General features: G+C 64.2%; 54 protein-coding genes and 1 tRNA gene (1 of these 55 running past the window's edge). 23 read left to right on the top strand and 32 right to left on the bottom strand.

Annotation, left to right across the window (positions count from 1 at the left end; genetic code table 11):
* The first annotated feature begins 8 nt into the window (after positions 1-8).
* The 4 genes from JF290_RS03350 to JF290_RS03335 all read left to right on the top strand — a co-directional run bounded on the left by JF290_RS03350 (position 9) and on the right by JF290_RS03335 (position 4,294).
* Positions 9-1,295, top strand: a complete 1,287-nt coding sequence (locus JF290_RS03350) for a homoserine dehydrogenase (RefSeq protein WP_199023335.1) — start codon at positions 9-11, stop codon at positions 1,293-1,295.
* Between the two features lie 36 nt (positions 1,296-1,331).
* A complete protein-coding gene (glpX, locus tag JF290_RS03345) occupies positions 1,332-2,294 on the top strand; it encodes a class II fructose-bisphosphatase (RefSeq protein WP_199023334.1) in 963 nt (320 codons plus the stop codon).
* Between the two features lie 85 nt (positions 2,295-2,379).
* Positions 2,380-4,122 (top strand): single-stranded-DNA-specific exonuclease RecJ, encoded by a 1,743-nt coding sequence (gene recJ, locus JF290_RS03340; protein ID WP_199023593.1) that lies wholly within the window; start codon positions 2,380-2,382, stop codon positions 4,120-4,122.
* Positions 4,123-4,219: 97 nt separating this feature from the next.
* A tRNA-Glu gene (locus JF290_RS03335) sits at positions 4,220-4,294 on the top strand.
* A gap of 239 nt (positions 4,295-4,533) precedes the next feature.
* On the opposite strand, the gene hmuQ is transcribed toward JF290_RS03335, so the two are convergent.
* From hmuQ to JF290_RS03290, 9 genes are all read right to left on the bottom strand, one after another.
* Complete coding sequence (gene hmuQ, locus JF290_RS03330; RefSeq protein WP_199023333.1) at positions 4,534-4,848, bottom strand: heme-degrading protein HmuQ; 315 nt, start codon at positions 4,846-4,848, stop codon at positions 4,534-4,536.
* A 216-nt stretch (positions 4,849-5,064) separates the two neighbouring features.
* Positions 5,065-6,228, bottom strand: coding sequence for a pyridoxal phosphate-dependent aminotransferase (locus JF290_RS03325; protein ID WP_199023332.1), 1,164 nt, complete (start codon positions 6,226-6,228; stop codon positions 5,065-5,067).
* Positions 6,229-6,361: 133 nt separating this feature from the next.
* Positions 6,362-6,571, bottom strand: a complete 210-nt coding sequence (locus JF290_RS03320; RefSeq protein ID WP_199023331.1) for a hypothetical protein — start codon at positions 6,569-6,571, stop codon at positions 6,362-6,364.
* Positions 6,572-6,619: 48 nt separating this feature from the next.
* Entirely contained in the window at positions 6,620-7,402 is a 783-nt protein-coding gene (locus JF290_RS03315) for a maleate cis-trans isomerase family protein (RefSeq protein WP_199023330.1), read from the bottom strand.
* Positions 7,402-8,574 carry a Xaa-Pro peptidase family protein gene (locus JF290_RS03310; protein WP_328701192.1) on the bottom strand — a complete coding sequence of 391 codons (1,173 nt, stop codon included), beginning with the start codon at positions 8,572-8,574 and terminating at the stop codon, positions 7,402-7,404. Before JF290_RS03310 ends, JF290_RS03315 begins: the two co-directional genes overlap by 1 nt.
* Positions 8,571-9,617 (bottom strand): pyridoxal-phosphate dependent enzyme, encoded by a 1,047-nt coding sequence (locus JF290_RS03305; RefSeq protein ID WP_199023329.1) that lies wholly within the window; start codon positions 9,615-9,617, stop codon positions 8,571-8,573. The genes JF290_RS03310 and JF290_RS03305 overlap by 4 nt, the downstream gene beginning before the upstream one ends.
* A gap of 64 nt (positions 9,618-9,681) precedes the next feature.
* On the bottom strand, positions 9,682-10,743 hold the full coding sequence (locus tag JF290_RS03300) for a methyltetrahydrofolate cobalamin methyltransferase (RefSeq protein ID WP_199023328.1): 1,062 nt from the start codon (positions 10,741-10,743) through the stop codon (positions 9,682-9,684).
* 10 nt (positions 10,744-10,753) lie between these two features.
* Positions 10,754-11,683, bottom strand: a complete 930-nt coding sequence (locus tag JF290_RS03295; RefSeq protein ID WP_199023591.1) for a methylenetetrahydrofolate reductase — start codon at positions 11,681-11,683, stop codon at positions 10,754-10,756.
* Between the two features lie 26 nt (positions 11,684-11,709).
* Entirely contained in the window at positions 11,710-12,006 is a 297-nt protein-coding gene (locus JF290_RS03290; RefSeq protein ID WP_199023327.1) for a virulence factor, read from the bottom strand.
* 248 nt (positions 12,007-12,254) lie between these two features.
* On the opposite strand from JF290_RS03290, the gene JF290_RS03285 reads away from it, so the two are divergent.
* A complete protein-coding gene (locus JF290_RS03285) occupies positions 12,255-13,367 on the top strand; it encodes a Ppx/GppA phosphatase family protein (RefSeq protein ID WP_199023326.1) in 1,113 nt (370 codons plus the stop codon).
* Between the two features lie 85 nt (positions 13,368-13,452).
* Positions 13,453-14,169 (top strand): RlmE family RNA methyltransferase, encoded by a 717-nt coding sequence (locus JF290_RS03280; RefSeq protein WP_199023325.1) that lies wholly within the window; start codon positions 13,453-13,455, stop codon positions 14,167-14,169.
* Between the two features lie 6 nt (positions 14,170-14,175).
* Here JF290_RS03280 and JF290_RS03275 read toward each other — a convergent pair whose 3' ends face one another.
* Positions 14,176-15,036: a YihY/virulence factor BrkB family protein gene (locus tag JF290_RS03275; RefSeq protein WP_199023324.1), complete on the bottom strand. Its 861-nt coding sequence runs from the start codon at positions 15,034-15,036 to the stop codon at positions 14,176-14,178.
* A gap of 271 nt (positions 15,037-15,307) precedes the next feature.
* On the opposite strand from JF290_RS03275, the gene JF290_RS03270 reads away from it, so the two are divergent.
* The 4 genes from JF290_RS03270 (at position 15,308) to cls (ending at position 18,732) form a co-directional block, all read left to right on the top strand.
* Positions 15,308-15,583: a hypothetical protein gene (locus JF290_RS03270; protein ID WP_199023323.1), complete on the top strand. Its 276-nt coding sequence runs from the start codon at positions 15,308-15,310 to the stop codon at positions 15,581-15,583.
* Between the two features lie 16 nt (positions 15,584-15,599).
* A complete protein-coding gene (locus tag JF290_RS03265) occupies positions 15,600-16,061 on the top strand; it encodes a phage holin family protein (RefSeq protein WP_199023322.1) in 462 nt (153 codons plus the stop codon).
* A 14-nt stretch (positions 16,062-16,075) separates the two neighbouring features.
* On the top strand, positions 16,076-17,245 hold the full coding sequence (locus tag JF290_RS03260; protein ID WP_199023321.1) for an acetoin utilization protein AcuC: 1,170 nt from the start codon (positions 16,076-16,078) through the stop codon (positions 17,243-17,245).
* A 74-nt stretch (positions 17,246-17,319) separates the two neighbouring features.
* Positions 17,320-18,732 carry a cardiolipin synthase gene (gene cls / locus JF290_RS03255; protein ID WP_199023320.1) on the top strand — a complete coding sequence of 471 codons (1,413 nt, stop codon included), beginning with the start codon at positions 17,320-17,322 and terminating at the stop codon, positions 18,730-18,732.
* Here cls and JF290_RS03250 read toward each other — a convergent pair.
* Positions 18,690-19,163 (bottom strand): ion channel, encoded by a 474-nt coding sequence (locus JF290_RS03250; RefSeq protein ID WP_199023319.1) that lies wholly within the window; start codon positions 19,161-19,163, stop codon positions 18,690-18,692. The two genes, cls and JF290_RS03250, sit on opposite strands and share 43 nt — an antisense overlap.
* 177 nt (positions 19,164-19,340) lie before the next feature.
* Here JF290_RS03250 and JF290_RS03245 point away from each other — a divergent pair, with 177 nt between their 5' ends.
* From JF290_RS03245 to JF290_RS03235, 3 genes are read left to right on the top strand one after another with little or no spacing between them, the layout of a single operon-like run.
* Complete coding sequence (locus JF290_RS03245; RefSeq protein ID WP_199023318.1) at positions 19,341-19,997, top strand: ABC transporter ATP-binding protein; 657 nt, start codon at positions 19,341-19,343, stop codon at positions 19,995-19,997.
* Positions 19,994-22,402 (top strand): FtsX-like permease family protein, encoded by a 2,409-nt coding sequence (locus tag JF290_RS03240; RefSeq protein WP_199023317.1) that lies wholly within the window; start codon positions 19,994-19,996, stop codon positions 22,400-22,402. Before JF290_RS03245 ends, JF290_RS03240 begins: the two co-directional genes overlap by 4 nt.
* Positions 22,392-23,444 (top strand): lipocalin-like domain-containing protein, encoded by a 1,053-nt coding sequence (locus tag JF290_RS03235; RefSeq protein ID WP_199023316.1) that lies wholly within the window; start codon positions 22,392-22,394, stop codon positions 23,442-23,444. Before JF290_RS03240 ends, JF290_RS03235 begins: the two co-directional genes overlap by 11 nt.
* Positions 23,445-23,450: 6 nt before the next feature.
* On the opposite strand, the gene JF290_RS03230 is transcribed toward JF290_RS03235, so the two are convergent.
* From JF290_RS03230 to JF290_RS03210, 5 genes are all read right to left on the bottom strand, one after another.
* Positions 23,451-24,368: a dihydrodipicolinate synthase family protein gene (locus tag JF290_RS03230; RefSeq protein ID WP_199023315.1), complete on the bottom strand. Its 918-nt coding sequence runs from the start codon at positions 24,366-24,368 to the stop codon at positions 23,451-23,453.
* Positions 24,365-25,042: an aspartate/glutamate racemase family protein gene (locus JF290_RS03225; protein WP_199023314.1), complete on the bottom strand. Its 678-nt coding sequence runs from the start codon at positions 25,040-25,042 to the stop codon at positions 24,365-24,367. The genes JF290_RS03230 and JF290_RS03225 overlap by 4 nt, the downstream gene beginning before the upstream one ends.
* Positions 25,042-25,431, bottom strand: coding sequence for a VOC family protein (locus tag JF290_RS03220; protein ID WP_199023313.1), 390 nt, complete (start codon positions 25,429-25,431; stop codon positions 25,042-25,044). Before JF290_RS03220 ends, JF290_RS03225 begins: the two co-directional genes overlap by 1 nt.
* Positions 25,428-26,879, bottom strand: coding sequence for a dihydropyrimidinase (hydA, locus tag JF290_RS03215; protein WP_199023590.1), 1,452 nt, complete (start codon positions 26,877-26,879; stop codon positions 25,428-25,430). Before hydA ends, JF290_RS03220 begins: the two co-directional genes overlap by 4 nt.
* A 69-nt stretch (positions 26,880-26,948) precedes the next feature.
* Complete coding sequence (locus tag JF290_RS03210) at positions 26,949-28,070, bottom strand: pyridoxal phosphate-dependent aminotransferase (protein ID WP_199023312.1); 1,122 nt, start codon at positions 28,068-28,070, stop codon at positions 26,949-26,951.
* Between the two features lie 29 nt (positions 28,071-28,099).
* Here JF290_RS03210 and JF290_RS03205 point away from each other — a divergent pair, with 29 nt between their 5' ends.
* Positions 28,100-28,858 (top strand): MBL fold metallo-hydrolase, encoded by a 759-nt coding sequence (locus JF290_RS03205; protein ID WP_199023311.1) that lies wholly within the window; start codon positions 28,100-28,102, stop codon positions 28,856-28,858.
* Positions 28,859-28,868: 10 nt separating this feature from the next.
* On the opposite strand, the gene JF290_RS03200 is transcribed toward JF290_RS03205, so the two are convergent.
* Complete coding sequence (locus JF290_RS03200; protein ID WP_199023310.1) at positions 28,869-29,633, bottom strand: SDR family NAD(P)-dependent oxidoreductase; 765 nt, start codon at positions 29,631-29,633, stop codon at positions 28,869-28,871.
* Positions 29,634-30,000: 367 nt separating this feature from the next.
* On the opposite strand from JF290_RS03200, the gene JF290_RS03195 reads away from it, so the two are divergent.
* From JF290_RS03195 to JF290_RS03185, 3 genes are all read left to right on the top strand, one after another.
* On the top strand, positions 30,001-30,729 hold the full coding sequence (locus JF290_RS03195; protein ID WP_199023309.1) for a nitrogen regulation protein NR(II): 729 nt from the start codon (positions 30,001-30,003) through the stop codon (positions 30,727-30,729).
* 495 nt (positions 30,730-31,224) lie between these two features.
* Positions 31,225-32,043 (top strand): hypothetical protein, encoded by an 819-nt coding sequence (locus JF290_RS03190; protein ID WP_199023308.1) that lies wholly within the window; start codon positions 31,225-31,227, stop codon positions 32,041-32,043.
* 91 nt (positions 32,044-32,134) lie between these two features.
* Positions 32,135-32,815, top strand: a complete 681-nt coding sequence (locus JF290_RS03185; protein WP_199023307.1) for a TIGR02466 family protein — start codon at positions 32,135-32,137, stop codon at positions 32,813-32,815.
* 141 nt (positions 32,816-32,956) lie between these two features.
* Here the strand turns inward: JF290_RS03185 and JF290_RS03180 are convergent, their stop codons facing one another.
* From JF290_RS03180 to JF290_RS03135, 10 genes are all read right to left on the bottom strand, one after another.
* Positions 32,957-34,189 (bottom strand): hypothetical protein, encoded by a 1,233-nt coding sequence (locus JF290_RS03180; protein ID WP_199023306.1) that lies wholly within the window; start codon positions 34,187-34,189, stop codon positions 32,957-32,959.
* A 3-nt stretch (positions 34,190-34,192) separates the two neighbouring features.
* Positions 34,193-35,995, bottom strand: a complete 1,803-nt coding sequence (locus JF290_RS03175) for a cysteine peptidase family C39 domain-containing protein (protein WP_199023305.1) — start codon at positions 35,993-35,995, stop codon at positions 34,193-34,195.
* Entirely contained in the window at positions 35,982-37,586 is a 1,605-nt protein-coding gene (locus JF290_RS03170) for a hypothetical protein (protein WP_199023304.1), read from the bottom strand. The genes JF290_RS03175 and JF290_RS03170 overlap by 14 nt, the downstream gene beginning before the upstream one ends.
* Positions 37,583-38,101 (bottom strand): hypothetical protein, encoded by a 519-nt coding sequence (locus tag JF290_RS03165; RefSeq protein ID WP_199023303.1) that lies wholly within the window; start codon positions 38,099-38,101, stop codon positions 37,583-37,585. Before JF290_RS03165 ends, JF290_RS03170 begins: the two co-directional genes overlap by 4 nt.
* Positions 38,102-38,174: 73 nt before the next feature.
* Complete coding sequence (locus tag JF290_RS03160; RefSeq protein WP_199023302.1) at positions 38,175-38,369, bottom strand: hypothetical protein; 195 nt, start codon at positions 38,367-38,369, stop codon at positions 38,175-38,177.
* A gap of 27 nt (positions 38,370-38,396) precedes the next feature.
* Complete coding sequence (locus JF290_RS03155) at positions 38,397-40,751, bottom strand: hypothetical protein (RefSeq protein WP_199023301.1); 2,355 nt, start codon at positions 40,749-40,751, stop codon at positions 38,397-38,399.
* Positions 40,752-40,829: 78 nt separating this feature from the next.
* Positions 40,830-42,335 carry a radical SAM/SPASM domain-containing protein gene (locus tag JF290_RS03150; RefSeq protein WP_199023300.1) on the bottom strand — a complete coding sequence of 502 codons (1,506 nt, stop codon included), beginning with the start codon at positions 42,333-42,335 and terminating at the stop codon, positions 40,830-40,832.
* Positions 42,328-43,056, bottom strand: a complete 729-nt coding sequence (locus JF290_RS03145) for a hypothetical protein (protein WP_199023299.1) — start codon at positions 43,054-43,056, stop codon at positions 42,328-42,330. Before JF290_RS03145 ends, JF290_RS03150 begins: the two co-directional genes overlap by 8 nt.
* A gap of 391 nt (positions 43,057-43,447) precedes the next feature.
* A complete protein-coding gene (locus tag JF290_RS03140; protein WP_199023298.1) occupies positions 43,448-43,855 on the bottom strand; it encodes a (R)-mandelonitrile lyase in 408 nt (135 codons plus the stop codon).
* A gap of 26 nt (positions 43,856-43,881) precedes the next feature.
* On the bottom strand, positions 43,882-45,456 hold the full coding sequence (locus JF290_RS03135; RefSeq protein WP_233155119.1) for an acetolactate synthase large subunit: 1,575 nt from the start codon (positions 45,454-45,456) through the stop codon (positions 43,882-43,884).
* A 159-nt stretch (positions 45,457-45,615) separates the two neighbouring features.
* Here JF290_RS03135 and JF290_RS03130 point away from each other — a divergent pair, with 159 nt between their 5' ends.
* The 5 genes from JF290_RS03130 to JF290_RS03110 all read left to right on the top strand — a co-directional run bounded on the left by JF290_RS03130 (position 45,616) and on the right by JF290_RS03110 (position 50,449).
* Positions 45,616-46,482, top strand: coding sequence for an FAD binding domain-containing protein (locus tag JF290_RS03130; protein ID WP_199023297.1), 867 nt, complete (start codon positions 45,616-45,618; stop codon positions 46,480-46,482).
* Complete coding sequence (locus tag JF290_RS03125; RefSeq protein WP_199023296.1) at positions 46,479-46,958, top strand: (2Fe-2S)-binding protein; 480 nt, start codon at positions 46,479-46,481, stop codon at positions 46,956-46,958. The genes JF290_RS03130 and JF290_RS03125 overlap by 4 nt, the downstream gene beginning before the upstream one ends.
* On the top strand, positions 46,958-49,207 hold the full coding sequence (locus JF290_RS03120; protein ID WP_199023295.1) for a xanthine dehydrogenase family protein molybdopterin-binding subunit: 2,250 nt from the start codon (positions 46,958-46,960) through the stop codon (positions 49,205-49,207). The genes JF290_RS03125 and JF290_RS03120 overlap by 1 nt, the downstream gene beginning before the upstream one ends.
* Entirely contained in the window at positions 49,200-49,445 is a 246-nt protein-coding gene (locus tag JF290_RS03115) for a MoaD/ThiS family protein (protein ID WP_199023294.1), read from the top strand. The genes JF290_RS03120 and JF290_RS03115 overlap by 8 nt, the downstream gene beginning before the upstream one ends.
* Positions 49,446-49,528: 83 nt before the next feature.
* Positions 49,529-50,449 (top strand): DMT family transporter, encoded by a 921-nt coding sequence (locus JF290_RS03110; protein ID WP_199023293.1) that lies wholly within the window; start codon positions 49,529-49,531, stop codon positions 50,447-50,449.
* Here JF290_RS03110 and JF290_RS03105 read toward each other — a convergent pair.
* Complete coding sequence (locus JF290_RS03105) at positions 50,434-51,054, bottom strand: glutathione S-transferase family protein (RefSeq protein ID WP_199023292.1); 621 nt, start codon at positions 51,052-51,054, stop codon at positions 50,434-50,436. The two genes, JF290_RS03110 and JF290_RS03105, sit on opposite strands and share 16 nt — an antisense overlap.
* A 176-nt stretch (positions 51,055-51,230) precedes the next feature.
* Here JF290_RS03105 and JF290_RS03100 point away from each other — a divergent pair, with 176 nt between their 5' ends.
* A complete protein-coding gene (locus JF290_RS03100) occupies positions 51,231-51,440 on the top strand; it encodes an SHOCT domain-containing protein (RefSeq protein ID WP_199023291.1) in 210 nt (69 codons plus the stop codon).
* Between the two features lie 68 nt (positions 51,441-51,508).
* Here the strand turns inward: JF290_RS03100 and JF290_RS03095 are convergent, their stop codons facing one another.
* From JF290_RS03095 to JF290_RS03080, 4 genes are all read right to left on the bottom strand, one after another.
* Complete coding sequence (locus JF290_RS03095) at positions 51,509-52,843, bottom strand: peptidoglycan-binding domain-containing protein (protein WP_233155118.1); 1,335 nt, start codon at positions 52,841-52,843, stop codon at positions 51,509-51,511.
* A gap of 202 nt (positions 52,844-53,045) precedes the next feature.
* Positions 53,046-54,608, bottom strand: a complete 1,563-nt coding sequence (locus JF290_RS03090; protein ID WP_199023289.1) for a formylglycine-generating enzyme family protein — start codon at positions 54,606-54,608, stop codon at positions 53,046-53,048.
* A complete protein-coding gene (locus tag JF290_RS03085; RefSeq protein WP_199023288.1) occupies positions 54,605-55,801 on the bottom strand; it encodes an ABC transporter permease family protein in 1,197 nt (398 codons plus the stop codon). The genes JF290_RS03090 and JF290_RS03085 overlap by 4 nt, the downstream gene beginning before the upstream one ends.
* Positions 55,795-55,997, bottom strand: the end of a protein-coding gene (locus tag JF290_RS03080; RefSeq protein WP_199023287.1) for an ABC transporter ATP-binding protein. 523 nt of this gene lie beyond the right edge of the window; the window shows 203 of its 726 coding nt (coding positions 524-726); its start codon lies off the right edge, out of view; its stop codon occupies positions 55,795-55,797. The genes JF290_RS03085 and JF290_RS03080 overlap by 7 nt, the downstream gene beginning before the upstream one ends.

The raw sequence follows: 55,997 nt of genomic DNA, 5'->3' as shown, positions 1-55,997 counted from the left end.
ACAGCCACATGACAGCAACGTTGCGCCTGGGGATCGCCGGCCTGGGAACCGTCGGGGTCGGCGTCGTCAAGATCGTACGCAAGCAGGCCGCCCTGTTGGCCCAACGCACCGGTCGCGACATCACCATCAGCGCCGTGTCCGCGCGCAACGCCACAAAGGATCGCGGCATAAACCTGTCCGGATACGACTGGGAAGCCGACCCGGTCGCCCTGGCGCAGCGTGACGATGTCGACGTTTTCGTTGAACTGATGGGGGGAACCGACGGCCCCGCAAAGGACGCGACAGAGGCGGCGCTGGCCGCCGGCAAAGACGTCGTGACCGCCAACAAGGCCATGCTCGCCATCCACGGTCGCGACCTGGCCGAACAGGCTGAATCGGCCGGACGCGTGATCCGCTTCGAAGCGGCGGTCGCGGGTGGTATCCCGGTCATCAAGACAGTGACCGAAGGACTGGCCGCCAACGAGATCACCCGCGTGATGGGCGTCATGAACGGCACCTGCAACTACATCCTGACCCGTATGGAAAGCGCCGGATTGCCCTATGAAAAGGTCTTCGAGGAGGCCGACGACCTCGGTTACCTGGAAGCGGACCCGACTCTGGACGTGGGCGGGATTGATGCAGGTCACAAGCTGGCGCTGCTGTCGGCCATCGGCTTTGGAACGGTGCCGGATTTCGACGGGATCGAAATCGAAGGTATCGAGCGCATCACGATCGAGGACATCCGCCAGGCGGCCGACATGGGCTATCGGATCAAGCTTCTTGGCGTCGCTCAACTGACCGGCCGTGGCCTGGAACAACGCATGCAACCTTGCCTCGTACCGGCGTCCTCGCCGCTCGGGCAACTGGAGGGTGGCACCAACATGGTCGTGATCGAAGGCGACTCGGTTCAGCAGATCGTCCTGCGCGGACCGGGCGCGGGCGAAGGTCCGACCGCCAGCGCCGTCATGGCCGATGTGTGTGACCTCGCGCGCGGGATCCGGATTCCGACCTTCGGGCAGCCCGTTTCGACCCTGCGCACGGCGCCTTCTGCCAGTTCGGTGCTGCCGGCTCCTTATTACCTGCGCATGGCGCTCGTCGACAAACCCGGCGCGTTGGCCAAGATCGCTTCGATCCTGGGCGCATCGGGCATTTCGATCGACCGGATGCGGCAATATGGGCACTCGGAACCCGCCGCTCCGGTGCTGATCGTCACGCACCGGACGACTCGCGCACCGCTGGACGAGGCCATCGCCGCGATGCAAAGCACCGATGTCCTGGCGGCGACCCCGGTCGCCCTGCGGATCGAAAACCTGTAGACCGGAAACCGGCACCCATTGAACTGGAGCGATTTGATGAGCGATAGGATTGAGTTTCACGACCGCATGTTGTCTCTCGGACTGGCCCGTGTCGCCGAACAGGCGGCCCTCGCTTCGGCGTCGCTGGTCGGGCGTGGCGACGAGAAGGCCGCCGACCAGGCCGCGGTCAACGCGATGCGCGAACAACTGAACATGCTGGATATTTCGGGCGTCGTCGTGATCGGCGAAGGCGAGCGCGACGAAGCCCCCATGCTCTATATCGGCGAAGAGGTCGGGACCGGAAAAGGCCCCGGTGTCGACATCGCGCTCGACCCGTTGGAAGGCACGACGCTGACCGCCAAGGACATGCCCAACGCGCTGACCGTCATCGCCATGGGCCCGCGCGGATCGATGCTGCACGCGCCCGACGTCTATATGGAAAAACTGGCTATCGGTCCGGGCTATTCCGAGGGTCTTGTCACGCTCGACATGCCGCCCGCGACACGGGTATCGGCGTTGGCCACCGAAAAGGGTTGTGCCCCGTCCGACATCACGGTCTGCATCCTGGAGCGTCCACGCCACGAGGCGATGATCGCCGAGGTCCGCAGCACCGGCGCGGCGATCCGCCTGATCACCGATGGCGACGTGGCCGGCGTCATGCATTGCGCCGAAGCCGAGAAGACCGGGATCGACATGTACATGGGCTCCGGCGGCGCGCCCGAGGGCGTGCTGGCTGCCGCGGCACTGAAATGCATGGGGGGTCAAATCTTCGGCCGCCTCCTGTTCCGCAACGATGACGAGAAAGCACGCGCCGACAAGGCCGGGATCACCGATCTCGACAAGATCTATGCGCGCGACGACATGGTTCAGCAGGACGTTATCTTTGCCGCCACCGGCGTCACCGGCGGCACGCTTCTGAATGGAATCAAGCGCGAACCCGGCTGGCTGACGACGCAGACCCTTCTGATGCGCTCCAAGACCGGCTCGGTGCGCCGCATGGAATACCGCACCCCGGTCTGACACATCGCCAGAACGGGCTGTGCATCCGGGCGTGGCAAACGAACTGGTGCAGAACAGGCCGGCAATCGGCTCAGAGGGGCGTGTCATGGCATTTCTCGGGGTGGAGCGATCGCTGACCGGTCGAAAGTGGATCGGACCGTCGATCGAGACCGAACGGGCTGGCGACGCGATCGCGCAGTCGACCGACCTGCCCCGCGCGGTCTGCCAGGTGCTCGCGCGCCGCGGCGTGCCTTTGCCCGAGGCGCACGCCTTCCTGACTCCGCAACTCCGCGATTTGTTGCCCGACCCGCGCAAGTTGAAGGATATGGAAACCGCCGCCGCGCGCTTCCTCGCCGCCGTAAAGCGCCGCGAGCGGATCGCCGTTTTCGCCGATTATGATGTGGACGGCGGCAGCTCTGCTGCATTGCTGCTGGTCTGGCTGCGCGAGATGGGGATCGACGCGACGCTCTATGTTCCCGACAGGATCGACGAGGGATATGGTCCGAACGTGCCCGCGATGCGGCAACTGGCGGAACAACACAGCCTGATCATCTGCGTCGATTGCGGAACCCTGTCGCATGAGCCGATCGCGGCGGCGAAAGATGCTGATGTGATCGTGCTGGACCATCACCTCGGCGGAGAAACCCTGCCGGAGGCCCTGGCCGTGGTGAACCCGAACCGGCAGGACGAGGATAGCGAGTTGGGCTATCTCTGCGCAGCGGGCGTGGTGTTCCTGATGCTGGTCGAAACCCGGCGCCAGATGCGCGCAGCGGGTGGTGGCACCGGCCCCGACCTGATGGCGCTGCTCGATCTGGTCGCACTCGCGACGGTGGCGGACGTCGCGCCGCTCATCGGGGTAAACCGGGCGCTGGTGCGCCAGGGCCTGACCGTGATGGCCCGGCGCGACCGACCGGGGTTGGTGGCGCTCGCGGATGTCGCGCGCATGGAGTCGGCACCGAGCACCTATCACCTCGGCTTCCTGCTGGGTCCACGTGTCAACGCGGGCGGGCGGATCGGGGCGGCGGATCTCGGCGCGCGGTTGCTGTCGACCGCCTCGGCAAGCGAAGCACAGGCGCTTGCACAACGTCTCGACCAGCTCAACACCGAGCGCCGCGAGATCGAGGCCGCCGTCCGTGCAGCGGCCATGGAACAGGCCGAGACCCGCGGCACGGATGGACCGTTGGTCTGGGCCGCCGGAGAAGGGTGGCATCCCGGCGTCGTCGGGATCGTTGCAGCGCGGCTGAAGGAGTCGACGAACCGGCCCGCCATCGTGATCGGACTGGAAGGAAACGAGGGCAAGGGCTCGGGACGCTCGATCTCGGGCGTCGACCTGGGGGCCGCGATCCAACGTCTGGCGGGCGAAGGACTGCTGCTGAAGGGCGGCGGGCACAAGATGGCCGCCGGTCTGACAGTGGCCCGCGAGAATCTGGAACCGGCGATGGAACGCCTGTCCGAGCTACTGGAACGCCAGGGGGCGGCACAGGCGGGGCCGGCCGATCTGAAACTTGACGGGACCCTCATGCCACAGGGCGCCACGGTGGACCTTGTCGAAACCATCGAACAGGCGGGCCCTTTCGGCGCCGGGGCACCGGCACCCCGCTTTGCCTTCCCGGATCTGCAGATTGGCCATGCTCGGCGCGTCGGCGACAGCCACCTGAAACTGTCGTTGGGCGACGGCATGGGCGGCAAGCTCGACGCGATCTGTTTCGGAGCCTTCGACAGCCCCTTGGGCCCGCGCCTGTCCGAACACGGCGGCGCCCGGTTCCACGTCGCAGGACGGCTCGAGATCAACTTCTGGGGCGGACGGCAAAGCGTGCAGCTCCGTCTCGAGGACGCCTCTCCGGCCTGAACCCCGCTGACAGACAACCGGACGAATTCTTTGCCGAAGCCGCGCTTTTTCTCTTGCACCGGTTTCGCCGATTGCCTAATGAACGCCACACCAAAGTGGCCCGTTCGTCTATCGGTTAGGACGCCAGGTTTTCAACCTGGAAAGAGGGGTTCGATTCCCCTACGGGCTGCCACTTTCCCAGATCAATGTCGACCAAGTCAGGTCCCGTCCAGGCCGATGGCTTGGTATGGACCCGAACGATCCGGCGCCAAGAGCAACGATCTGGAAAACCTGAGACGAGCACAGCCAAGCCTGCTGTTTGATCGCTGTCGTTGCGCTTGAAGGCATCCTTCATGTCGCTAGGAAAGTTCGAAAGCCTGCTCCTACACAGAGTCACGCCTCAATCGATCTTCGGAGCGCAGCTTCTCGCGCTCAGGCGATGTGCTGGATTGCCGAGAAACCCTCGAACTGGGGAACACCTTCATGCAGGCTGCGCGTTCCGCCTGCATTGGCATGAGCCGCGCGGAACTGTTCCGAACGGGTCCAGGCGGTGAATGCTTCCTGGCTCTCCCACATCGTGTGGGAGGCATAGAGGATCGTCCCATCCTCGCGCTCGGGCCCTTTCAGCATGTGGAACTCGACGAACCCCTCCATCTCTTTCAGGTGGCTATCACGGCCCAGCCACAGAGCTTCGAAGGCCTCCGCGTTCTCGGGACGGACAGCAAAGCGGTTCATTGCGAGGTACATTGAGGTCTCCTTAGCAGTTGAGCGCGGGCCACGGGGCGTGCCATGTCAGAGTGCATATAGTCTTCGGCGTCGCCCGAGCGAGGCACGCACCCGAAACGCGGCGGAGCGTCGCGTCGTGCGCCTCCGTAGCCGGTGAGCCTGTCGGAAGGCATTGTCGCTCGCCCAGGCCGATGCCTCCTTGCCGCGCCGCAACCAGTCCGCGCTATCGGACTGATATCAGGACAGGAAGTCGTGCATTCGCTCGATCGCACGCCGGATATTGTCCTGCGAATTAGCATAGCTGAGACGAATGTAGCCTTCGCCCAACGTTCCAAAATCGGGACCGCCGATGGTCGCGACACCGGCCTGTTCGAGAAGCTCCGAGGCCAGAGCCTTGGCTTTCCAACCGGTCCCAGAGATGTTCGGGAAGGCATAAAACGCCCCCTTTGGCGTGATGCAACTGACCCCGGGCAATTCGTTCAACAGGTCGACCGTCAACTTGCGCCGCGCATCGAAGGCGCTCAGCATCTCGACCACCGCATCCTGCGGCCCGGTCAACGCGGCGAGTGCTGCATATTGCGCCGGGGCGTTGACACAGGACCACGCGTTGACCGCCAATTTGCGAACCTTGTCATAAAGTCCGTCGGGCCAGACCGAATAGCCCAGCCGCCAGCCGGTCATTGCATAAGTCTTGGACCAACCGTTCAACAGGATCAGCCGGTCGCGGATCTCTGGATAGGTCAGCAAGGAGACATGCGGCTCGCCGTCATACAGCATCTGGTCATAGATCTCGTCCGACAGGATCGCGACTTGGGGATGCGCGGCCAGTCCTGCGACCAGCTTGTCGACCTCTTCGCGCGGCGTGACGCCGCCGCAGGGGTTGGCGGGCGAGTTCAGGATGATCAGACGGGTCTGCTGCGTGATCAGCGAGAGCAGTTCCTCGGCCGAAAAACCGAAACCGTTCTCCTCTCGGATCGGCACGGGGATCGGACGGGCGCCGGTGAACTCGATCATCGAGCGATAGATTGGAAACCCCGGATCGGGATAGAGAATGTCGGCGCCCGGCTCGCCAAACATCAGGATCGCCGCGAACATCGTGACCTTGCCGCCGGGCACGATCATCACGCGCTCGGGATCGACCTCGACCGCGAAGCGGCGATGGAGGTCTGCGGCCACAGCTTCTCGAAGTACCGGCAGCCCGGTCGCGGGCGTATAGCCATGATGACCGTCGCGCAGGGCCTTGATTGCCGCTTCCACGATATGCTCCGGAGTACGAAAGTCGGGCTGCCCGATACCCAGATTGATCACGTCCTTGCCTTGCGCCGCAAGGGCCCCTGCCCGCGCGAGAACAGCAAAGGCGTTCTCTTCCCCGATACGGTCAAAGCCGGCAATCGTTTTCATCTTCTCATCCTGTCGTTGGGTTCAATCGGTCCGCCCGCCGGAATGGGACAAGACGGCCCCGGTCGCAAGCACCATACCGCGCCACCGCGGATCGGCCCCGCGCCCGATGGTCGTTGCAACGCATCTTTGTTGGTCAGTCTGCGCTCAACTCCTTGAGCAACCGGTCGCGTTCGTCCACCAGTCGGATGCGATAGCGCCGCATCGTCTTGCAGGCGAACTTGTTGTGTCGTGCTGCGTTGCTCTTGGGATCGCGGCGCGCATCCGCCTCCAGATCTGCGATGCAGGTGTCCACCTCTTCGATCTCGCGGATCACGTCGGCCAATTCACTTGCCCTGTCCGTCATGCCTTGTCATCCTTCTCCTCCTGCGGCCAGCCCCGGCCGGATACAAGTCTAAGCCTCGATATCCGAACCCGACAAGGTGAAAGTCCCGGATGGATTTCCCGCGCAAAACAAGATGCCGGGGGCTGCTGCGACCGGATCGAGGCTGGCGAGTTGACAGAAATGCCAGGCCAGAACCTGGTTGCTCGAGAGCACCGGGATGCCTAGTTCCGCCTCGAGCGGGGCGATTATGTCGAGCGTGTCGAGATTTGTGCAGGACATGAACAGCCCATCGACCCCGCGCTGCGCCGCAAGCTGTCGGGCGGCGGCGCGCAGGGACTCCTTTGAAATACGTGCCACGCGCGCCTCCTCGGCCACATCGAAACTGCCAAAGGCAGCGGTTTCGATCCCTTCCGCAGCAAGCGCCTTGCGCAACTGGCCCGAGACGCTGGCGATATAAGGCGAGACCAGCGCGAGGCGGCCAATTCCGAGCGTCTTGCAGGCTGCCAGCAGGGCCACAAGCGGATCCGTCACCGCATCAACCGCTGCAGCACCGTGCACAAGCTCCGCGACCCGTGCAGAACCGATCTGCGCAGCCCCGGACGTGCAGGCATAGCCGATGGCGCGAAAGCGGGCGGCGGGCGGCAGCAATCCGACCGCGCCGGGTATGTCAGCCTCCATTTGCTGTAATGTGTCGGGCGTCACATCCCGCCCGCTGGGAACGCGCGTCACGTGCAGGGTGACGCCCGAGGGCAGCATCCGGCGGAAGTCACTCTCGATCCGCTGATCGACCTGGAGCACCACCAATCCGAGCGCGGGCGCCACCTCGTCGATCAAGTCGCACGTCAGGTGCATCACGCACGCCCCTCCAGAACGGCAATCTCTGGGCCGAACGGGTCGGACAGGAAGCGCGGCGCACCGTCGGTTACGACGATGTCCTCCTCATGCACCATGATCCGTCCGTTCCCGAGCGTCACGCCGGGTTCGAGCGTCAGAACCATCCCTTCCACCAGAACGGTATCGTCCTGTGGGATCAGCGACAGGCCTTCTGTCAATTGCAGGCCCAGCCCATGCCCCAGCCGCCCGGCCTCCGAGCCGCCCGCCCCGCCGGTCACAATGCGGTCCATCGCGTGAAAGAGATCGGAGGCCAACACTCCGGGTCGTGCGATCTCGGCCCCGGCCTGCACCGCTTCAATCAATCGCGCATGTGCGGATCGGGTTTCGGCAGAGGGCGGACCAACCGAGAAATTGCGGTCGAAATCACAGAAATACCCGTCATGGGTCAGGCCGGTGTCGAGCATCAGCACATCGCCAGGCTCCAACGGGTGCGCCGATGCGGGCGAGATCACGTCGGCATAGCCGCCGGGACCGGCACCACCGGCAAGATAGCGCACCCAATCGGCCCCTTCTTCGAGACAGAGCATCTGGAAGCGGCGAAACACCAGGTCGAGCGGCACGCCCGCTGCGGCGATCTCGGGCACGCGGTCGAAAGCCCGTCCCGCGATGGCGCAGGCCGTTTCGATCTTCGCGATCTCGCCCGCGGACTTGACCATGCGGAGCCTGCGCAGGACTCCAGCGTCGGGCACAAAACGGATGTTCGGGAGGTGATCCTCAAGCCGCGCCCAATCCGCGAGAGGCATCCGCAAATGGCTCTCAAGCGCCATCGGAACGCCGACACGACCAGTGCGCCCGACGCTTTCGGCCAGCGTCTCGGCCAGCAGCGAGACGCCGTCATCCTCGTAGTCCGGCGCGCGCCAGGTTCGGATGTCGGTGAGCCAGGTGCGCGCCATCAGGTCCGCCCCGATGGAGGGGATCACCGCAATCGGCGCGCCCGATCCGGGCATGACAATGAACCAAGGCCGCGTCGGGCTTTCCCAGAACCGGGTCTGGAAGCCCGTCACATAGGCCACGTCGGCCTCTTCGGTCAGCAACAGCGCGTCGAGTTCCGCGGCAGCCATTTGTTCTTGCGCCGCGGCCACGCGCGCCCGGAACTCCTCGTCGGGAAAGCCACGCTTCGTCACAGTCACGATACTGCACCTTCGCTGACGATCAGCAGGACGCGGGATCGGTCGTCGAGTTTCAGCGCCGCGCGGTGTGGCTCGGACGCAAGCAGCGCAGCAGCTCCGGCAGCACCCGACGGTGTCGTCGGCACCCCGAATTCCGCTGCGATCTCGGCCCCCCGATGGCCTTCGGACTCGCTCAGGGTGACAAAAACATCCGCGTCCCGCGCCAACCCCTTGAGCGCGATCAGCGAAGGTTCCTTGCAGTCCAGCCGCCCCATGTCCGAGACCGGTCCGGTGGAGATGATCGGCGCCTCGGCCCGTATCGACTCGGTCAGGGCCGGCGCCACTTCGGGTTCGACCACGACGATGGTGGGGCCAACCTGCCATTCCGACCGTGCCAACGCCGCCGCAGAGGCTGCGAGCCCGCCGACTCCGGCTTGCAGGAAAACATGCGTGGGCGGCTGATCGATCTGTTCGAACACCTCGGCCATGAGGACGAGATATCCTTCCATCAGCCGATGCGGACGCTCGACATATCCAGCCCAGGAACTGTCGGAGAGCAACACCCAACCTTGTTCGCGCGACGCCTGCGCGGCGGCGGCCATGCTCAACTCATAGCTGCGGCCCTGGCGCACGACCTCCGCCCCCTGGGCCCGCAACCGATCGGCAAAGGCTTCGGGCACGGTTTCCGCGATGAAGACAACAGCGCGCGCGCCGAAGGCCCGCGCGCCGGCCGCGACCGACAGGCCGTGGTTGCCCGCGCTGGCGGTGACATAAGTGCGTCCCGACGCAGCGCCGGAGTCCGCGTCATGCGCGATGACATAGGCCGCACCCAACGCCTTGAAACTGCCCAGCCCCATCCGCGTGCGTTCGTCCTTCGCCCATACCTTCTCCACCCCAACGCGCCGTGCAAGGCCCGGCATGGAAACCAAGGGCGTGACGCCGGCCTCCGGGCAACGCGCCAGAAGTGCCCTCGGGCGCTCCACATCGGTGCTTGGAAAAGGCACGTCTGTCGGCAGCACGAACTCTGCCGACGCGTTCCTGAACGGGTTCCGGAGAATGTCCATGACCCGAGCGGACCGTGTCACGGTCAAAAGGTCAAGCGCAAAGGCAAATCCGGCGGCAGTGTCGTCAGGCGCGGCGGCGTCGTCCCCCGGTGCGACCGGCACGTCCGCGCCCTTCGTCTCCTGCCTTGACGGGCTGCTTGTTGGTGCGAATCCACTCGCCCCCATGAGGGTCGTTGTTGGTCAGGAAGTTGGCGGCCCGGATCGCTTCCATCTCCTTGCCCGCCCGCGGCTGGGTCGAGCCCATGCCAAACAGCGTCACGAAGGTTTCGTCGTCCATATCCTCGGGCAGCACGATCCCGGCAGCCGCGACTTCGGCGCGCTTCTCGGCGATCTTGGACGGCGGAACCGGCAGCGCGACGGGGTTCATGATGGCGCTGGTCATGCCTGCACCCATGGCCATAGGCAGGAACGCATTGTTGATCCCGTGCCTGTTCGGCAGACCGAAGCTGATGTTGGACGCGCCGCAGGTGGTGTTCACGCCCAGTTCTTCGCGCAGGCGACGCACAAGGGTGAAGACCTGCAAACCGGCCGTCCCCATTGCACCGATCGGCATGACCAGCGGATCGACCACGATGTCATGAGCCGGAATGCCGAAATCAGCGGCGCGCTGCACGATCTTCTTGGCCACAGCGAACCGCACATCGGGATCTTCGGAAATGCCAGTGTCGTCATTGCTGATCGCCACGACCGGAACGTTGTATTTCTTGACCAGCGGCAGGATCTGTTCCATCCGCTCTTCCTCGCCGGTAACCGAGTTCAGCAGCGGGCGGCCTTCGCAGACGCTCAGCCCCGCCTCAAGTGCGGCCGGAACGGAGCTGTCGATGCACAAGGGAACGTCCACAAGCTGCTGAACAAGCTCGATGATCTTGATCATCAGCGGCGGTTCGGTCTCGTTCGGGTTGGGGTTCGAGTTATAGACGACGCCCGCGTTGATATCGAGTACCGTCGCCCCCGCCGCGACCTGCGCCAGCGCGTCCTTCTCGACGGTCGAGAAATCGCCCGCCTCGAGCTCGGCGGCCAGTTTCTTGCGCCCTGTCGGGTTGATCCGCTCCCCGATGACGCAGAACGGCTGGTCAAAGCCGATGATGGCGGTCTTGGTCTTGCTCTCGACGATGGTGCGGGTCATGGGCGTCCTTTCAGGAGGGGGTTGCAGGGCGGGCCGAAGCGCCGCCATGGGCGATGGCCCAATTCGCATTGGTCTTGATCCCGCCGAGCGGGAAGAAATGCACATTGGTGATGTTGAAGTCGGGGTTTGCAGCCTTGTGTGCGGCAAGCTCCGAAATCACGTCGTTCGGCTCGTAGGGCAGCAACAGCTTGCTGACATCCATCGCGCGTTTCTGCAGCACCTTTAGCGACGGACCGACGCCGCACGCGATGGCGAACTTGATCAGCGTCTGCAACTTGGCCGGGCCGGCTATGCCGATGTGGATCGGCAGATCGATCCCTGCCGCCTTGAGCCCATCGGCCCACGCGATGATCGGCTTGGCCTCGAAAGCGAATTGCGTGGCGATGGCCATTTCGGCATCGGTGCGCTCGGAAAATTTCTGTTTCCACGAAAGTGCTTCCGACACGATTTTCATGCTGCCATCAAGATCGATATCGCGGTTGCCTTCCGGGTGACCGGCGACATGCAGGCGCTTGAACCCGGCCTTGTCGAACAGCCCGGTTTCCATCATCTGCATCGAACTGTCGAATTCGCCGACGGGCTTCGCGACACCGCCGGCCAGAAGCAGGCCTTGCTCGACACCGGCCTCGCCCTGATAACGGGCGATCCAATCCGCCAGCGTGGCCTGGTCCTTGATGATGCGCGCCGGGAAATGCGGCATCACCGGATAGCCATCTCGCGCCAGTCGTCGTGCGGTCGCGACCATGTCCTCGATCGGTGTGCCTTCGATATGGGCGATATAGACCCGGGTGCCCTCGGGCAGAAGGGCGCGGAAATCTTCGACCTTCTCGGCAGTGCGCGGCATCACCTCGATGGAGTAGCCCTGCAAAAAGGCCTCGACCTCGGGCGAAACCGGGGGAACGGGCGCGATGTCGCGTTTCTTGAAGTTCAACAATGCCATTGCGGCCTCCCAAAAGGAATTCAGGCTCATGCCCATCCGTCGTTGTCGATCAGGGCCTTGATCCGGTCCCTGTCGTATTCCTTGTCCAGCCGCGCCGCCTCGGACTCGGCGACCGCCTCGGGATCACCCTCGACCGCATAGGGGTCGGCCTTGCGCCATTCGGCAAGGTACGCGTCGGAATCCTTGGCGTTCACCTTCATCGCCGCACGGTCGATCGCCTGCTCGAAGCGCTCGGGCAATTGCCGCTTGGCGCCGCGCCGTCCCTTGCCGACGATCACCTGCGCCGGAATATCGCGCCAGTAGACCACGGTCACGTCCGGCATGGCTGATTCCTCCCTGTTCGTGCGCCTGTCTACTGCACCGTCAGCGCCTGCCGACGCCTGTTTTCGACAGAACGCCTCTGTCCTGCGACCTTTGATCCGATAGGTAAACCAGCCGCGACCACGAGGCCACAGGTGGAACCGCCCAAAATCCTCATGACGATAATGAAATCGCCCGGACGCGGCACATCTTGCGGTATCGGGTTTCGCCGCGTATCGTGAACGCAACTCGAAATCGGAGGGCGTGTCCTATGGCGCCCAGGCGTCCCACTGGTGCGGGCGCGTTCCCCAAAGCGGTCGAAAGCCCCGCGCCGAACCGGCCCGATCCAGCCGAGCTCTATGCCGCGCTGGATCTGGGCACCAACAGTTGTCGCATGCTGATCGCGCAGCCCAAGGGCAGCGGGTTTCACGTCGTGGACAGCTTTTCCAAGTCCGTTCAGCTCGGTTCAGGGCTCGAACACACCGGGCGCTTGTCGCGCTCGTCCATGGCGCGCACCGTGCAGGCGTTGCGGATCTGCCAGCAGAAGCTGAAACGCAACAAGGTCAAGCGGATGCGTCTGGTGACGACCGAGGCCTGTCGCCGCGCCAGCAACTCCAAGGCCTTCATCCGGCAGGTTCAGCGCGAAACCGGCCTGACGCTCGAGGTGATCCAGCCCGAGGAGGAAGCGCGGCTGGCCGTGATCTCCTGCGCTCCGTTGGTCAGCACCAAGACCGAACAGCTGCTGGTGGTTGATATCGGCGGCGGCTCGACCGAGCTGGTCTGGATCGACATCAGTTCGGTTCCGCGCCGCGACCGGCCGCAGGCGATCATGCGGCTGCATGCGGGTTTCCATCCGCCCGAAAGCCCGTTTCCCGCCGCCAAGGTGGTCGATTGGATCAGCGTGCCACTGGGAGTCGCCACGCTGCGCGACCAGTTCAACGATGTCGAGGACGACTCGGCGCGCTTCGCGCTGATGAGCTGGTTCTTCGAGGAAAACCTGGCCGAGTTCGCACCCTACAAGGACGAACAGGCACGCGAGGGCTTCCAGATCGTCGGAACGTCCGGCACCGTGACCACCGTGGCCGCCAGCCACCTTGGCTTGAAACGATACGATCGCACGAAGGTCGACGGTCTGCGCATGACGTCGGACCAGATCGACAGGGTGATCCGCGGCTACCTGGAACTGGGCCCGGACGGGCGACGGCGCGACCCTCGGATCGGCGAGGATCGACAGGCGTTGATCATGTCGGGCTCGGCGATCCTGCAGGCCCTCTTGCGCTGCTGGCCCACGGACCGGCTTTCGGTGGCCGATCGCGGTTTGCGAGAGGGGTTGCTCTATGCGCAGATGAGCGCGGACGGGGTTCTGGAAGACGGGCCGTTCTAGGGGGCGCTGCCCCCGTCCGCTGACGCGGACTCACCCGGAGTATTTAGACGAAGATGAAGCGCGAGTCAGCGAAGAGGTGACACAGATGGGCAAGACACCGGGCGGAAAGAACACCTCCGGGCGCGGTCAACGCGATCTCAAGGTCAAGGTCAAGTCGGCACGGGGGCGCAAGCTGAGTTCAACGCGCTGGTTGCAGCGGCAGTTGAACGATCCATATGTCAAGCGAGCGCAGGCGGAGGGCTATCGCGGGCGCGCCGCCTACAAGATCCTGGAGCTGGACGACAAGTTCCGGTTTCTCGTACCGGGCGCGCGGGTCGTGGACCTGGGATGCGCACCGGGCGGTTGGTTGCAGGTGGCGGTGAAACGGGTGAACGCGCTTGGAGAGAGACAGGGCAAGGCCGTGGGTCGGCTACTGGGCATCGACCTCCAGGAGGTGGAACCCATCGCCGGGGCCGAGATCCACCAGCTGGACTTCATGGCCGATGATGCCGACGCACAGGTCAAGGCCTGGTTGGGCGGCCGGGCCGACGTGGTGATGTCGGACATGGCCGCCGCCTCCTCCGGGCACAAGCAGACGGACCATTTGCGCATCATGTCACTGTGCGAGGCGGCAGCGCATTTCGCCTTCGACGTGCTCGACGAGGGTGGAACCTTCGTCGCCAAGGTTCTGGCGGGTGGGGCCGAGGGCGACTTGCAGAAACTGTTGAAACAGAAGTTCACCAAGGTCGCCAACGTCAAACCGCCGGCGTCCCGGGCCGACAGTTCGGAGAAGTTCGTGGTCGCCACCGGGTTTCGCGGCTGATGTTGATCACGAGGTGGGACGGCTCTGCCTGATTTCTTTCTGGTTGGACAGTGCCTCGTTGAACTGCGCGCCGAAAATCAGGATCGCCGACATCAGGTAAAGGAAGATGAGCGCTGCCATCACCCCGGCCAAACCGGCATAGGTCGCCGAATAGCTCGCGAACCGCGCGAGGTAGTAGGAGAAACCTGCACCCGCCACGCCCCAGAGGAAAAGAGTCAACAGCACGCCGGGGAGGACCTGCTGCAACGTGTGGTGCTTTCCGGGCAGCCACATGTGGCACGCGGCGACACCGAGCGCGAGCAGCACCAGCGGCACCATGGTGTTGATCAACTCGGAATCCAGCCAGTCGAGCAGCGGACCCGGCACCGCCTCGGCGAAGAAATGGACATAGATCGGAAGCGCGACCCCCACCGTGCCAGCCACCAGAACTCCCGCCCCGCCGATGATCACGAAGGTCAGCGACAGCAGCCGCGTGCGCCAGAACGGTCGTTCATCGGTCTCGCGATAGGCCGACACCATCGCCTTGCGCACCGCGTCGACCCCGTTGGAGGAAAAATAGATCGCCAGCACGCCACCCAGCGTCAACACCGTCGAATCCGTCGTGCTGACCACCTTGCGCACCTGATTTGTAATCGGCGCGGCGATCTCGTCCGGCCAGGAGCCGAAGACCAGCTCGATCAAGCTGTCGATGTCTATATTCTGTGACAGGGTTGCCGCCAGAGCGACGATGAAGAGAACGAACGGGAAAAGCGCGAGCATCACCGACATGGCGACATGACTGCTCATCACCCAGCCGCCACGATCGTTGAACCGTGTCCAGGAGGACAGCAGCGCGCGCCCGACACGGGCCAGGACGGAGTTGCTCATGCACAAGCCCTTGCGCCAGCGATGCCTGGCGGAGGCAAGGATCGGAACCGGAATAGGACAATGCGCGCCATCCCGCAAAAGTTGCACGAGCGGTACGGTCAATGCAACATCTCCCGCATGTCGTGGGCCAGCCCCCGGGGGCGAGTGATGCCCTTGACCGTCCGCCTAACGTCCTTATTGTCACGACGTGGCGGGCCTCGGCGCAACGGCGACGCGGATGTTGTCCGCGATCTGTCAGCGCGGGGCGGCAAACTTCTGAACGGAGGCAGTGATGGCGACCAAGGCTGAACTGGAGGCGGAACTTGCGGAGTTGCGCAAGCAGATCGCGGACCGCGACGCAAAGGATGCCGCGGCGAAACCGCAGACCGCGCCCCAGGCCACGCTAACCGACTACCTGGAGAGCTACGGGTTGGATCAGCAGGAAATCGAGGCGCTGTTGGAGCAGATCGGCACCGAACTGGGCAACTTGCCGAAGACCAAACCCCTTCTGACTCTTCTTGGGGCCTTCGGGGTGGGCGTGCTGCTCGGTCGCCTGTCGCATCGTTGAACACGGGAGCCCCGGCATGAGCCGCACCAGTCAGAACCTGTCGATCCTCGTACGGACGGAGCGTCTGATCGCGCGCCGTCGGCTGACCGTCCTGCGCACACAAACCGGGCTGATGGCCTTTGCCGGCGTGGTGGCAGGGCTTGGTTTGATCATGCTGAACGTCGCCGGGTTCCTCATGCTGCAGGACCGCATGTCCGGTCAGGCCGCGGCGGGTCTGGTGGCGCTGATCGATCTTGCGCTGGCGGTGGTGATGGTCTGGTATGCAGCGCGCATCGATGCCGATCGCGATCTCGAGCCGGTGGTCGAATTGCGTGACGCAGCCATCGCCGAACTGGAGCACGATCTGGAACTCGCGGTGGACGAAGCCCGTGACCTGACCAAGTCTGTCCGCCAGGTCGTCTCCGATCCGCTTGGGAGCCTGTTGCCGTCGCTGATCGGGCCGCTGATCGCTATCCTCTCCGGCGGCAAGAAGAAATAGGGCGTGCCGGTCGAATGACCGGGCCAAACGGTCCCGGCGCCACCTCGACCGAGATTGGCGTATCTCCCACCGCTCCCGTTTTCATCGGTTCGAATGTCTATCGCGGGTCCAGCTATGGCGGGTCTCATCCGCTCGCAATCCCGCGCGTCCCGACTGTGACCGACCTGTGCCGCGCCCTTGGGTGGTTGCCGCCTGATAGCTATCGCACCAGCCCACGCGCCAAGCCACAAGCGCTGACCACCTTTCATACAGCGGACTACATCGCCGCCCTGCAGCGCGCAGAAGAGCGCCAGCAGGTCGACGACACGACACGCAGACGACACGGCCTTGGCACGGTATCCAACCCGGTCTATCCGCAGATGTATCGCAGGCCCGCAACGTCGGCAGGTGGCGTCCTGATGGCGGCCGAAATGATTGCTCGCGGCGGTGTCGCCTATGTTCCAGGCGGCGGCACCCATCACGGCATGGCCGATCGCGCGAACGGATTCTGTTTCCTCAATGACCCGGTGCTGGGAATCCTCCATTTGCGCGCGCTGGGACTGCGCCGCATCATCTACGTGGATATCGACGCGCATCATTGCGACGGGGTGGAAGAAGCGCTGGCGGGGATGAAAGACCTAAGGATCGTGTCGATCCACGAGGAAGGCCGCTGGCCCTTTACCGGCGCGCTGACCGATACCGCCGGGGGCATCGCATTCAACCTGCCGGTGCCGCGCGAGCTGAATGATACGGAGTACGACCTGATCCTCGACCGGTTCCTGCTGCCGGCGGTGGACTCGTTCCGTCCGGATGCGATCGTTCTGCAGTGTGGCGCCGACGCGCTGCTCGAGGATCCGTTGTCACGTTTGGCATTGTCCAACACCTGCCACTGGCGCACCGTCGCGGCTCTCGCGGCGATGACAAATCGTTACCTCGTGCTGGGAGGTGGCGGATACAATCCCTGGTCGGTCGGGCGATGCTGGGCCGGGGTCTGGGCCACATTGGCGGGACACGACATTCCCGAAACGCTGCCGGACCGGGCCCAGCAGGTTCTGCGCGCCCTGACATGGACCCGCGGCAAGCAACGCACCCCACCGGCCGCATGGATGCGCAGCTTGCGCGATCCATCCCGTCCCGGTGCGATCCGACCCGAGATCCGGGACCGCGTCGAGCGGTTGCGGCAGAGATTTGCCAGACAGGTGTGATCAGGGCACAGGGCTGGCCCATCTGGGCAGGATGCGTATTACTGAACGGGCGCGACAATCTGAGGAGACGCGAAATGTGGAGCCCCCTGGGCGCGGTCGTGATCGCCGCCGCCTATATCGCAGGCGTCTACTGCGCCCTGCGCGCGGCCCAGACCGCACGCACGCCACAGGGTGCGGTCGGATGGGTGGTCTTTCTGCTGATCCTGCCGTTTCTGGCGGTTCCCGCCTATCTCGTGTTCGGGCAGCATCGCTATCACGGCTACTATATCGCCCGGCGCGAAAGCGCGCGCGTCACTGAAAGCATCAAGAATTTCAACGACAACACCGCGCCCGATCCCGACAGCCTCGAAATCGACCTCGCCCCGTTTGAATATTGCGCCGACCTGCCTGCCGCGCGGGGCAACACGGCCGAATTGCTGATTGACGGCCAAGCCGCGTTCGAGGCGATCTTTCGCGCCATCGATGCGGCGAAAAGCTATGTTCTGGTGCAATTCTACCTTGTCCAGGACGACACCCTGGGCCGGTCGCTGCAAAAGCACATGATAGATGCCGCCGGGCGCGGTGTGACCGTGCGGTTGATGGTCGATCCGATCGCCAGCTTCGCGCTGCCCGGGCGCTATATCAACGAACTGACTGCCGCCGGGGTCGTGGTGGCCGATCAGCAGACCAGGCGTCTGCCCTGGTCCCGGCTCAAGATCAATTTCCGAAATCACCGAAAGACGGTGATCGTGGATGGCACCCTGGCCTTCACGGGCGGTCTAAATGTCGGCGACCAGTACCTGGGCACATGCGCCGGGCTTGCCGGCTGGCGCGACACCCATGTACAGTTTTCGGGCCCGATGGTCACGCAGTTGCAACTGATCTTCGCCGAGGATTGGCACTGGCAAACCGGCGACCTGCTCATAGAGGCGCTGAACTGGTCCGCTCCACAACATGAGGAGGGGGTCACCGGTTTGATCGTCGCCACCGGCCCGGGCGACACGGCCGATACCGGCAGCATGATGTTCTTTTCCGCGATTGCGGCGGCACGAAAGCGGATATGGATCGCGTCGCCGTACTTCGTGCCGGATATCGATATCGTGTCGGCCCTGCGCCACGCGGCATTGCGCGGCGTCGATGTGCGCCTGCTGGTTCCGGATGAATCCGACCACCTGCTTGTCGGGCTTGCGGCGTTTGCCTTCTTCGACGATATCCGCGAAGCGGGCGTGCGGGTGTTCCGCTACACGAAATGTTTCACGCATCAGAAGGTCTTCGTCGTCGACGACACGCTTGCCGGCATCGGCACGACCAATCTCGACAACCGCTCCTTCCGGCTGAATTTCGAGACGATGGCCATGTTCTTTGACAGCGGCATGGCACAAGCTGTCGACGAGATGCTGCGTGACGATTTCGAAGAATCCTACGAACTCAAGCTGACCCTATCGGAACAACGCGCGCTCATTCGCTATGGTGCGCCGGTGTCGCGTCTGTTCTCGCCGCTGTTGTGATCCGGCACGACCCCGTTCATCAGATGGGAGGCCGCAGCAACCAGGAACGCCGTGCTGAGCCCAAAACTGAACAGCCCGGTCACGGCACCGAATGTCGCGAAGATCCGCAGGTCCGGCTCGAGGATGATGTCGCCGTAGCCGAGCGTCGTGAACGTCACCATCGAGAAGTAGAGCGCCGTGTTCCAGTCCTCGAGCGCCGAGAAACTGACATAGAAGAACGACCAGAGCAGAACCTGCGCGGTTATCGCGATCAACATCGCACCAACGGCAAGTACGATGACGAGTGTCGTGCGCATGAAACGGCGCTGGTGAGCAAGCCGGTCGCGAGAGCGCCACAGCAGATCTACGCCGATTGATATCCAGATGACATGCAGGATCAGGCAGGCGAGAAGGCAGACGCTTCCCCAGAGCAGTTGCTGAGCGATGGTCACGGCGGTTCTTCCTCTTGCGTGCCACGCCATCTTCCCCCGCACGACCGCACACCGCAAGTCGTCGCTTGCGATGCACTCGCGGCGCGCGGCATCTTGACCGCAGCGGCCGACTGCGGTGGACAAGGGCGGCAATCATGCCATCTACCCGGGCACCGATAGGAAAAGGACTCGCCTGCCGTGCTTCTCGACGTGCGCTCCGTAACCAAACGCTATCCCGGCACCGATGCTGCGGGACCGGTTCTGGATGGCGTGACGCTTTCGATGGACGCGGGCCAGACCCTGGCCCTGACGGGCGAAAGCGGCAGCGGCAAGAGCACGCTGCTGCATCTCGCCGGCGCGCTCGATCGGTTCGATTCGGGCGAAATCCATCTTGACGGCGTGGCCTTGTCGCCCCTCAACGACACGGAACGCGCCGCTCTGCGCCGGGAAAAGGTCGCGCTCGTCTTTCAACAGTTCAACCTGATTCCATCTCTGACCGTGCAGCAGAACATGGCCTTTCACGCCCGCATCGCAGGCCGGGACGATCCCGACAGGCTCGCCGAACTGATCGAACGGTTGGGCCTTGACGGATTCGAGACGCGCTATCCCGAGCAACTTTCGGGCGGGCAGCAGCAGCGGGTCGCAATCGGGCGCGCGCTCGCGCTCCGCCCCCGTCTGCTCCTTGCCGACGAACCCACCGGGAACCTCGACGAGACCACCAGCGCGACGGTCTTCGACCTGATGCTGGACCTTGTGCGCGACGCCGGGGCGGCGTTGTTCCTCGTCACCCATTCCCAGCGGCTTGCCGACCGGCTCGACCGGCAACTGCATCTGAGCAATGGCCGCATCGCATGATCCGCGCCACGTTTCTTGCCCTGCTGTCGCATTGGCGCAAGCAACCGGTGCAGTTCATCACGCTGGTTCTCGGATTGTCCCTTGCCACCGGTCTTTGGTCGGCCGTGCAGGCGATCAACGGACAGGCGCGCGCAAGCTATGCGGAAGCGGCTGAACAGCTGGGCCTGAACCGGCTGTCGACGCTGTCCATGCCGTCGGGGCCGGTGACGTTGGACACATACGTGGCTTTGCGCCGCGCCGGCTGGCAGGTCAGCCCGGTGCTGGAAGGGCGCTTGCGCCTTGCCGACCGCTTCGTCACGCTCATGGGCGTCGATTTCCTGAACTACCCGATCACCGTCACCCCCGATGCCGGGCAGACCGACCTGACACCTGCCGACATCTTCGGCAAGCCCGGACGGCTGATCGCAAGTCCGGAGACCTTGACCGAGACGCCCGGTGCGATCCTCCCTGCCCCGCTGATCGCCAGCGCCCAGGTCCCCTATGGCGTCGTTCTGACCGATATCGGCACTGCCGAGCGCCTGCTCGATCGACATGGCGAGATCAGCCGAATGCTGGTCTTGCCCGATCAGGCGATCGACCTGCCGCCCATTGCCGAGGTCGCGCCAAGTCTCGTGCTGCTGGCCCCTCACGGCGAAAACGACATCGCCCGCTTGACTGACAGTTTCCATCTCAACCTGACCGCCTTTGGCCTGCTGTCCTTTGCTGTCGGGCTGTTCATCGTGCACGGCACCGTGGGCCTCGCCTTCGAGCAACGGCGTCCGATGATCCGCACACTGCGCGCGCTCGGCGTTCCGCTTCGGACCCTGACCCTGCTCCTGCTGACCGAACTTCTGTTGCTGGCGTTCCTGGCCGGCAGCCTCGGCCTGTTGCTCGGTTATCTGGTCGCCGCCGCGTTGTTGCCCGACGTGGTGGCGACGCTGCGCGGACTTTACGGTGCGCCGGTCGGCGGCCAGTTGACGCTCGCCCCCTCCTGGATCGCCGCCGGGATCGGCATGGCGCTGCTGGGCGCACTGCTCGCGGGGGCACAGGCGCTGGCCAAGCTCCACCGGATGCCGCTTCTGGCGGCCCCGGGCCAGACCGGCTGGGCCCGCGCGTCCGTCCCCGCCACTCGACGGATGGTGCCAGCTGGGCTTGCGCTGATCGCGGCAGGGATCGCCTGCCACCTGCTCTTCGGCGGGCTGATCGCGGGCTTCGCGCTGCTCGCCGGCCTCATGCTGGGTGCCGCGCTGCTTCTGCCGCCCACACTCGCCCTGTGCCTGAACCTGCTCGCGCGGCGCGCACGGGGGCCGGTGCAGGAATGGCTTTGGGCCGATCTGCGCGCCCAGTTGCCCGGTCTTTCCCTAGCTCTCATGGCGCTGCTGCTTGCGCTCGCGACCAATATCGGCGTCGGCACGATGGTGTCGAGTTTCCGGCTGACCTTCGTGGGCTGGCTGGATCAACGGCTCGCCTCCGAACTCTATATCACCGCCCGCGATGATGCGCAGGGCGCGCAGCTTGCGGAATGGCTGGCGCCGCGCACCCGGGCGGTGCTGCCGATCCGCTATGGCGAAACCCGCATTTCAGGCCTGCCCGCGCGGGTTTACGGGATCGTCGATCATTCGACATATCGCGACCACTGGCCCCTGATCGCCTCCGGACCCGCAGTCTGGGACCGGGTGTCCGAGGGCGCCGGCGTGCTGATCAACGAACAACTCGCCCGCAGCGACGATATCTGGCCGGGTGACAGCGTCGCTCTGGCCCCAGGTTGGTCGATGCCGATAAGCGGCGTCTATTCGGACTACGGCAATCCCAATCCGCAGGTGATCCTCTCCATGGACCTGCTTCTGGCCCGCTTTGATGGAGTGGCAAACCGGCAGTTCGGCCTGCGCATCGCGCCCGAGGATCGCGCCGCATTGATCAGCGAAATCCGCGACAGCTTCGACCTGCCCGCCAGCGCCATCGTTGATCAGTCGACGGTCAAGGCACAGTCCCTGCGGATCTTTGAAAAGACATTCGTCGTGACGGGCGCCTTGAACCTGCTGACGCTCGGGGTCGCAAGCTTCGCCATACTGACCAGCCTGCTGACACTCTGGACGTTGCGCCTGCCGCAGCTTGCACCGGTCTGGGCGCTTGGCCTGACCCGACGGCGGCTGGCGCGTCTGGAACTGTTGCGCAGCATCGCGATGGCCGGGCTGACCGCGGTGCTGGCTTTGCCGCTGGGTCTGGCCCTGGCCTGGGTGCTGCTGGAGGTCATCAACGTCGAGGCGTTCGGCTGGCGCTTGCCGATGCACCTGTTTCCGCTCGACTGGCTCTGGCTCTGGGGTCTGGCCCTGCTGGCCGGAGCCTGCGCCGCCCTGATCCCCGCGCGCCGCCTTCTGAGCACCGCCCCGGCGGATCTGCTGAGGGAATTCTCGAATGAACGCTAAGGCTTGTTTGATCTTCCTGATGTCACTGCTGAGTGCGCCGGCCGTCGCACAGGGCTTCGCGGATCTGGGTACGGACGCCGAGGGTTTTGCCATGCCTGAGCGCGGCACCACATTCCGGTTTCCCGACGATCATGGCGCGCACCCGTCCTACCGGATCGAATGGTGGTACCTGACCGCCACGCTCACCGGAGAGGACGGAGTGGACTACGGCGTCCAGTGGACGCTGTTCCGGTCCGCCCTGGCGCCCGAGGACGGCACCGGGTGGCAAACGCCGCAGCTGTGGATGGGCCATGCCGCCCTGACGACCCCCGAGTCACATTTCGTCGCCGAGCGCACCGCACGGGGCGGCATCGGTCAGGCCGGTGTCACCGCAGCCCCCTTCGTGGCCTGGATAGACGATTGGGAGATGCGCGGACGCGAAGGCCGCGGCATCTCCGAGTTGTCACTGTCCGCGCGCGGTCAGGCGTTCCGCTACGAGTTGGATCTCGCGGCGGACGGCCCGCTGGTCTTTCACGGCGACCGGGGCTTTTCGGTCAAATCCGCTGCCGATCAGGCAAGCTACTACTATTCGCAACCCGCCTACGAGGTCTCGGGTGTGCTGCATCTGCCCGAGGGCCCGGTGCGCGTGACGGGCCAGGGCTGGCTCGATCGCGAGTGGTCTTCCCAGCCGCTGGCCCAAGACCAGACCGGCTGGGACTGGTTTTCGCTCTCCTTCGACAGCGGCGCGCGGATGATGGGGTTCCGCCTTCGGGATTCGGCTGGCGGTTTCACCTCGGCCACCTGGATCGCACCTGACGGCACCACACGGTCCCTTCCGGACGGCGCGCTGAGCGTCTCCCCCCTTGCGACCACCGAGGTCGCCGGACGCGAGGTGCCCGTGGACTGGCGGGTGCGACTTCCCGAATTCGGAGTGGATGTCGAGGTCGCCGCGCTGAATCCGAACAGCTGGATGGACACGTCCTTTCCCTATTGGGAGGGGCCGGTGTCGATCACCGGCAGCCATTCCGGCCGCGGCTACCTCGAGATGACGGGATATGAGTGACGCGGTTCAGAGAGTCTTCAGGCGCCGGTCGAGCCGCGCCATCAACCGCTCGACCTCGGCCACCGAGGCGGAGGTGAGCCCTTTGCCCGGCTTGCGCAGCGTATCATGCGCGATCGCGCCGCGCCGGGCGAGCACATATTTGCGCACCGCAAGCCCAAGCCCCGGCTGGCTTTCGTAGCGCACGAGCGGCAGGTAGGCGTCGAAGATATCCATCGCGCGCTCTCGCTCGCCGGCCCGGTGTGCCGCCACCACCTCTGCCATCATCTCGGGATAGGCGAACCCAGTCATCGCGCCATCGGCACCACGGGCCAGTTCCTCGGGCAGGAACAGCCCGGCATTGCCGCAGAGGATCGATATCCGCCGGGCCCCGGCGTCCGAGGCGGCGCGCAGGCTGCTGATCTTGTCCAAACCGGGCCAATCCTCGTGCTTGAGCATCACGCATGTCGGACAATCGGCAACGATCTTCAGGATCGCATCCACCGGCATCACGACCGAGGTCGCGAGCGGAAAATCCTGCAGAACGAACGGGATATCACCCAAAGCTTCAGCGACATCGTGGAAATAGGACACGATCTGTCCATCGGTTTTCAGCGTCCACGGGGGCGCGACCATGACACCTGCCGCGCCCAGGTCGACCGCCGCGCGCGCCAACGCCCCGATCGCCGCAAGACCCGGTGCCGACACTCCTACTACCACGGGCATGTCGGTGCGGGAGACAACGCGTCGGATCACCGAGACGGACTCATCGGCGGACAGTTTGCCCGCCTCTCCCATCATCCCGAGGATCGTCAGCCCCGTTGCACCTTTCTCGGCGTAGAAATCGACCATCCGGTCGATACTGTTCAGATCGAGCGCCCCGTCCGGCAGAAAGGGCGTGGCGGCGATGGTGAAGACGCCAGTTGCGGTTTCGTCCAATCGTGTCATTCGGTTTCCTTCCGAGTCCAGTAGAGCGCCATGCGCCCGACCGCCATCGACACCGCCGCCTGGCATGGGTCAATCACCGGCAGCCCAAGCCGCTGTTCGAGGTCGGCCCGATAGCCGGCCATCCCGGCGCACCCAAGGATCAACACATCCGCGCCGTCGCTGTCGCGCAATTCGGTGCCCACCTCGATCATTCGGGCGAGCGTGAGTGCGGGTTCCGCCAACTGGCCGACTCCGAGGTTGAGCGCCCGGTCACCTGCGCAGCGGGCCGTCACGCCCATCGCGCCGAAAGCGCGCATGTGGCGCGGGATCGACGGGCGCAGGATCGAGATGACCCCAAAGCGCTGCCCCATCGTCAACGCCGTCATCACAGCGCATTCCTGGATTCCGAGCACCGGTTGGGCGAGGCGGTCGCGCAGGGCATGCAGGCCGGGGTCGCCAAAACAGGCGATGACGAAGCCGCCCGCCTCGCCGCTCAGCGACATGGCAAGGTCGAGCAACGGCGCGATCACCAGGTCCGCCTGTGCCTGGCTCTCGATCCCCGGCGGGCCCTCAGCCAGGGTCTCGCAGCGGATCGGCACACCCAGGCCGCGCAACGGGTCGAGCGCCGCCGAAATGCCTTGGGTGACTTGGGTCGAAGAATTCGGATTGATTACGATGAGTGGACGGTCCTGCATCACGACCCCTCGCGCGTGGCGCTCTGGATTTCGATCTGGTAGCCCTCCGGATCGTTGAAGACGAAGGCCCTGATCCCGAGCGCGTCATTTTCGAACATGTCCGACAGATTATCCAGCGCGCAAACGCTGGCGTAGTCGTACCACGCGTCCACGTCTTCAACCCGGATGCAGAGTTGCACCGGCTTCTGAGCGCTCGCCTTCTGCATCCCGCGCGCCTGATCCACCAGTCCGACATGGGCCGCGCCGCCGATGTGGTAGATCTTGCACCAGCCCTGATCGATTGCGAGCGTCAGCCCCATGACCTGCTCATAGAACTCCATCGCGCGCGTCAGATCATGGTAGTAGAAAAAGGTGATGACCTTCTGAACTCTTGTCTTGGGCGGGGTCATGGCCGGACCTCGCGCAGCAACCTGACCTCTTCGGCGGGTTCTATGGCCGCGGCAACCCCGATGGCATCGCGGCGAATCCAGTTCCCACGCCCCGGTTCGGCCTCGAACCGCCCATCGCGCACGATCCAATCGCCGCGCGACATCACGTGGATCGGCTGGCCCGCGATTTCGCGCCCCTGCCACGGATTGTAGCCGACGTTGTCATGCAGGTCGTTGGCGCCATAGCGCCGCGTGGTGCGCGGATTCCAGATGGCGATGTCGGCATCCATCCCGACCGCAAGGCGCCCCTTGCGCTGAAGGCCATAGATGCGCGCAGGCTCGGACGCGGTGATGCGGGCGAAAGCTTCCGGCCCGCCCCTGCCCCGCGCAATCATCGCGTCGAAGATCAGCGGCAACCGCGTTTCCAGCCCCGGCAGGCCGTTGGCGATCTCGGGAAACCCCGCCTCCAGTCCGGCGCTGAGCTTGCCACTTGCGTCGAATCGGTACGGTGCGTGATCGGAGCTGACGATCTGAAGGTCGCCTGCGGCCAACCCGGCCCAGAGCGCCTCCTGATCCGCCTCGCGGCGCTGCGGCGGTGAACACATCCATTTCGCACCCTCGATCCCGGGCCGGTCCAGCACCTCATCGGTCATCAGCAGGTAGTGCGGACAGGTTTCGGCCCAGACCGGCACCTGTCGCGCACGGGCGGTACGGATCGATGCGAGCGCCTCGGTGGTCGAGATGTGAAACAGCATCACCGGTTGGGCGAAAAACTCGGCAAAGCGGATCATCCGTTCGACCGCCTCGACCTCGGCCAGGCGCGGATGCGAGGGCGCGTGGTATCGCGGCGCGGTCAGTCCAGCCGCGACCAGAGCATCGCGGCTCCAGCCGATCAGCGCGTCGTTTTCCGCATGTACGCAGACCAGCGAACCGGACGCGCGAGACAGCACGTTGAGGATATCCCGGTCCTCGAGCTTGATATTGTAGGTCGTGAACAACTTGATCGAGCGGTGACCCGAGTCGATCAAGCGGCGCAGGTCGGTGTCGAAGCCGGGCGCTGAAAGGTCCGACAAGCTGAGGTGAAAGGCGTAATCTATCATTGCGCCGCGCCGGGAGCGTTCCGCGTAGTCCGCCACCGTGCGCGACAGCGCCTCGCCCTTCTGCTGGGCCGCGAAGCTGATGACGGAGGTGGTGCCTCCCATTGCCGCGGATCGGGTCGCGGTTTCGAACGTGTCGGCGTTCATCACGCCCATGCCGCTGAGCTGCTCGATATGGGCGTGAGGGTCGACTCCGCCGGGCATGACGAAACATCCCGACGCCTCGACGACCTCGTCGGCAGTGCCGAGATCGGGGGCGATGATCGCGATCTCGCCATTGCGCACTCCGATATCCGCGCGGTTCACGCCATCGGGTGTCACGACATCTCCTCCCCGAATGACCGTATCGTATCGCTCTGCCACCAAAGTCATCATTCCCCTGTTGGTTCTTGGGCACGCTATGCCGGTCACGGCGACTTGGAAACCGCAAATCCGGGAAGCTTACCAGGCGCGCAACAGGTCTGCGATCCGATCAAGGCCGGTTTGCAGATCGACCGACGTCCCGCCGCCGACACCCAGCCGGATGTGCTGTGGGCAGCCATAGGCGCTGCCCGGCAAAAGAAACGTGCGGTACGGGTCTGCCAACAGGCGGCCAGCAAAGGCGTCGCTGTCCACGCCGCCGGGCAAGCGTGCAAGCCCGATCAGCCCGGCTTCGGGTCGCTGCCAGGACAGACCGGGTTGGGTCGCGACGAAAGCGTCCAACACGTCCAGATTGGCCCGGCCCTGGTCGCGAGCCCGGGCCATCGCAGGATCATAGCGGTCAGGCCGTAGCGCGATCTCGGCAATGACCTCGCCCATGATGTTCATGATTTCGCTGCTGTTCTCCCGCAGCACCACTGCGTCCATGATCACTTCGGGATCGCGGCAGATCATCCACCCGGTGCGCAGGCCCTGCAGTCCCAGCGCCTTGGACACGCTACCCGTGGTGATCCCGCGATCGTAGAGACCGGCAATCGACGCGCCTCGCCCTCCCTGCCATTCCAGCCCGGCATAGACTTCGTCGATCAGAAGCCATGCCCCGACCCTGTCCGCGATGACGACCAGCCGGTCGAGTTCGTCCGGGCGGAACAGCCGGCCGGTCGGGTTGTTGGGATTGGTGAGGAAGATCATCCGGGTGCGGTCGGTCACCGCCGCCTCGAGCGCATCGAAAGACAACGCCCAGCCGGCACTTTCATCCCGCGCGACCGGACGGATCGTGGCGCCGATGGCCTTGGCCAGCACCTCGGCCTGAGGCCAGCCTGGGCGTTCGACCACGATCTCGTCGCCCGGCTGCAGCAATTGCATCACCGCGAGGTAGTTCGCCTCGGCCGCGCCCGCGGTGATCAGAACGTCGTCGAGCCTGCAGATGTCCGAGAGCCCGGCATGGTCCAGAACATGCTGGCGCAGCTCCGGCAGACCACGGAAGGAGCGATTGTTCCAGTCCAGCGACAGGTCGGGATCGAGCGCATCGAGATATGCGCCGAGCTTGGGCGGCTCGGACAGCGACAGGCCGACAATCACGTCAGGGTTTGCTTCGGTCGTGTCCAGAAGATACTGGAACAGGGTATGGATCCTGACTTTCATGCCCATCGCCACGTGAGAGATTTCACCCAATGAATACGCGAGCCATTCTGAAAGGCCACCCGGTTTCGGTCCATGTTCTGGATTTCGGGCTGTTCAAGGTTCACGCCAACGGGCGCATCATCGGCATCTGCGGTTTCCTGATCCGCACCAGTGCAGGCGAAGAGGTGCTCGTCGACTCGGGCTTCCCCGCCAAGTACGCCGAGGACGCGGCGCGCGCGACGCAGGAGGATTCTCTGGGGTCGTTCGGCAGCGTGCTGTCCTGCACTCCCGAGAATCTCCCGGCCGCGCAACTGGCCTGTGCTGGCACCACGCTCGACCGGATCAACCTGATGATCCAGACGCACACCCATATCGACCATGTCGGCGGCCTGGCGCTCTGTCCGCAGGCGCCGATCCTCATTGCGCGCGCGGAGCGCGAGTTGCCAAAGCCGCTCTACTGGCGCGGCGCGCAACCGATCGACTGGCCTGACCGCGATTACCTGTTGATCGATGAAGACACCCGGATCGGCCCCGGGTTCGAGGTACTGTTCACTCCGGGCCACGCACCGGGCCAACTGTCGCTCCTGCTCGAGTTGCCCGAAACCGGCCCCCTGATGCTGACTTCGGACGCGATTTCCCGCCCCGCGGAAATAGACGAGGCCTTTGCAGGGTCATGGAATGAAGATCTGGCGATCCGGCATGGCGCGCGGCTCATGGCTCTTGTCCGCGACACCGGCGCGACAGTGATCTACGGCCATTGTCCCGAGCAATGGAAAACCCTCAAGAAAGCTCCCGCCTCATACACTTGAGGAATGGTCTTCACCTGACATCCCGCCCCTGGTTCAGGATGATGACGTTGCCCGAGCAGACATCGCCGGCCGCGGACATCAGGAAAGCCACCCAGGCCGCGATCTCCTCGGGTTGCATGGCACGTCCATGCGGCATGGCCGAAATCGCGCGATCCAGAACCTCCTCGCTGAGGACACCGAAGAGCGGCGTTTCGGTCATCGCAGGGGCGATCGAATTGACCGCGACACGCTCGCGGGCATAGCGGCGGGCGAGATCCTTGGTCAGCGTGTCCATCGCCGCCTTGCTTGCGCGGTAATGCGGTGGGTCGAAGACGTCGAAATTGTAGGCACCGTTTGAGGAGATGTTCACGATCTTGCGTACTCCCTCTCGCCCCTCCATCAGCTTGATCGCCTGCTGGCAACAGTGGAAAGCGGAGTTGAAATTGACCGCCATCTGACGGTCGAGTTCGGCGGCAGTGATGTCCGGAAAGTCCGACATGAAACAGGTGCCCGCATTGTTCACCAGCCCATCAAGGCCGCCGTGACGCGCACGGATCGTGGCGAACGCATCGGCAATGGCATCCGGATCGGTCAGATCGACCAAAATCGGATCGAACGCGCCGGCATGGCCATCAGCCGAAATCCGCTCAGCCAGATCCTTGAGCCCCTCGTCAGACACATCGAGGCCAACGACCCTGAACCCGGCGCCAATCAGCCCCCGACTGATCGCTCGCCCCAACCCGCCGGCGGCACCGGTCACGCAAGTCACCTTGATTTCGTTGGATTTTCCCGTCATCTTCGTGGCCTTCCGGTTCTCTATTCGCGGCTTTTCATCAAGGCTTGTTCCGGTGCGATCCGATCGCGTCAAACGCCCCAGCACACGGAAGCGTGACGCGTTTGGCCTCCGCACCGGGCACCGTTAACTGGATCGCAACGGTTCCTACGATATACTTAACGTACAGTTTTGATTGATTGATTAGATAATTGCGAGGGCGTTTTCGATGACAACGCACGTACACTCCACCGGCTCTGGCGCAGCTGGTGATGCGAAGCCTCCTTACGAGGCGGATCTTCTCACGGCGAGAGATCAGTTTCTGAAAGTCGATGCGCCCCCGCCCTTTCTGTTGTGGAGCCCTGATCCGCGAAATTCCTTTCGCTCCGTGGTGCAGCAGTTCAGCGACACCTGTGACCGACTCAGCTCGGGCGCGGCAACCATTCCGCTCAAGGCGCTCGACCTCGGGGTGTTCGGGGCGACGAAGGATTGGCTGATGCTGCTGTCCACGACCGACGATCCCCGCGTCTTTCACTATGATCACTATGGCCTGGGGATCGCACGGATTTATGGCAAGGACATGACCGGCATGACGACGGACGCCTTTCCCGGCCATATCAGCGCTTTCTTCAGCGCGACCTACGTCGCCGTGGGCCAGCGCCGCGAGCGCCTGTTGACGGTGCATCAACCACCGCGCAGTGTTTTCGTCTCGACTTGGCAGCGCCTGATCGTGCCTGTCGTCGATGAGACCGAGACGACGGTTCAGTTCCTGGTGCTGAACGTGCCTGAAAACGAACTTCGCGCAGGGCTCGAGATCCTGCCCGTGCCGGTGCTGATCGTCGACAAGGATCACAGGGTTTGCTACGCGAACAAACAGGCCCGGCAGGAATTTGACGGTGGCGGCGTCGGGCCCTGGGGACGATCGCTTTTCGAGTATGCCGCGCTCGACCTGACGATCCGGGAAAGCCCGGGTGAAATCATGGACACCGGCATGGTCCAGACCAGTCTCTGCCGCCATATCAAGCACACCCAGATCGGAGCCTACGAGGCGACGATCAGCGCGGCCCTGCATCACAACGTCGCCTTCTATGTCGTTATGCTGCAACAGCGCAGTCATTGAGCATAGCTGTCAGCGCGAACGGCCTGCCCGTTCGGATGGGATCGCCGTCACGTAGGCGTTTCGCGCAGAAATCTTGATGCGTTCGCCCATAGCACGATGTCCGAAAGCCATGACCCCGGGATGTCCGGAAAGACGCCATTGATCACGACCATCGCCGCCCTGGATATCTGACCACTCTCGACGTCCGGCACTGTCCGCACGATTTCGGCGTCCCGAATGCCGTGCCGTAGCACACGAAGAGGCTCGACGGCGACCGACAGCAGATCTTTTCCGACGGTCGCTCAATCGCGGCGTTCCCCCGGATCGAGTCCAGCTCGCACGCTCCGCGCTGGACGGCGAAAGGTAAGATATACCAGCATTGCGCGGATGAAGGGGCATGGCTAAGCTTCTTGCAATTCAAACACCGGGGCAGGACAGAAACTGCCAATCCGGCACCGACTATTGAAATATCCGTTTCGCGTGGCCCCGCCGCGCCCAAGTATTGGAGTATGGCGCATGGAGCCGTTCACGGTGCCATCAGTAGATGCATGCAGATCGAATTTGCTCTGCCTCGCGATCACGGCCAGCCTCGCCTCGTTTTCCACGGGCCTGTGGGCCAGCGAACCGCCCTTTTCGGCAACTGCGGACACGGTATTTGACATCATTCTCGATGACGATCCCTCAACCTTCGTTTGCCTTGCCTACGAGGGCCGAGGGACTCGCCAGATGTGGGACAAGCGGCAGGACGACGAGTTCGATCTGGACACCTTTGTCTTCAGCGCCCATTTCAGCGACATGCCCCCTTTCGAGATCGTGCTGAACCCCGAGTTCGAAACGGAGGTGGCCGCCCGCGCGGAAGCCGACCGCTACGGCAATCGCCTGGGTCAGATCCCGCTTGCCTTTCGGCACGGTATTCGCCGCTTGGGCATTCACAAGGGGGATGAAGGGTTCCACGCCGGGTCAGGCAAGATGTTCGTCTACCAGGACATGGCGACGCGCCGGATCGGTCAGAAACGGTTGGCGGAATCCCTGCTGCACGAGTCGATCCACGCGACTCTGGACAACGCGTATAGCCTGTCGCCTGGATGGGTCGCGGCGCAACGCCAAGACGACGCTTTCATGACCCGCTATGCGCAGTCTCGTCCCGACCGCGAGGATCTGGCCGAAACCGCGCTTTTCGCTTATGCGCTGCTGCGCCATCCCGGCCGGATTCCGCCTGTCGACAGTCGCGACATTCTTGCGCGAGTCCCGGCCCGGATCGCCGTCATCCGAACGATTCTTGATACACCACCGAATGTGCCATCTGCTCCACCGGTTCCAGAGGGATGTCGCTGAACCCAAGGCCTTTTCTCGAAGGTTCATTTCCAGGCAGCGAACGTACCGTTGCGGTGCTGCAATTGCCAAATCCAAGTCCAAGGAGACCATTATGACCCGTACCATTGCTCAGATCGAAACCGAAGGCGGACAGGACGAATTGCGCAGGGACGACTATTTCCCGACGCTGGTCTATTCGACCAAGCTGCACGACGCGGAAGACATGAATCGGGAAATCCTCGCCGCCATCTACGAGGAACGCGACAAGGACTCCAAAGGGATTGAACGCTCGAACTATCGCTCGCTGGGTGGCTGGCACAGCCACAACAACCTGCACAAGGACGCCAAGTTCAAGCGGCTCACCAACCGGATTCACAAGATGCTTGGCGGTGTGAACGAAAACCTCGGCTATGACACTGCACGCCATCTGCGCGTGTCGACCATGTGGTCCATCACTAATCCGCCGCTCAGCTCGAACCGCGCGCATATCCATCCGGGCGCGCTCTGGAGCGGGGTCTATTACGTGCAGGCCCCCGAAGGCGCAGGCGCCATCGAATTCACCGATCCGCGCGTCGTCACCATCATGAATGGCGCAAACTACATCCCGAACAAGCGCCGCAAGACGGAATGCTGGACCAAGGTCAAGGTCAAACCGGTCGCCGGCAAGATGCTGTTCTTCCCCAGCTGGCTCTATCACAGCGTCGAACCGAACCTGGCGGAAGGCGAAGGCAACGAAGCCGAACGGATCATCATAAGCTTCAATATCAGCCAGTGGAAAAAGCCCACCAACTGATTGCGCGACCTTTATCGTAGAGCCGCCCGGGACCGAAAGGGTCCGGGCGGTTTCCTTTTGGTCGTCCGGTTGCCCGGCCATGTCGCGATCATCGCGAGAGACGGCGCTTGCGCATTGAGACGGGGTTGCAGGGCGAACCGTTCAGCGCGCCATCGCCATGATCCGCCGGTTGGCGATCTGCGAAAGAGCCACGGTGGACTTCGAGATGCTGAGCAGGATCACCACGGGCGCGATCGAAAAGAGCGATGTCGACATCAGCGAGTCCGAAACGCTGATCGACAGTTTCTGAAATCCCGCCGCGATCGGAAAGGCATAGGAGGAGAAAATCACCATGAAGGCCACGCCCATTCCGATATCCTGGGTCAGGCGGAACCGTGACTGGGTTTCACGCACCTTGCGCTGCATATCGCCATAGCGCCGGATCCGGTCCCGCAGCACATCCTTCTTGGCGGCCCGCAGCGCCGGAGGCGCCAGCGTGTCATTTGACGCGCGAAATGACAGGAAGGACTGTTCGAGCCGCGTTTCGCTGCGGTCGAACGCCAGGCCAAGCTTCCGCAACGTTCCGCGATCGCCCATCATCAGCGTGACGATGATCAGCGCAACGATCACGCCGATGACCACGAGCGGAGAGATGAAATAGACGAAGCACAAAAGCAGCAGAAATCCGAAAATCACCGCCTCTTCCTCGCGGCTGCGGTCGTTCTCCTTCAGGATGCTGGTCAGGTTGTTCAGGGTCAACGGCGCGTTCTCGGAGGCGCGATACTCGTACTGGAACTGTTCGCGCATCCGGGTCAGGCCCTCCTCGCTGAGCGTCTTGCAACGAACGCGGAGGCCGACCGCCAAAAGACCGATCCCGACCGCAAGCGCGAAGATCAGCGCGAACGGTTCGATGGCCGCCTTCTCGACCCCGGCTCGCACCGAGTAGAACAGCACGATGATCGACATGACCGAGAATACCTTGGAAAGCAGGCGATAGGTTTTCATCTCGCGGCGATCGGCCTGCAGCAAAACGTCCAGACGACCTGACAGGGACTGCGACGTCGCCACGTTGCTGAGCAGGATGCCCTTGAGATCGATGATCGAGCAGGCCCTGTCGCGGTCCGGCACATTGAAGCGTTTCACCTTCTGCCATTCACCGCGCGACGCGTCCCAGCGCGACAGGTCCCCCACCCCGTCCCATCGCGTCAGGCGCAGCGCATAGGCGGCACGCGGCGCGCAGCCGGGGTCCTCGGTCAGTACCCATTTGGCGGCCTGGATGCTGCTGCCTTTCGGGTCGGAAAAAAACACGTCGACGGGTAGCGACGCCAGTTCAGGCGGCGCGGCGGCCTCGGAGTAGGGCCAGATGTCACCAAGGATCGGATAGGTCACGGGCATGGATCACGCAGCCTCCACCACTGTCAGGCGTTTCATCGTCAGATGCCCGGCGCAGGGCAGCCCGAGCCTGCGCAACCGGGCCTGCAACTCGGCCACGGGCAGCCGTTCGCGAAAATCCCAGAAGACGGGGAAATCGCCGGGTTCGCAGCTGTGCAGGTCCCGCAGCACCAGGTCCTCGGCGCTCTGGTCGAGGATCTCACGGGTGTTCACCCGCGCCGGCAGATTGGCATCGGCGCGGGCTTCGCGGGCGATCATCAGCTGTTCGAAATCGACCTGCGACGCGTTCTGCCCCGGGCCGAAGATGCGGATCGGCCCGATCCGCGGGATCGGTTCGGACGCTGGCAGGTTTTCGACCGTGTGGCGCACGATATCAGCCATGATCAGACGCTGTTCGCGCACCGTCAGGTCGGGCTGCATCAGGCTTTGCGTCAGGGGGGTGATCCCGTCGATGCGCATCAGCCCGTCAGCATGTTGCACGCTCAGGTCGATCGGGCCGACGATCCGCTGGGTGCGCAACGGCACCTGGCTCGCCGTCAAGTCGGACAGCGGTTCACGCGCCGCGAGGCCCGGCGCAAGTGCCATGGCGCGGCGAAAGTCCGTCGGCACGATCTGCATCGCTGCGAGGATCCAGAACATGAGCGCGACCGGTGGCAGGTTGCTCAGCAGGACGCTGAACCCGGCGACGCCGATCACGGTCCATTTCGCGGCCTCGCCGATCAGGTCGGGCCCTGAAACCGCGTTGATCACATCGTGTCCGAGGCTCAGCTTGCTGTAACGGCCGATGCCGGGGCGCACGGAACGTCGGCACACCTTCACGCGGTCAAGCTGCACGACGATCAGGACAAAGCCGAAGAGAAGCGTGTGCACCACCGCAAGTACGGGGCTCAGGAACATCAGCAAGGCCGGCATGGCGCAGAACGCGCCCAAGGTGGCCGGAACCTGCGACCGCTGGGGGATGGCGACGCTCAGCCCCTTGCGCAACGAGCTTGCCACCTCGCGCTCGTCGCGGCCACGGAATCCGCTGAGGTCGCGGCCACGCACCGACGTGCGGATAAGACCGCGCCAGAACCCGGTCTGGCGGCGGCGCGTCCAACCGTCTTCGCCGTCGAACCTGACCTGGTGAGCCAGCAACAGCAACGCACCGCAGACGGCGATCAATCCAAAGGCGGTCAACAGCGAAGAAAACCCTGCCCGGTTCAGGACGAGATAGAGCACGGCAACAAGGCAAAGCAGGATGGCGCATTCAAGCAGCCGCGTGGCGAAGCCGATGATGAAAAGCGACACCGGTTCGACCCCGCGGGTCTGGCGCCCACCAACCGCACCGCCCGGCGCCGGATGCGCCGGCAGCTGCGCGGCCGCCGTCTGCCCGCCGACCTGCAACAGGTAACCGGAATACAGGCTCTCGAAATCCTGCATCGGGTAGAAGACCGGGCCGACCGACGGGTCAAAGACGAGCACGCCGCCACGATAGGCCCGCAACAACACCACGTAGTGCTGCTGGGTCATGTGCAGTATTGCCTGCCCTTCGATCTCGCCGATGCGGCCCGCCGGGACGGAAAGTGATCGCGCCTCGATCCCGTGGCACTCTGCGAAGTAGACACGCAAAGCCTCGAGACTTGTGCCGGTGCGATCGGGGTCCATCCGGTCGACCGCGTCAACTGAATCTGCCTTGCGGCCCATCAGGTTCAGAACCGTCAGGGCACTGGCGACACCGCAATCGGTACGCGCGGTCTGCGACACGAAGCGGCTCTGCCGGGCAATCAGCGTCCAGACGGACGCGAACCAGAAGAGACTAGATCGCAGCATTTCGGGCCAACAGGAAACTGAAGAGCGACTGGCGCGCCAGCGGGAAGCTCAGGTGGACGACCGCGCCGGGGAGGTGTTCGATCCGTTCGGCGGAACTGTCGCTCACGCCGACGACAACTTGCGACAGCACGCCGCGCTTGATGATCTTCCCGGCAAGGGATTCGTTGCCGAGCCTGATGCCGAGTTCCTTTGTGTCGACGGTCGAGAAATCGCGGTCGAGCAGTTGCGCATCGAAGACGATCTCGGACCCGGTGCGCGTATCGCTGATCGAGCCGCGCACCACTTGCCCGGGCTGCAACACCACGGCATGGCGGTTTTCGAGAAAGCCGACGATCTCGTGGCGGTCGGGTTCGGCAAGCTGCGGGTCGGTCTTGGGCAGGGTCAACCATGACGTCACGAGGATCGGCAGGTCCTCGGTGTCGCGCGCTGTGCTGGCCCCCACGACAACCCGATCGGGTGGAGGCGCCGTGAATTCGGCAAAGACGGAGACGATATCAATCGCGCCCGCGGTCTGTTCATCCAGATACACCTTGGCGATCTCCAGCCCGCCGTCGCGCAGCGTCCGCTCCATCCGCGCGGCATCCACCGGAAGCCGCAGACGGATCTTGCGGTCGCCGTGTCGCAGCAGTACCTCGCCGGTCTCCGCCGCGCCGTAGATCAACAACGACAGGCCCGCGACGGGCCGCCCGCTGGCCAGCAACCTGAGCGCATCGCCCTTCTCGACATCCGCGCGGCTGGCCTGCAGCGTCCGCATGTCGATAGATTGGCCATCGGACACGGCGACCTGCGGCAGCACCGCCTTGGCCAGGTATCGCGCCTCGGCCTCGGCGCGGGTGGTCTGGCGCAGGACCTCCAGTTCGCGGATCTGGATCTGCAGATTGTCCAGACGCTCGTTCAGGATATCGACCTCGGCCGCGTCGATGGAATTGTCATAGGTCAGGTCGTTCAGGGTCTTGACCATGTCCAGAACCATCTTGTCAGACGAGAACCGCGTCCCCTTGCTGGTGATGACCGAAAGGCGCTCGCCCTGGATGTCCTCGAGCATCGTCGCCAGTTTCTGTGCGGGAAGCGCCGAAATTTCGCCGGAGCGTTTCACGAGATCCTCGAGCTGCGCCAATTGCAGCAGGCGCTCCTCGTTCAGCGCGTCGATATCCGACACGCTATCGGCATTGAACGCTTGCAGCGCGGCGAGCACGTTCTGGGTATCGTCCTGCAGCACTTGGCGCGCGGCCAGCCGTTCGACCGTCGCCGCGCGCTTGGCGCGGTCACGCTCCAGATCCACCTGAATCTTGGAGGTCCGCTCCAAATGGTCGCTCTCGATCTTGGCAAGCTCGCGCTGCATCGTGCCAAGCAGCAGGGCGTTTTCGGCCGCAGCCGCGCGATCTGTCACCGTGGTGACAATCTGCCCGGGTCGGAACTGCCCGCCTTCGGAGGGGAAATGCTGCACCACGCCCGCTTCTGCCGCGCGGATGCTGCGCACGCCGCCGGGATTGACCACAAGGCCGAAACCTTCGACCGAAAACGACACCGGGACGTAGAACACGCCGAGCGCCGCGAGCAAAAGGCCGATCGAAACGGAAAACAGTTTCATGACGCGCTCCTTTCCTCGACACCGATCGCAGGCGCTGCGAAAGGTGCGTCAAGATCCAGTTTCCCAGTGTGGAAATCCGCAATGACCGAGCGCAATATCGCCATCAGCGTCATGATGTCGGTTTCCAGTTCGAAGTCAGGTACCCGGTCGGAGGTTTGAACGGCGCGCACGCCGTCCCCGTCGACAAGAACGCGGCGCTCCACGCGCCCGTCGATCAGGAACAGGCCCAACCAGCTGTCGCGCCCGGTCAGTGCAAGCTTGTCTATGTGGAAAAAGCGGGGCAGCAGTTCTTCGATCATCAGGTCCAACTTCCGATCAGTCGGCAGCGCGTTGAAATCCACGCGGTCGTTGATCTCGTGATCGAACGCGGTCGCCTCTTTCAACTCGGGGCGAAAGCAGAGCACGGCGTTGCCACCGCCATCGCCAAACGCCAGCCGGGCGCGGCCCGCGCGGATCGCCTTGTCCAGAGACAGGGACTTGATCTTGTAGGGAGGGGCCTGGTCGATGAATTGCATTGCGGATCACGTCCTGTTCTTGCGCACCCGGAACAGTGCATGTCGTCACATCAAGGGCGCTTCTGTCCCCTGATCATCCCGCCTCGCCACACGTCAAAGCGATCGGGATCGGGTTGTGCAGGTCCTGAAACGGTCCTGCACCGGGAGCCGGGGTCGTCATCATGACAGTATCGGCCCAGTGGAAGCGGCGCGCATTGCGCCGCTTTGGGAGGCGGTATCCCGCGCAGACGGGGTGGCGCAGGGCGATGTGTCCGAACGTGCCGTTCATCGCCCTGCACTCCATTACCGCGTTCGCTCAGACGCCCGGATCGATGTCCAGGCCACCGGCAAGATCGGCGCCGAACACGTCATCGGCATCCTCAGCTCCGGCCGGGCCGCCCGCATCGATGGCGCAGGCATCCGCACCGCAGGCATCGTCGGCACCGTATTCGTCGGCCCCGCCATCAGCACCGCAGGCAAAGCCGGCACCCGGAGGCGGAAGGACCTCGTCATACTCGTTGCCTTCATCGGCACCGGGTTCGTTGCCTTCGTTGCCCTCGTTGCCTTCGTCGGTGGTGTCACCAGGCTCGTTGCCTTCGTTGCCTTCGTTACCTTCGTCGACGCCGCGCTCGTTGCCCTCGTCGCCTTCGTTGCCTTCGTTGCCCTCGTTGCCTTCGTCTTCACCTCGGCCGATGCCTTCATCGCCTTCGTTGCCTTCGTTGCCTTCGTTGCCCTCGTCACCCGGGCCGCGTTCGTCGCCTTCGTTGCCTTCGTCGACGCCCGCTTCGTTGCCTTCGTCGCCCTCGTTGCCTTCGTTGCCTTCGTTGCCTTCGTCTTCACCTCGGCCGATACCTTCATCGCCCTCGTTGCCTTCGTTGCCTTCGTTGCCTTCATCGGCACCGGGCTCGTTGCCCTCGTTGCCTTCGTTGCCTTCGTCGGAGGTGTCCCCGGGCTCGTTGCCCTCGTTGCCCTCGTCGCCTTCGTCGTTGATGGTGATGTCGACAGGCCCAGCAACGGGCTCATCACCTTCGTTGCCTTCGTTGGCTTCGTCGCCTTCGTCGCCCTCGTCGCCTTCATTGCCGTCGAAGTCAGGATCGACAGTTTCGTTGCCTTCGTCACCTTCGTCGTTGATCGAGTTCTCGTTGCCCTCGTCACCTTCGTCGTTGATCGAGTTCTCGTTGCCCTCGTCGCCTTCGTCGTTCACCGAGTTCTCATTGCCCTCGTCGCCTTCGTCGTTCACCGAGTTCTCGTTGCCCTCGTCGCCTTCGTCGTTCACCGAGTTCTCGTTGCCCTCGTCACCTTCATCGTTGGGCACGTTCTCGTTGCCCTCGTTGGCTTCGTCGCCTTCGTTGCCCTCGTCGCCTTCGTCGCCGGGTTCGTTGCCCTCGTTGCCTTCATCGAAGTCGTTCGGCTCGTTCTCTTCGTTGCCTTCGTCGCCTTCGTTGCCCTCGTCGTTCTCGTTGCCCTCGTTGTCCTCGTCACCTTCGTTGAACTCGTCATTGCCGATCTCGACGATGAAGTCGGCGGTTTCGTTGCCTTCGTCGTCTTCGTTGCCTTCGTTGAATTCGTCGCCCTCGTTGTCTTCGTCGCCTTCGTTGCCGGCGAAGTCGGGATCTGCGGGCTCGTTGCCCTCGTCACCTTCGTCGTTGGGCGTGATTTCGTTGCCCTCGTTGCCCTCGTCTCCCTCGTCTCCTTCGTTGCCTTCGTCGTTGACGGAGTTCTCGTTGCCCTCGTCGCCTTCGTCGTTCGGCGTGCTGGCGAATTCGTTGCCCTCGTTGCCTTCGTCGCCTTCGTTGCCCTCGTCACCTTCATCGAACAGGTTGGGTTCATTCTGCTCGTTGAATTCGTCGCCTTCGTTGCCCTCGTCGTTCTCGTTGCCTTCGTTGTCCTCGTCGCCTTCGTTGAACTCGTCATTGCCGATTTCGACGATGAAGTCGGCGGTTTCGTTGCCCTCGTTGTCCTCGTTGCCCTCGTTGAATTCGTCGCCTTCGTTGCCCTCGTCGCCTTCGTTGCCGGCACCATCCGGATCGGCTGGCTCGTTGCCTTCGTTGCCTTCATCGAGGCCGATATCGGACTCGTTGCCCTCGTCGCCTTCGTCGTTCGGCGTGAATTCGTTGCCCTCGTTGCCCTCGTCGTTCGGCGTGCTGGCGAATTCGTTGCCCTCGTCGCCTTCGTCGCCTTCCGAGCCGTCAGCGGGCGGGGTCACTTCGTTGCCCTCATCGCCTTCGTCGTTCGGTGAGAACTCGTTGCCTTCGTTGCCCTCATCCGCTCCGGTGGTGGTGAATTCGTTGCCCTCGTCGCCTTCGTCGGCGCCGGTGGTGGCGAATTCGTTGCCCTCGTTGCCTTCATCGGCTCCGGTGGTCGCGAATTCATTGCCCTCGTCGCCTTCGTCGTTGGCGACGTTCTCGTTGCCCTCGTCACCCTCATCGAACAGGCTGGGCTCGTTGCCTTCGTTGCCTTCGTTGTTCTCGTCGCCCTCGTCGTCTTCGTTGCCCTCGTCGGCTTCGTCGCCTTCATTGCCCTCGTCGCTCTCCTGGGCGGGATCGGGGACCGGCATGCCGCCGGTGATTGCGATCGCCTGTTCGGTGGTCAGTTCGACGATCGCATCGTCGCTTGTGTCTTCGGCAGTCAGGTCTGCAATGGTAGACCGCAGGAAGGAAAGAAGTTGCATTTTGTAAACTCCAATAAACTGGTGAAATGACGTACACGTCATTCCCTGTTGCCCGGCTCTGAAAAAAGACCGGTGCTTTTATGAATGAACGCCGTGGGACAATCCCATCAGCGCATGGTGGACCGCCCCGACGGAATCCAGCGTGTGCCGGCTCCCGGTGAGCATGCCACCGTCTTTGACCGTTGGACTGTTTTTCTGATCCCAGTCGTCATCCGTGACGAACCCCCGCGCCTTCGCGCGGAGAAACAGTTGCTCGGCCATGTTAAATTTCAAACTCGGACAAGGCAGCTTGCCTGACTCTCCCGAGGCATAATCATTGTGGACAAATTTGAACGCACAGGCGCCACCGCAGGCAGGCAGAAGCTGGCAGCTGCTGCACACCGGGTTGTCGAAGGGCGACCAGTCGTTCCACATCTTTTCGGTTCCCGCGTCTTTCTTGCGAGTATTACCCATCACGCTGCCGACGCGTAGGCTGGAATCCATTACCGTGTCCCAGCACTTGTGCAGATCCCCGTTGGGCACGACGACATAGCTGTTGGGCTTGACTGCCGTGCACAGCCCCAGGAACCGCGGCATCCGGGGCATCGCCATCAGGCCCTTTTCGAACGCCACCTGGTGCAGTCGGCTTTCGGTCTCGCCGTAATCGGTCTTGGACAGGCAGCTGTCGCAGCCACCGGCGTTTTCGGCGACGCTCTCAACCGGGGCGAAATAGACCGACACGCCGTTCTTGATGCCCAGCCCGGACTCCTGAAGGATATCCAGCAGCGCCAGGGCTTCCGCCTCGTTCTGCCCGTCGATGTTGACCCGGACCGATACCGACAGGAGTTTTCGTGCGGTCACGGCCTTTATGTTGTCGATGATCTTGTGGAATGTGCCGCGTCCACTTGTCAGGTGGCGACGGCTGTCATGCGCCTCCTCGTCCCCGTCGATGGTGATCTGAACCCGCGACACCTGCGCCTGCTTCAACTTCTCGGCGACCGGAACGGTCATCTTGTAGCCATTGGAAATCATCATGGAGGTGTACTTGATGCCGTGCGCCTCGCAGTGGCGGATCGCGTCGGCGGAAATATTCCAGATCGCCTCCTGGTCCATCAGCGGCTCGCCGCCATACCAGGTCAAGTGAAAGCTCTTCTTGCCCTTCAGCCGATCCAGCACAAAGGCCTTGGTCGCGGCGCGCACCTTGGGCGTCATCTTGGTCAACGGCTTGTCGAGGCCCTGGAAACAGTAGTGGCAGCCGAAATTGCAAGACAGGGTGGGCGCGATCGTCAGCATCATGTGGCTGTCGTTGTGCCGTGCCGCGTCGTAGCGAGCACGCACGACCTCCAGTTCGTCGGCGTCGGCGTTCAGCACATAACCGCCCTGCACGAAACCGCGATAAGCGGCGGTGAATGGAACGCTGCCGTCGGTGGCCAGATCGGTCCAGAGCGCCATGTCGTCCCTGTCCCAGATCGAGAAGGATTGCGACACGGTGTTGTAGGCAAGGTGCCTGCCCCCGGCGATCGGGACCAGGATGTTGTAGCGGGACGGTTTGATCCTGGTGGCGGCATCGTCTGCGTTGTCGGGCTGAAACTGTCCGTCAGGCATGAGAAAATGCCTCCTTGCGAATTGAAAACAATGAATAAATGAAAATCGAAAGTGCAATCGATGCGGCAACGAAATAGCCGGCGTAGGTCCAGATTTGCGCCGCCTCGATGCCAAGGTTCAGTGCCTCGGAGAACACGACCATGCTCGCCGCATGGACCAAGGCGACCGCCAGAATGTTGGCGCCGATCAGTCGAAGCGTCAGGAAATAGACCCCGGCTCCCGCTGAGATCAGCGCCTGCGGAACGCCGTCGGCGACGTGGAAGATGAATACCGCCAGAGTCGACACCACATAGATATGCGCGAGCCTGGGCGAGAACGCCTTGATGACCGCTTCGCGCAGGAAAAGGCTTTCGGCGATGGCGATCAGCAGGAACGGCGCAAAAGACGCCGCCAGTCCCGCGACCGATACGTCCGGCAGAACGGTGATCTGCAGCAACACGACCCCGTAGAGCACCGGCACGACCCAGAGCAATGGACCGAGCATCACCCCGAATAGGGTGCGCGGCCAAGTCCAGATCAGCCGAGGTGTTCCGTAAAGCGTGGATTTCGGCCGTATGATCACCGAGATCAGGTCACCGCGCAGAATGACGACCGCTCCCAGAACGAGAGCGCCATAGACAACACTGGTAATCTCGGGAAGGCTGAGGCTGAACACGCCGTGCCGCGCTGTCTCGAAGAAGCAAATGAGAGAGACAAAAACCACGGCGAATGCGATGTTCACGATCGCGCCTTTCAAAAAAAAATAAAATACTTACAAAAACTATACACCAAAGATGTGGGAACCGGTCATGATTCGTAAAGGTTTTTCTGGGCACGGTCGCTTGTGAGGCCCGTCATGACGCAAGCCCCTCCTGACACTCAGGTCAGAAGTTACGTTAACTTATTTCCCTTAAATACTGTTTTTAAATATTTTTTCTGATATTTTGCACTCCGAGTGATGAGCTCCTCACCAAGCACGGCCCAAACTTCGGCGCAAACACAGTTCAGGTCAGAGCGGCGCCCCACTCGCCAGAAACACCGAAAAGCGAACGATCCATTCCCGCCGATCCGATTGGCCCAAGCGACCGCGCGGTTCGGTTCAAATCCATCGACGCGCCTGATCCGCGACAGCTTCAGTCAGCAGGTGCAGCGCCGTACTCCGCGTCGGTCACCTTGTTGAGCCAGGTCGCGACCGAGCCGTCCTGCTGCTCCTGTATGGCCGTATGGACCATCCCGGTGGTCGGCCCGGCGCCGTGCCAGTGTTCGAGACCGGGCGGAATCCATACCGTGTCGCCCGCCCTGATGACCCTTGGCGGGGCGTCCCGAACACCGATCAGACCAACGCCATCGGTAACGTGCAGCGTCTGCCCCAACGGGTGGTGATGCCACGCCGTGCGCGCGCCCGGTTCGAACGCGACGCGAAGCGCCCGCACCCGCGCCGGAGAGGGCGCTTCGATGATCGGGTCCTGCCAGACGGTTCCGGTGAACCAGTCCGGATTGGCGCGCAGAGTCGGGCGTTGTCCTGCCGGGAAGATGTCCATGTCTGTCTCCTGTGTCCGGAACGCGGCTACATCACCGCTTCGATAAGATAGGGCCCTTCGGCATCCAGACCGGCGATCATCGCCTTCTCAAGCGCGGCGGCGTCTTCGACACGGCACCCTTCGACCCCCATGCCGCGCGCCATGGCCACCCAATCGAGCGCCGGACGATCCAGCGACAGCATGTCGACCGCGCGCGGCCCGGGGTTCTGCACGCCGACATTTGTCAATTCTCCGCGCAGGATCGCGTAGCTGCGGTTGGAGAGAATAACCGTCGTCACGTCGAGTCCCTCGCGCGCCATGCTCCAGAGCGCCTGCAGCGTGTACATCGCGCTGCCATCGCCGATCATCGCCAACACCTTGCGCTCGGGACGCGCGATGGCGGCGCCGATCGCCACCGGCAGACCATAGCCGATCGACCCGCCGCAATTGTTGAGCCATGTGTGTGGTGCCGATCCCGCAGTCGCCGGCAAGAAGGCGCGCCCCGTGGTGACCGATTCATCGACGACGATCGCGTTCTCGGGGATCGTGCGCGCCAGAACGGCCGCGATACTCTTGGCGGTGATCGCGCCCGAAGGCAGCGCCACCTGCTGCCTCATGGCGATCCCGCCAGGCGCCGTGGCTCGCGCCTGCAGCCCGTCGGCCAGCGCGGCAAGCGCCCCGCCCAGATCGGCGCCCGCGTCGGCCAGCGCAACGATCTGAGCATCCGGCCGCGTCAGAACGGCGGGTTTGCCGGGATAGGCGAAAAACCCGATCGGGGCCCGCGCCCCGACCAGCACGATCCGCCGATAGCGGCCCAGCACCTCGAGCGCCTGGTCGATCGGATAGGGTACCTTGCCGACGAAAACCCGCCCTGCCCCACGCTCGAGCCGCGCGTTGGACCATTCCGACAGCAGCCCGCAGCCGGTCTTTTCGACGATCCGGCCCGCCATCTCGAGGTTCTCGACACTCAATGCCGCGCCGCCCAGCAGCAACAGGCTGTCCGGGCCGGACAGCGCCGCCACAGCCTCGGCAAGGGCGGCGTCGTCAAAACCCGTGCGCTCGGGTACCGGAAGCGGCGCAGCCACGGCGCCACCCTCTGTCCAGGCAGTGTCGCTGGGCAGGATGAGGCTGGCGATCTGGCCCGGCGGGGTGCGCGCGGCCTGAACGGCGCGCGCGCCATCGACCGACACATCTGCCGCGCTGGTCGAACTGTGCACCCAATGCGACATGGGCCGCGCGATGCCCTCGATATCCGAGGTCAACGGTGCGTCCAGTTCGATATGGCTCGCCGCATGTTCACCGATGATGTTGACCACGCCCGACCCGGCCTTCTTGGCGTTGTGCAGATTCGCGAGACCATTCGCGAGACCGGGGCCGAGGTGCAGCAGCGTGCAGGCGGGCTTGCGCGCCATCCGGTAATACCCGTCGGCAGCACCCGTCGCGACCCCTTCGAACAAGGCCAGCACCGAGCGCATTCCCGGCACGTGATCGAGCGCCGCGACGAAATGCATCTCGGACGTGCCCGGATTCGTGAAGCAGGTGTCGACACCGCTCTCGATCAGGGTCCGCACAAGGCTTTCCGCCCCGTTCATCGTCCGTGGTCCCGCGTCCTCAATCGTCATTCGATGCTGCTCCCTTTCCGTTTCGCGTCAACCTAGGCCGCGCAGCTCGGCAGATGCAATCGGGAAGGCGAGAATCCACCGCCCGACGCGACGGTGGTGGTTGCCGAGACCATCGCGATCTGAAACAGTTTGGCGGTCAACGAGCCGGGAGACACCTCAATGCAATATCACAAACCGGACAGTTTTGCCGACGCGGCGGCGATCGCGGCGCGGGCCGAGGGCCTGACCCGCTTTCTCGCCGGGGGCACGGATGTGCTGGTCCAGTTGCGCGCGGACATCGCGACACCGGACACACTGATCGACGTCAAGGGCATCACGGGCGTGCGCGAGATCGCCCGCGAGGAGGACGGCGGCTGGAGGATCGGAATCGCCGTCAGCGGGGCCGAATTGAACGAACATCCCGAATTCGGTGGCGAATGGCCAGGGCTTGTCGAGGCGGTGGACCTGATCGGTTCCACGCAGATCCAGGGCCGCTGCACCATGGTCGGCAACCTCTGCAACGGCTCGCCCGCCGCTGACGCGGTTCCGGCAATGGTTGCCGCCGGCGTCACCCTGTCGGTCACCGGACCGGACGGCACCCGGCGGGTCGCCGTCGAGGAGATCCCGGTCAGCCCCGGCAAGACCAGCCTCGCCAAGGGCGAACTGGTGTCCGCTGTGCATGTGCCGCCGCGAGGAGCACAAGGTGGCGACGCCTATCTGCGCTTCATTCCGCGCACCGAAATGGACATCGCGGTCGTTGGCTGCGCGATCAACCTCCGCCGGGACGGCGACAGGATCACCGAGGCGCGGGTGTCGCTGGGGGCGGTCGCCCCAACCGTCCTGCTGGTGCAGGAGGCGGCGGACGCCCTGATCGGCACGACGCTCGGCGACGCGGCGCTCGACGCGCTGGCAGAGGCGGCCAGTGCCGCCTGCAAGCCCATCGACGACAAGCGTGGCACCATCGCGTTCCGCACCCATGTCGCCGGTGTTCTGGCGAAACGAGCCGCGAAAATCGCCTATGAGCGCGCAGGAAAGGCAGGATCATGAGCAACATACATGTGACAACCACCGTCAACGGCGACGAGGTCGAGTTCCTCTGCGATCCGCGCGAGACATTGCTGGACGTGCTGCGCGACCGGCTCGGCCTGACCGGTGCCAAGGAAGGCTGCGGCACCGGCGATTGCGGCGCCTGTTCGGTCACGCTAGACGGACGGTTGGTCTGTTCCTGCCTCGTGCTGGGGGCCGAGGCCGAGGGCAAAGAGATCGCCACGGTCGAAGGCATGGCCACCGGCGAGGCGCTGCACCCGCTCCAGAAGAAATTCATCGAACATGCCGCCCTGCAATGCGGCATCTGCACACCGGGCATCCTGGTCGCGACCGAGGCCCTGCTGAAAAAGAACCCAGATCCGACCGAAACCGAGGTGCGCTATTGGCTGGCGGGAAATCTCTGCCGTTGCACAGGTTATGACAAGATCATCCGCGCCGTGATGGACACGGCAGCGGACATGCGGGAGGCATCGTAATGGCACTGGATTCCCTGAAATCGCACGGATTCACCCAGGTCGGCACCCGGCCCGACCGCCCCGACGGGGTCGACAAGGTCACCGGACGCGCAAGGTTCGGCGCCGATGTCACCGCCCCCGGTATGCTGCACGCGGCGATCCTGCGCAGCCCGCATGCCCATGCCCGCATCAAGCGGATCGACACCAGCAAGGCCGAGGCGCTGACCGGCGTCAAGGGCATCGTCACCCGCGCCGATTTCGCCACCGGACTGACCGGCGAGAACTGGAACATTCTTGAAAACGTCATGGCAGGCGACACCGCGCTCTATGACGGGCATGCCATTGCCGCCGTCGCCGCAACCAGCGCGCTGATCGCCCGCGACGCCGTCAAGCTGATCGAGGTCGAGTACGACGTGCTGCCGCATGTCACCGATGTCGACGCGGCGATGGCCGAGGGTGCACCGGTGATCCGCGAAGGTGCGGCGGATGCGTCGGTGCCCGAGGGGCTACACCCCAACGTGGTGCGCTACCACGAAAGCGGGCACGGCGATGTCGAAGCCGGGTTTGCCGAGGCGGACCTGGTGATCGAGGATCATTTCAAGACCGAGGCCACGCATCAGGGCTATATCGAACCGCATGCTTGTCTTGCGACGCTTGGCGGCGACGGCAAGGGCGAACTCTGGTGCTGCACGCAAGGCCATTGGAACGTGCAGAAGATCTGTGCGGCGCTTCTGGGGCTTGAGACCGCGAACCTGCGCGTGACAGCGAGCGAGATCGGCGGCGGCTTTGGCGGCAAGACCGCTGTCTTCATCGAACCGGTCGCTCTGGCCCTGTCACGCAAGACCAACAAGCCGGTCAAGCTGGTCATGTCGCGCTCCGAAGTCTTCCGCGCCACCGGGCCGACCGCGTCGACCTCGATGGATATCAAGATCGGGATGACGAAAGACGGCACGATCACCGCCGCGCAGGGCGTGTTCCGCCTGCAGGGCGGCGCGTTTCCGGGCGCGCCTTGCGAATTCACCGCCATGTGCGCCTTTGCGCCGTATGCGTTGAAGAACGTGCACCAGGTCGGGTACGACGTGATGAGCAACCGCCCCAAGCAGGCCGCCTACCGCGCGCCCGGCTCTCCGATGGCGGCCTTCGCGGTGGAATCGGTGATCGACGAGCTGTGCAACCAGCTCGGGCTCGATCCGATCGACACACGGCTCAAGAACGCGTCGAAAAAGGGCACCAAGGCCAGCTTCGGCCCGACCTTCGACCAGATCGGGCTGGTCGAGACGCTTGAAGCGGCCAAGGCCCATCCGCACTATTCCGCCCCGCTGAAACCCGGTCAGGGGCGCGGGATATCCTGCGGGTTCTGGTTCAACCATGGCGGCGAAACCGCGGTTACATTGGCCCTGTCCGAAGACGGCACCGCGCAGCTTGCGGTGGGCACACCGGATATCGGCGGCAGCCGCGCGTCGATGGCGCTGATGGCGGCGGAAGAGCTTGGCATTCCGTACGAAAACATCCGCGTCACCATCGCCGACACCGCGACGCTGGGCTATAATGAGGTCAGCCATGGCAGCCGCGTGACCTATGCCAGCGGTCTCGCTACCATCGAGGCCGCGCGCGACGCGGTGAAGAAGCTCTGCGCACGCGCGGCGGCCAAATGGGGCATCCCCGAGGACGCGGTGAAATGGGAAGACGGCTGTGCCGTGCCCTCCGGTCCCAACGCGGGCGATTTCGATCCGTTGCCCATCGACCAGATCACCAAGCGCATGGGCGCGACCGGCGGGCCGATCGTGGGTCATTTCGAGGCCACGCCCGAAGGCGCGGGCGTCAGTTTCGCCACCCATATCGTGGATGCCGAGGTCGATGCCGAAACCGGCAAGACCAGCGTCGTGCGCTATACGGTGGTGCAGGATGCCGGCAAGGCGATCCACCCGACCTATGTCGAAGGCCAGTTCCAGGGCGGCGCAGCACAGGGCATCGGCTGGGCGCTGAACGAGGAATACATCTACGGTGAAGACGGACGGTTACAGAACGCCGTGTTCCTCGATTACCGCATCCCGGTGGCGAGCGATCTGCCGATGATCGACACGGTGATCGTCGAAGTTCCGAACCCCGGTCACCCGTATGGCGTGCGAGGGGTCGGGGAAACGTCCATCTGTCCGCCGCTGGCGGCGATTGCCAACGCGGTGTCTGCGGCGGCGGGCGTGCGCCTGCGTCAACTGCCGATGTCCCCGCCCCGCATCCTCGCCGCGCTGGATGCGCAGCGCAATGGTTGAGGTCAACCTCTGGTCAGGGCTGCGCGCCCTGGCCGACGGCAAGGACAAGGTGGAGGTCGAAGCCTCAACTGTCGGCGAAGTCCTGGACGGGCTCGTCAAGGCCCATCCGGGGTTGCAGGAGGCGATCGATGCCGGCGTTTCGGTCGCCGTGGACGGACGCATCATCGCCAGCGGTCTGACCGAGCCTGTCGCACCCGACAGCGAGGTTTACCTGATGCAGCGGCTCAAGGGCGGCTGAAAGCTCCGCAGGAATCCGCTATCGCAACCTCTTAACATGTGATCTAGTTTGCTCGGAACACCGCCTGCGCGCACAGAGGTCTCATGTCCGCACCCTTCGCCGAACTCCGCCACAGGCTGCTGTCCCTGTGGAACCTGCAGACGCCCGTGTTGCGCGGCAGCATTCTGATGTGCCTGTCGACGCTTGCCTTTTCGGTCATGCATGTCTCGGTGCGCTCCGTCTCGGCCGAACTCGATCCCTTCCAGATCGCCTTCTTTCGCAACCTGTTCGGCCTCGCGTTCCTGATCCCCTTGCTTCTGGGCAATGGCTGGGCCCAGATGCGCACCACACGGCTGGGCCTGCACGCGTTGCGCGGGCTGGTCAACATCGCGGCGATGCTGATGTTCTTCACCGCCGTTGCGACAACCCCGCTCGCCAAGGTCACGGCGCTCAGCTTCACAGCGCCGATCTTCGCCGCCTGCCTGTCGGTGCTGGTGCTGGGCGAACGGTTCCGTCTGCATCGGTGGCTGGCGATCCTCTTCGGGTTCGCCGGCATGCTGATCATCCTGCGCCCGGGTCTCGCGATCGTCGAGCCGGGGGCGCTGCTGGTCCTCGGCTCGGCGGCGCTCTGGTCAACGGCGATGATCATGATCAAGATCCTGTCCCGCACCGACAGCAGCATCGCCATCGTCGCCTGGATGGGCATCTTCCTGTGCCTGTTTTCCATCGGACCCGCGCTGATGGTCTGGCAGCCCCCCTCACCCGGCGCGTGGCTCTGGCTGGTCTTCATCGGGTTTTCGGGGTCGATCGCGCAGGTCTCGCTGAGCCAGGCGCTGAAGGAGACCGACCCGACGGCGATTCTACCGCTCGACTTTCTCAAGCTGATCTGGACGGCCCTTCTCGCCGCCTGGCTCTTCGGCGAGATCCCCGACATCTACACGTGGATCGGCGCAGGCGTGATCTTCACCTCGGGTCTCTACATCGCCCGGCGCGAGCGGCGCAGCGCGCGTCAGGCGAACGCGTAGTCGCCGCCACGTTCCAGAGCACGCTTGAAGGCCGGGCGCTCATGCATCTCCGTCACGAAATCCTCCAGCCGGGGATGTCGGTCGCCGCGGCCCTGTCGCACCGCGACCTCGGCGGGGAAACTCATCATGATGTCGACAGCCGACAACGCGTCGCCCACGAAATGGCCCGAAGGCCGCAACATCTGTTCCATGTAGTCGAAATGGCTCGACAGTTGGTGTTCGATCCGCGGACCAAGCGGTGGCCCCGCCGCCCCGAGGCGTCCGACATAGAGCGCCAGCAGGATCGGCGTCATCGCCGAACCTTCGGCGAAGTGCATCAGTTCCTGGTGGGTGATCCAGTCGTCGGTGCCGCGCTCGGGGATCATGTCGGGCGCATAGCGCGCGCAAAGATACTCGACGATCGCGCCACTTTCCACGATCAGCCGTCCATCATCCTCGATCATCGGCGATTTCCCCAACGGATGCACCTTCAGCAACTCCGGCGGCGCGAGGTTCGTTTCATGGTCACGCTGGTAGGACTTGATCTCATAGTCGCGGCCCAGTTCCTCGAGTAGCCAGAGAATGCGTTGGGAACGGGAATTGTTCAGATGATGTACGGTCAGCATGGCGTGTTTCCTCTGTGACGGTCGCAGCAAGGCTGACCGGTTTCGCGCTCGATGGCCAGAGTGACGTCGGGACCGGCCAAGGAGAGTGGACGGCCGCCCCGCAAGCCGCCCGGGCGGTTGACGGGCACGTCGCTTCCGATAGAGATATGGAACCGGAATACCCGAAAGGACAGAGAATGACCCGTATCTTCGTCGGAGGCCTGCTCGCCGTCTCGCTCGCCATTGTCAGTGGCTGCGGACATGGCAGCAACAGATCGACAACAAACGTGACGACGACAACCACGGGTCAGGAACTGACCGACCTCAAGGCCGCCTTGGATGCCGGCGCCATTTCTCCCGATGAATACGAGAAAAAGCGCAAGGCCATTCTGAAACGAAAGGAATAGGTCTGGCGAGAGACCCAGCGCCACGGCCCGGTGCGATCACGCACCGGGCATTCCGGTCAGCAAGAGCGTCAGTTATTCGACGGCGCCGGGAAGACCGGCAAAGCCGCGGCCGCGTTTGACGAAGGGCTGTTGCCGCCCTGCATGGCCGCGTTCAAAACCGCAACGCGATCCGAAGACTGGCCCAGAACCGCCGTACCACCGGCGGCCAGCGAATCCGTTGCCATCTTCATCCAGGCGCCCGACTGCTGCGCGGACGCCGCCGTGGTGCCGAAGCCCTCGCGCATGTGATGACTGACCATCTCGGCATAGCCCGTCTGACCCGCGCCTGCCAACAGGACGGCCGAGGCCAGTGCCATTTCGGCGTTGTCGCTGCGATAGCCCACGCCCAAGCAGACCTTGCCGCCAGACACAAGCTGATCCATCGGACGGCCGGAGCCTTGCAGGAAGGCCGCAGTCTTGGAGACGACCTGGTCCGGGCTTTCGCTGTTCAGCGACGCCACATAGGGCGCGATGGCCTGCGCAAGCCCTTCGCACTGCTGCGCAAGCTGCGCATCCGTGGTGTTCGGGATGGTCGAGATGATCGACGTGCTTTCGGCCGTCGCATGGGTGCGCGCAAGGCAGAACTGTTCGTTCAGCGCGAATTCGGCATCGGTGACACGCGCCGCCGTGGTGATGCCACCGTTGGCCGCCGTGAGCACGTTGATTTCGCTGCAATGGTCGTTCACCGATTTGGACACCGTTCCGAAGTTGAACTCGGGCAGACCACCGGTATTCGCGCGCGCGGTGACCGGCTCGGGCTGCGTCGCCGCCGGCGCGGGCTGCGCCACGGGGGCGGGCGCCGGTTGCGGGACCGGAACCGGCGCCGGGGCGGCGGCGCGCTGCACGCCCGGTGTCGGCTGGTTCGGCGTGGCGATCCCAAGCTGTTCGTTGCGATAGGTGCGCAGAAGACCGTTATAGCCCTGCGCGGCGACGATCTGGTTGTAGGGCGGCACAGATGAACTCGCCAAGGCCCGCTGGTAGCTGCCCAGAAGGAATTCGCTCTCGTGCGGGTCGAGATACCCGTCGGGCTGGAATCCCATCTCGGCCTGGTAGCGCGAGATGCCGGCACGGCTCTTGCGGCCGAGCGCGCCGTCGACAGTGCCGACATTGTATCCGAAGTAGTTCAACGCGGTCTGAACCTGACGGTTCTCGGCCCGCTGTGCGGAAGAAATACCGCTCGAGCGAGTGGTGCGCTGCGTCGTCGTGCGCTGGCGCTGCTTGTTCTTGTTGACCTCGTTGACGATGATGCCGCCCAGCAGCAATCCACCCACCAGCGCGGCCGCATCATTCGCCTGCGCGCGCCCCGCCTGAACCGCGATCAGGCTGGCCGCCACCAGGCTCGTACAAATCTTTCGTGCAAACATTTTTCAAACCTCACCCAAGACTGTTGCCGTGCGCCACCCGACCGGGTTTTGGACAACAAGGCGCAACATGCCAATAGCGCAACTATACCAGCCCACCATCCGTTCGTATAGGAGTCAAGGTTTTCAGCCCGGCGTGGCAGGGCCGAGGCGGCGGTATGGCGCGAATGTGAACGTTGCGCCCTGACGCGGCACGCACGGCCGATCACCGAAGCGCGAGGTCCAAAAGCCGCTCTGGCGAGCCATCCGGCCGTGTCTCGTACTCGGTCAGGTCGGTCCAGAAACGGTCGAGCATGGCGAGGATCTGGTCGCGTCCGGACAGCGACAGCTCCTCGCGCAATACGGTATAGGCGATGTCGCGATCTGCGGGCTCGATGTCGGTGCTCAGCGTTTCCAGGGCTGCAAGGAAAGACAGCAGGTAGGTGGATTGCACCTCGCGCATCTGGCCGATCTCTGTGACGTGCCGGTCGACCTGCCGGGCATAGACCGGGCTGTTGTTGCCGGCGCGCTGAAGATCGACCAGCATCCTGATGTTGCCGGCCTTGTCCTCGATATCCCGCGCGTTCTCGACGAGCGATTCCACGAAAACCGCCCCCGCCAGCAGCGTGGCCCGGGCGGATTGCTGAAGCGCCGTTTGTGCCTCGTCCCGCGACCGGCGCAGCTCCAGCTTCAGCCCGTCGAGCGCCGCCTTGCGCCGCGGATCGATCTCGGCCTCGATCAGCCCGGTCAGCAGCGCGACCGGATCGGCCTGCCCGTCCGCGCCCGCATCGCTCCCGGCCAGGGCCAGCCAGCGGTCGCGGATCTCGCGCAGGCGCGCATCCGACGTGGCGATGTGGCTGCCGATCACCAGCCGCAGGCCAAACGTTTCAGACCGGAGCGGCGCGCCGGTGCTGCGCTCGATCGGCGGATATTCCGTCCGCTGTGCGCTATAGATCTGATCGGCGCTCGACAGGATCGAGCCGCCGCGCGTGACAAGGCCGCCGACCTGACCTCCCGCACGCCCGACCGCGTTCAGGCGGAACGGCTCCAGCATCAACTCCTCGGCGTTGCCATAGATGTCGAACAGACCCAGCGGGTTCGCCCGTCGCACCCCCACAGGACCCAACCGTCCGCGCGAGGAACCGGACTGATACTGCGCATAATCCGCCAGATCCCCTGTGCCGAAGAAGGTCAAACCGGCGAACTCTGTCGCGTCGATCCGTGCTCCGCCACGCGCTGCGTATTCCCACTCGGCCTCGGTCGGCAGGCGCAGGAAACCCAAAGCTTCCCCTGCGCGCGGCAGCATGTCGGGCGCCTCGCGATACAGCCATTCGGTGTAGGTCTGCGCCAGCGTCACGGCGTCAAGCCACCCAAGCCCGCCCTTCGCCAGCCGGTCCGTGCGGCTGGGCGGGTCGCACACTCCCTGCAGCACGCGATACTGCCCCTCGGTCAGTTCGTAGCGCGCAATAAAGTAGTGCGTTGTGCCATCCGCGCTGTCCGCGAAGGGCCCGCGCAGGAAGACCGGGCGCAAGTAGTCGGAGTAGCCGCTCTGGTCCAGCGACTGCCCCAACCGGACTCGGCGATCGGCCAGCGGGTCGGCGGCATCGACCGGTACCGTGACTTTCTGAAACGCCATCGCGGCGCCGCAGGGCATCGGCAGCATCAGATCGGCAGGCGCGTCCACGTGCGCCGGGTCCGTCAGGTCGAGCGGCCAGGCGGGGGGCTCCTCCTCGGCGGCAGCCACGCTTGCGAGGCCGAGTGCAATGGCGGCGCACGCGGACCGCATCATGCACCCTCCCGCAGCACGCTGGCCGGATCGAGCCGCTGCACCGACCAGGCCGCCACCGCCGCGGCCCCCAACACCAACATCAGCACCGCGCCGCAGATCGCAAGCGCCTGTGGCCAGGTGATGATCGCCAGCGGCGCGCCGTCGGGCAACCCCTGCCCGAACAGCGCCGCGGCCGCCTGCCCCGCGACGGCATAGAGCAGAAAGGACAGGACCAGACCCGCCAGCGCAGTCACCAACGCCTGAACCATGGGAAACAGCGCCAGACGCCGACCCGACACGCCCAGAAGCGCGATCCCGGCGAGCACCAGCTTCTTGCGCCCCACGTCCGACCAGAACCCCAGCACCAGAGCCGCCCCCAGCCCCAGCGCCGCCAGCACGGTCGTCAGGCCGAGCGCCAGGTCGAGCTTGCGTCCGAGGCCCAGCAATGCCTCGACGTCGCGCGTGCGGGCCGAGGTGGCGACGCCCAGATGCTGCTCGAGACGGGTTTGCAACCCGGCAAGGTTCTCCAGGCGGTCGACATAGACCCGCACTCCCTCGTAGGACACCACCCGCTGCGACAGGTCGCGGGTTCCCTGAATGCCATACTCGGGCAAGCTGTAGGATTCATAGTAGGCCTCGATCAGATCGAGCATCTGGAAATGTGCCAGAACCGTTCGGCCCGAAACAGCCGCCTCCGGCAGCACATGGCCCACGCGCACCGGCAGGACCAACTGGCGCGGCCGCCCCTCGGCCTGGCTGATCAGCTGAACCTCGGCGCCTTCGGACAGGTCAAGCTGCGCGGCCAATTGCGCGCTGATCGCCACGGCATCCGGCGCCAGCGTGGCGCCCGTGGGCAAGGTCGGATCGCCTGCGCCCGACGGCAGCACCAAGGCCGGCCGCATCCGCCGGCCATCGACGGCGCGCACGTTCATGTAGTCGAATTGCCCGCGCACCTTGGGCGTCATGAAGACGATCTCGGGCCAGTCACGCAGCGCCGCGATTTCGGCCTCGGAGAACGCGGCATTGCCCCGCGTGTCGATCTGCCGGTTCGCCGGATCGGCCAGCATCTCGCCGATCAACGCGGAGTAGACGCCGTTCTTGACCCCGAACAGGACCAGCAGGGGCACCAGTATGCCGATCATCACGGCGATGTTGCAGAACAGGAAGAACCGGTCGCGCACCAGGTCGCGCAGGGCCAGGTGCACGATCAGCATGGACATGCTTCCGGCCGGCTGACGATCTCCCCGGCCTCGCTGCGCGTGTTCAGCTGAAGGCGCGGAATGCCGAAACGGGCGATCCGGTCGAGATCGTGCGAAGACAGGATGACGCCCGAGCCGTGCGCACGGGCGGTCTGCAGCAGCAGCTCGAGCACCCGGTCGGCGCTGTCGCTGTCGAGCGCGGCGGTCGGCT

The sequence above is a fragment of the Sedimentitalea arenosa genome (genome assembly GCF_016428585.1).
Lineage (GTDB): Bacteria > Pseudomonadota > Alphaproteobacteria > Rhodobacterales > Rhodobacteraceae > Sedimentitalea > Sedimentitalea arenosa.
This window is presented reverse-complemented; position numbering and strand designations above follow the sequence as displayed.

Bases quoted from the DNA above. Each gene is read 5' to 3' on its own strand.
- JF290_RS03350 (WP_199023335.1), top strand. From the start codon at position 9: ATGACAGCAACGTTGCGCCTGGGGATCGCCGGCCTGGGAACCGTCGGG.
- glpX (WP_199023334.1), top strand. From the start codon at position 1,332: ATGAGCGATAGGATTGAGTTTCACGACCGCATGTTGTCTCTCGGACTG.
- recJ (WP_199023593.1), top strand. From the start codon at position 2,380: ATGGCATTTCTCGGGGTGGAGCGATCGCTGACCGGTCGAAAGTGGATC.
- hmuQ (WP_199023333.1), bottom strand. From the start codon at position 4,848: ATGTACCTCGCAATGAACCGCTTTGCTGTCCGTCCCGAGAACGCGGAG.
- JF290_RS03325 (WP_199023332.1), bottom strand. From the start codon at position 6,228: ATGAAAACGATTGCCGGCTTTGACCGTATCGGGGAAGAGAACGCCTTT.
- JF290_RS03320 (WP_199023331.1), bottom strand. From the start codon at position 6,571: ATGACGGACAGGGCAAGTGAATTGGCCGACGTGATCCGCGAGATCGAA.
- JF290_RS03315 (WP_199023330.1), bottom strand. From the start codon at position 7,402: ATGCACCTGACGTGCGACTTGATCGACGAGGTGGCGCCCGCGCTCGGA.
- JF290_RS03305 (WP_199023329.1), bottom strand. From the start codon at position 9,617: ATGGACATTCTCCGGAACCCGTTCAGGAACGCGTCGGCAGAGTTCGTG.
- JF290_RS03300 (WP_199023328.1), bottom strand. From the start codon at position 10,743: ATGACCCGCACCATCGTCGAGAGCAAGACCAAGACCGCCATCATCGGC.
- JF290_RS03295 (WP_199023591.1), bottom strand. From the start codon at position 11,683: ATGGCATTGTTGAACTTCAAGAAACGCGACATCGCGCCCGTTCCCCCG.
- JF290_RS03290 (WP_199023327.1), bottom strand. From the start codon at position 12,006: ATGCCGGACGTGACCGTGGTCTACTGGCGCGATATTCCGGCGCAGGTG.
- JF290_RS03285 (WP_199023326.1), top strand. From the start codon at position 12,255: ATGGCGCCCAGGCGTCCCACTGGTGCGGGCGCGTTCCCCAAAGCGGTC.
- JF290_RS03280 (WP_199023325.1), top strand. From the start codon at position 13,453: ATGGGCAAGACACCGGGCGGAAAGAACACCTCCGGGCGCGGTCAACGC.
- JF290_RS03275 (WP_199023324.1), bottom strand. From the start codon at position 15,036: ATGAGCAACTCCGTCCTGGCCCGTGTCGGGCGCGCGCTGCTGTCCTCC.
- JF290_RS03270 (WP_199023323.1), top strand. From the start codon at position 15,308: ATGGCGACCAAGGCTGAACTGGAGGCGGAACTTGCGGAGTTGCGCAAG.
- JF290_RS03265 (WP_199023322.1), top strand. From the start codon at position 15,600: ATGAGCCGCACCAGTCAGAACCTGTCGATCCTCGTACGGACGGAGCGT.
- JF290_RS03260 (WP_199023321.1), top strand. From the start codon at position 16,076: ATGACCGGGCCAAACGGTCCCGGCGCCACCTCGACCGAGATTGGCGTA.
- cls (WP_199023320.1), top strand. From the start codon at position 17,320: ATGTGGAGCCCCCTGGGCGCGGTCGTGATCGCCGCCGCCTATATCGCA.
- JF290_RS03240 (WP_199023317.1), top strand. From the start codon at position 19,994: ATGATCCGCGCCACGTTTCTTGCCCTGCTGTCGCATTGGCGCAAGCAA.
- JF290_RS03235 (WP_199023316.1), top strand. From the start codon at position 22,392: ATGAACGCTAAGGCTTGTTTGATCTTCCTGATGTCACTGCTGAGTGCG.
- JF290_RS03230 (WP_199023315.1), bottom strand. From the start codon at position 24,368: ATGACACGATTGGACGAAACCGCAACTGGCGTCTTCACCATCGCCGCC.
- JF290_RS03225 (WP_199023314.1), bottom strand. From the start codon at position 25,042: ATGCAGGACCGTCCACTCATCGTAATCAATCCGAATTCTTCGACCCAA.
- JF290_RS03220 (WP_199023313.1), bottom strand. From the start codon at position 25,431: ATGACCCCGCCCAAGACAAGAGTTCAGAAGGTCATCACCTTTTTCTAC.
- hydA (WP_199023590.1), bottom strand. From the start codon at position 26,879: ATGACTTTGGTGGCAGAGCGATACGATACGGTCATTCGGGGAGGAGAT.
- JF290_RS03210 (WP_199023312.1), bottom strand. From the start codon at position 28,070: ATGAAAGTCAGGATCCATACCCTGTTCCAGTATCTTCTGGACACGACC.
- JF290_RS03205 (WP_199023311.1), top strand. From the start codon at position 28,100: ATGAATACGCGAGCCATTCTGAAAGGCCACCCGGTTTCGGTCCATGTT.
- JF290_RS03200 (WP_199023310.1), bottom strand. From the start codon at position 29,633: ATGACGGGAAAATCCAACGAAATCAAGGTGACTTGCGTGACCGGTGCC.
- JF290_RS03190 (WP_199023308.1), top strand. From the start codon at position 31,225: ATGGAGCCGTTCACGGTGCCATCAGTAGATGCATGCAGATCGAATTTG.
- JF290_RS03185 (WP_199023307.1), top strand. From the start codon at position 32,135: ATGACCCGTACCATTGCTCAGATCGAAACCGAAGGCGGACAGGACGAA.
- JF290_RS03180 (WP_199023306.1), bottom strand. From the start codon at position 34,189: ATGCCCGTGACCTATCCGATCCTTGGTGACATCTGGCCCTACTCCGAG.
- JF290_RS03175 (WP_199023305.1), bottom strand. From the start codon at position 35,995: ATGCTGCGATCTAGTCTCTTCTGGTTCGCGTCCGTCTGGACGCTGATT.
- JF290_RS03170 (WP_199023304.1), bottom strand. From the start codon at position 37,586: ATGAAACTGTTTTCCGTTTCGATCGGCCTTTTGCTCGCGGCGCTCGGC.
- JF290_RS03165 (WP_199023303.1), bottom strand. From the start codon at position 38,101: ATGCAATTCATCGACCAGGCCCCTCCCTACAAGATCAAGTCCCTGTCT.
- JF290_RS03160 (WP_199023302.1), bottom strand. From the start codon at position 38,369: ATGAACGGCACGTTCGGACACATCGCCCTGCGCCACCCCGTCTGCGCG.
- JF290_RS03155 (WP_199023301.1), bottom strand. From the start codon at position 40,751: ATGCAACTTCTTTCCTTCCTGCGGTCTACCATTGCAGACCTGACTGCC.
- JF290_RS03150 (WP_199023300.1), bottom strand. From the start codon at position 42,335: ATGCCTGACGGACAGTTTCAGCCCGACAACGCAGACGATGCCGCCACC.
- JF290_RS03140 (WP_199023298.1), bottom strand. From the start codon at position 43,855: ATGGACATCTTCCCGGCAGGACAACGCCCGACTCTGCGCGCCAATCCG.
- JF290_RS03135 (WP_233155119.1), bottom strand. From the start codon at position 45,456: ATGACGATTGAGGACGCGGGACCACGGACGATGAACGGGGCGGAAAGC.
- JF290_RS03130 (WP_199023297.1), top strand. From the start codon at position 45,616: ATGCAATATCACAAACCGGACAGTTTTGCCGACGCGGCGGCGATCGCG.
- JF290_RS03125 (WP_199023296.1), top strand. From the start codon at position 46,479: ATGAGCAACATACATGTGACAACCACCGTCAACGGCGACGAGGTCGAG.
- JF290_RS03120 (WP_199023295.1), top strand. From the start codon at position 46,958: ATGGCACTGGATTCCCTGAAATCGCACGGATTCACCCAGGTCGGCACC.
- JF290_RS03115 (WP_199023294.1), top strand. From the start codon at position 49,200: ATGGTTGAGGTCAACCTCTGGTCAGGGCTGCGCGCCCTGGCCGACGGC.
- JF290_RS03110 (WP_199023293.1), top strand. From the start codon at position 49,529: ATGTCCGCACCCTTCGCCGAACTCCGCCACAGGCTGCTGTCCCTGTGG.
- JF290_RS03105 (WP_199023292.1), bottom strand. From the start codon at position 51,054: ATGCTGACCGTACATCATCTGAACAATTCCCGTTCCCAACGCATTCTC.
- JF290_RS03100 (WP_199023291.1), top strand. From the start codon at position 51,231: ATGACCCGTATCTTCGTCGGAGGCCTGCTCGCCGTCTCGCTCGCCATT.
- JF290_RS03095 (WP_233155118.1), bottom strand. From the start codon at position 52,843: ATGTTTGCACGAAAGATTTGTACGAGCCTGGTGGCGGCCAGCCTGATC.
- JF290_RS03090 (WP_199023289.1), bottom strand. From the start codon at position 54,608: ATGATGCGGTCCGCGTGCGCCGCCATTGCACTCGGCCTCGCAAGCGTG.
- JF290_RS03085 (WP_199023288.1), bottom strand. From the start codon at position 55,801: ATGCTGATCGTGCACCTGGCCCTGCGCGACCTGGTGCGCGACCGGTTC.